This window comes from Laceyella putida, assembly GCF_042665195.1.
Lineage (GTDB): Bacteria > Bacillota > Bacilli > Thermoactinomycetales > Thermoactinomycetaceae > Laceyella > Laceyella putida.
On sequence record NZ_JBHTBW010000044.1, the window covers coordinates 1 to 45,846 of the forward strand.

The following is a 45,846-nucleotide window of genomic DNA, read 5'->3' on the forward strand; positions in this document are numbered from 1 at the left end:
GGAAGTTGTCCAAAGCAGAAATGGATTGAGGACATTAACTATCCAAGAATCCCACGGCTTCAGCCTTGTGGAGTCTCAAGTATATCAGAACATGGCCTTTTTTCTCTTCCGCATTCTAGTTATCTCCTGAGGTCCTGATTTCGATGGCAAATTCTTCAAGAAACTTTTTGTATGGCTTTTATGCTCCAGGTATTGTGCCAGGGCAAGAAAACGCGGGTCATCGGTTTGGAGGAATTCATTTAATAACGCTTGATAAACCAGGCGCATCGCTTCTTCATCAAAATAGATTTTATTTGCTTGCAGCCCATGCTGGAAAAAGGACTCATTCACATACAATTGCTGATGTTTCATCTCCCACGCCAATTCTTCCATGAATGTTTTTCCCCGATCGTAATAAGACGCTTCCATCCGCTTTCCTCCCCAACTTTTACTTGTGTTCTCATTTCTTTTTTGAGCTTGTCGGTTCCTTTCTCTAGTTTTGACGTGTTTTGGCGGAATGCCGCCGTTTTTGGGCGCGCCGGGCATCATTGTTGTCGGTTCAAAGCAACAGCCCCCATTGGGCACAGGCGATAACATTCTTTGGGGTGTATGGGGAGAGGGGTTTGAAAATTTGTCATTGGATTAAAACAAAACAATGGATTTTGAGTAGTTGGATCATGGTTGGTCATATTAAACTAGGTTTTAAGGGTATCCAGATAAATAACAGTTGATTATGCTTATCTAAAAGGCAGAATGGATGACGGCATGCAAATGGAAAATATCGTGATCGCAGCCATGATTGGTGGGGTCATTCTTGTTTTTTTATGGATGCTCAGACTGTTGGTCATATTGGCGGAAAGGTATGACAATCAGACGGCGAAACGGATCCTGTCCCTCATGGATATGGTTTTTTCCATCACCATATTGACGGATCTATTGGCCGATTTTGTGAAAAGCATCTTGAATGAAGAGTATGTTCTCTCCATCGTTTATATTGTTTTACTGTTGCTGTTCATACCGATCTGTTTGTTGGGGCCTTTGGGAGCCGTCTTTGGTGGAAAAGAGTTGGCCAAAAGAATGCGGGAAAAAATGGCGTCCCATTGAGGATGTTTTACTTCAGACGCGTGGAGCTTAAAGGGGACCGGGTGTGTCCAATCCCCCGCACCCCGGCCCCCGCCGTCACAAGGGGTGGAAGGCGAAACAAAATGGCGAATACCCATCAGAAATTGGAACGGAAACCCAATATGAAACACGTTTTTTCCTGTGCTTGCGGCAAGCGGATGAAGGTCAGTGCGCAACAATCGTTGTTCGATAAAAGAATGGTTTGGAGTGTTTCGTATTCATGTTCAACATGCAAAACATACTTTGAAGAAGATGGATTTGATGAAACACCGGAGAAATGGAGAAGCCTGATTTTGCGGAATGAGGGGAAGTATGCGCTCAAATTGCAAGACAGGGAGGATATTTCCTCAGTTCTAAAGGTTTTGAGAAAAGCGTTGCGGTTGAATATGAATGAAGTGAAAGAATTAAAAAATCATCTTGATCAGGCTTTGTTCTCCGGCACAAAAATGGAAATGAAGAGAATACAAATGTTGCTCAATGATCACGGCGTGAAAGCGTATGTGGAAAAAGAGGATGACAACCTAAACTTGCCTCAAAATAGGGTTTGATCGGTGGGTTTTATCAATGAATAAGCTAAATCAAAAGCAATTGAACAATTTATTAACAGGAACGGAATTAGCTGTTAAAATCAAGGCAACATACAATAATCGAAGAGCGTTTATCTCTTTTGGAGCATATGAAGAGGGAGAAGATGGGTTGAATACGGTATCGAGCCTATTTCCTTCCAACCATCCATAGAAGATTACAGGAAAGCGGGCTTAGATATCAATAAATATTCACCTACAACATTTATTAGATTATTAAGCTTCTTATACAAGGACAAAATGTGGCTAGATGATCACAGGATTTTTGCGGCTTTGGGCATTCAGTTAATGCCCATGTTTTTTAGAACGGATGAGTGGGACCATGAAGATGATAAGCCTAGCCAACATCGTTTTTTTCGTCTGATCGTTAATGCATTGGAGAAAAATGATGCTTCTTTGATTCAGATTGAAAACACAAACACGCATTGGCGTTATTGGGGGACAAAGATTGAAGAGGGTGACTATTGATTGAGGGGAAGATTTCATTCTTATTCCGGCAAACTGGAAGTCATTGAAGAATTTATATGTATGGCGAAGAATGAAACAAACGATTTGAAAAAAGAGGGGGTTTGTGAACGTTTAGCTGATTTTGCAGCGCGTTTTGGACTGGTAAGCAAAGTGGAAAACCGCTTTAGACTTACTCTTGTAATGGATAAACAGATGAGTGTCACTGTGTATTTTTTAGGGAGAAGGGTTGGGAGTCTTGAGTTAACTATAGAAGTGCATGAAGAAATGGATCAGTTTATAAGCGATTATGAGATGTATGAAGAAAAGTTAAGCGAATTTACCACTAAATTCACTGATTATCTGGATCAACTCATATGGATATTGGGTGATCCATGTTTTTTTCGGTATGACTGGATCGAGGATGTTGAGGGGGATTTTGACCATGCCAAGAGTATGGCGGTATGGACGATTGGAGAAAGTGTGATATTTAGGTTGCTCGTTCTAAGTGAAAGTCCGGAGGTTCCGATAAGGTTATGTCTTTCGGTTGAAAAAATGAAAGATAGAGGAAGACAATGGACCTGAATCCCTTTTCCCCTTTCCCGCAATACGTTTTTAGGAGTTGTCCATGGGCAAATCAAAATTGGGCGATAAGCGAAGGCTATTTGGGTGTTGTTAAGTCAACTTTTAAGCGGTTTGGAAGAAAACGAGCTGATCAATGCCACATGGGAGTTCAGAAGATATATAGAAAAGGGACATTTCTTGCGAAGAGATCAAGTCGCTCGCTCGCTTATTGGAGCTGGGTTCTTTTGACATCATCGAACACGCGCTTGATCTTAAGAGAATAAAGCGGGAAGCGTTGACGCTGATTCAAGGGCCAGAGTCAGGAGAGAAGAACAGGAAAAAGAAAATGACCCTATACAAAAAAGCGCAAGCATTACGGAATGACGACTTTAACTGAAGTCGTCCATTTTATATTTTGGCCATGGAATGAGAAAATCGCTCTGATTTGCTCGTGGAATATCCACCACGCTTGGCAGACTTGTTCCAAACAAGCGATGGCAAAGGCCATTCTGCCCAGGATGGATATGGATTCCAGTTGCGATGCGTGATTCATGGGTTCACCTCAAAATGATTTTACTATATAAGGGTATGGCAATCCATAGAAATGAGAGGTTGCATATGACAACGAAGCTGAAAGGGAATGCGCTCTGCATGCAAGTGGAAGAAGGGGTGATCCAATTCGGCTTTGCGGATGATGAGTTTGATGTGAAAGAGTACCTATTGCTCAGCCGGTCATTCGAGATCGACGACCAAGATCGCGAACTGAGGTTGGAGGGCGTTCATATTGAGTGGGGCGATCAGCTTCGTTCCGCCTATGGTGGGGTGGAAGCGGTGATCCTGTCTGAGCATCAGGTCATCTTCAAGGTTGACCGTGACACCGCCGTTCGGCTTGGCACCGAGGAAACCATTGAGATCGAGGTTGCCGATGCAAGGTATTATCCCAAGGGAGCGGCGATGTTTTTGGCCCGCCTGTTTGGTGAAGAGAACGGGGTAACGATTACATACGTTGGATGACTCGTTCCTTCATCGAGTTGACACATAGGGTCAAATCCGTATTTAAACCCCAAATAGCTTATTTCGTGAAGTTGTTAAGGGATCAACACATGAATAACGCACAAAGGATGGATGAACATGACGACGATCATTGGCATACCGGGATGTTGGCCGGATCGATCCGCGATGATTGGCGAGTTTGTCAAACAAAATCTGATCATGGCGGGTTTTCTCTTGCAGGAGGTGGAGACCGGCATCCATTTGGAAATCAATGTGGTTCCGCACGACCCCAGCTTGCGGGACGCTTTTCATTACGCCAGTTACGGCAATATGACCGAGGATGAGCTGGCGCAGATCGACCGGCATACCCATATCCTCTATCTCATCTGTGAATCAGGACAGCTGGACGACCTGAAAGCCTTGATGCGCATCGGGGCGAAAATCCTGGACGCGGGCGGCATGACGGTGAAAGTGGAGTCCGCCGGTGTCGCCCACCGCAAGGAAACATGGCTGGAGATGAGCCGCGATTTAGATGAAGTGGCGCTGTACGGCGCCTTTGTCGCCAAACTCAAGGGCGAGGCGGGCATTTATACCTGTGGCATGCAGCAATTTGGTTTCAAGGACGTCTTGATCAAGGATGAGGAGTTGCCGCCGGACGAAGCCGTTTATCTGGCTGACCAATTTCTGCTTTATCTCTTGATAGAAAAAGCTCAAGTAGAAGCGGGGCAAACCTTTGCCTTGGCACCGGAGGCGCCGCTCTACCGGATCGGTGAAGTACCGTGTGATCAATACCATCCGGAAGACTTGTTTCATAATCCGGCGGGTTATTGGGTGTTGGAGCGGGTGTTGTGAGGCTGTTGAAAGAAGGGGATTGCTTTGAAACAGGAATTATCAGCCCTTGTGTCGCGGTTAACGAAGATTTCTCCTTTACCTGAAGACGATTCGTTGTTGACGCCTGAGTTGATCGATGAGTACGATGCGTTGGTGGAAAAAATCGTTTCGTTTAGAGATCCAGCCGTGATCCCGATCATTTTGGATACGATGGTCCCCTATGACCCATACAAAATCTATTGGGCCGCCATGATCGCCATGGAGAATGCCTTTGTTATAGACGGTATGGTTCCTGGCTTGTTGAAAGCGATTCGGTCAGATTGGATCGGAAGCCGGGTGTGGGGAGCCTATATGCTGGGCCGAATGCGCAATCCAAGGAATATACCACATTTGTTGCCTATGTTGGAGGATGAAGAGACATTGGTTAGAGCGAAAGCGGCGATGGCGATGGGGATGAGTGTAGCGGAGTTGGAGCCCGGGGAAGAGCCTGGATTGAAAGGAAAGGCGTATCTCGCATTGAAGAAGCTGGAGCGGACTGATTTGTCTCGGGAAGTTCAGTCGTCTATCGCCCTTGCGTTGGAATCGTTTGGCTAAACAGTGTTTGAACCATGTGAAGTAACGGCTGTTTGCTTGCCAAGATCGCAGCGATCCTGCGATCCAGAAGAATTGGTGACACCGCTTCCGCTGGGCGTATCAGTGGGTCAATTTGAAAAAAAGTGAGATCTCAGACGGAAACGGATCACAGATGACGGGTGACAAAGTAAATCCATCAGTCCCGTTTTTCGGTAAAGGCAGGTGTTCATTTGGGCATCCGCCTTTATTTTGTGCATGATGACGATAGAAAACAAAGGATGTTGATGAGGCGATGAATCAAGAAGAACGAAAACAGCGCATGTGTGAGCTCATAAGCCAAAATGGAAGGCGGAGAAGTAGAGAGCGAAAGATCAGCCTGTTCGCGGATCACTATCACCTACAAATTAGGGAAAGCGATTTCATCTCCATGGAACAAAGCCATGCATTGAAAAGGCGCGGCTATGATTTGGCTTGGCGGCAGCTGGTCGGAATGCATTGCAAAGATACGCCTGAGCTCGAACATGAGTTGAAGCAGTTGATGGCAAACAATCAGCACCTGTTAAACAGTCAGGTTTTGTACTTTGATTGTGATTCCAACAGTACGGGAGGCATCGCCTTGTCGCTGGCACAGGTGTTTCATATCGCTTTTTTGGAATGCCGGAAAGGGTTTGTTGATTTCTTGATGGTGGAGAAAACGTTGGCATTCGGCATGTGCGTTGATGATGAGGAACATGACATTGTTTTGACTGTCTGGCGAATGTGATGAGAAAAAAACTCCCACCCGAACAGGATGGGAGTAAACGCTTTTATGGCAGCCAGCACCTCAAACCCCAACAGCTGCGAACTGCCCTCGGCCAGGAAAGTCAGAACTGGGTTTTGTCGATCGCTGAGCAATGAGCCTTGAGCACTAGGTGAAAAGAACACTAAGCACTCGAACACTAACCGTTTCCAAACTGCGTGAAAGGCAGCCGAAACTCACTGAGCACTGAATCTTTTAAGGGAGTCCATGATATGGATCTATCTTGAAAGGATAGTCATATCAAAGGACCCGAAATAATAAGCATTTTTTGGGGTTTACTACGCCATAAAAGCAAGGATAAGTCATGCGTTATTCATCGATGCCGATCAGTTGGGTCGTGGCGTTGGCAATCTGCAAGGCAGCGTCCACCTGCTCCATGAATTCGATGTTGAACTGGTTGACTTTCTCCACTTCCTGGCGTGGGAAGAGGTAGAGCAAGTCGGCGTTGTCCACGGAGTCGCGCTCTTTTTTGCTGTTGTACCGTTCCACTTCGCTTTCGGCGCGGCGGATGGCCAAATTGCAGGCTTCCACCAGGCTTTTGTTCATGGCGATCAAATGGTTTTTGTAAAGCAGGGCTTCGTGCAAAGAGAAGGTTTTGCCCGCAACGGTAATCTTCGTTTCCAGGTTGGTGCGGTCGATCGCCGATTTGATGGTGAAGAAGCGTTGCGCCAGATCATGGTAAGCTTGGATCTTGGCTTGCACTTCTTTCTCCGCTTGTTTGACGCTGTATTCTTGGTTGGCCCCTTTGATGCCCCAAGGATGTTTCTTCTTGGAGGACCAAGCGGAATATGTACTCAGTTCTTCTTGAATTTTGGCCATGCGTTTTTTGATCAGTTTCAACTCGGAGAGTCCTTGTTGAATGAGCATGGATGTACTCCCCTTCCGCACTGCATAATCACAAAATCCATTATAATCGAATTGTTATTTTATAATCAACAAAATAATTTATAAATATAAGATTATTATTGTTTTTTGATGGCTGATTATCGAGTATGTGAGGGTGCGGGATGAAATCAACCGTTGATGAGATTGCCAGCAAGTTGGAGATTTATGCGGCATTACGCAAAAAAGCCCTCCAAGCGGAGAGCTTTTCGGTCCTGGCGCAAAGGGTGATCTTTGCACCAGGTTGCCTGCCTGTTACGGTACCATTATACAATGTTTCACCAAAGTCTGAAAAGAGTGTTTGCCGACTCGTTTATTGGCTTCCATAAAGAAGAAAGGAGTATTGCCCAGATGAATACGCATCCGTTCCCGAAACAATTATGGGAGCCGACGCTTACACTGGAACAACGGATGGCCAAAATGGCTGAACAGCTGGATTTGTTCCCTGATGATTGGGAAAAGTTGAATTTGGCGCAAGGATATGCCCAGTTTTCCTCTTGGTTGTTGCGGTTGTGGAAACATAATCCTCCATATGATGATATACAGGCCCTTTTGTTTGGGATCTTTGAAACGGAGAAGGGGCTTCAGCTCTATATTGCTGGTTCAAGTGAATGGGATGGAGAAGATGAGGAGTGGGCGGATGAACCGGAATATTTTCCTGAAGAGAGGTATCCGGAAATTAGCAGTGTGGCTGCGGTCGAGTCTCTGATGAAACAAGATCTGGTGCGGGGAATCGATGTGGCCATCGGTGTGATTGCCCTGTTCGTGATTCATTTCACGATCGATCATGCGGAATACTTGTTGCAGAGCAGAGAGCGGCTGTGGCTGGCTACGGGCTTTGATGAAGGGGAGTTGATTCAGCTGGGGTGCCTGAAAATGAATCGGCGACAGCGGGAAATTGGGCGATGATATAGAATTGTTAATTATATCGACAATCTCTTATGAAGGTTGGCCTGTATAACCATTCATCACCCTCCATTTACAGTATTCCGATACATAATGTTTTTGGGAAAGTGCATAGGTACAGTCAGATCACTGGAAGAAGCAGATACCAAAGGAGTCGTGAACATGCCACAGGTGATCACGTTTGGGGAAACGATGGTGTTGTTGTCGCCGCTCAAGGCGGGTTCGCTGCAAGAGGCGCATTTGTATGAGCGGTCTTTTGGAGGGGCCGAGTCCAATGTGGCGATTGGACTGGCCCGGTTGGGGATTGAGGCGGGATGGTTCAGCCGCTTGGGGAAATGATCCTTTTGGTGAATTTGTGTTGCGTCAGATTCGCGGGGAAGGAGTGGATACGTCAAGGGTGGTGCGGGATGGGCAGAACTTGGGCAAAGCCAAAGTACAACAGATCGAGAGGTAGATGGTGATGGACAAATACAGGGTGATCGAGCGGGTGACGACGGAAAAGCTGGTGGCTGTGATTCGGGCGAAGTCGGAAGCGGAAGGGTTGGCCTACGTTCAGGAGGCGATCGCGGGCGGGATCAAGTTCATTGAAGTGACGATGACCACTCCGGGCGCGTTGGAGCTGATCAAACAACTGTCAACGACCTATCGCGAAAATGAGGAGATTGTGATTGGGGTTGGCACGGTATTGGATGAGACAACGGCGCGGTTGGCGATGTTGGCCGGGGCGAGATTTGTGGTGACCCCCTACTTGGACGAAGAGGTGATTCGCCTGTGCAATCTCTATAAAATCCCCGTCATGCCGGGTGTGATGACGGTGAAGGATGCCGCTCTGGCGTTGGAAGCGGGTTGTGATATCGTCAAGTTATTTCCCGGGCAAGTTTTTGGCCCTGATATGATTAAGGCGTTGAAAGGGCCACTGCCCCAACTTCATGTGATGCCGACAGGTGGGGTGGGGCTGGGCAATCTGCGGGAATGGATAGCCGCCGGTGCCGTCGCCGTGGGCATTGGCGGGGATTTGACCAAGGAGGCGGAGCGCACGGGGGACGCCGGCAAAGTGAGACGGAAAGCGGAAGAATATGTGCGGGCATTGGCGGATGTGTCAGGAGGATAAAGGCAGAATGTTGTGAACGATCCTCTCCGTTTGGGAGGCTCGTTTTTTGGAGCTGATTGGTATCGATAAAAATTGGCGAGCAATTTGATTGTGCGAAATTAAATTGTGTATAATAATGTTAACCTGGCAAGAGCTTGGCCAGGTCTTGTAGGAGGAGTGGGTGTGGAAAAAGGCCACATGCAGCGGTTGGAAAACCAGCTCTGTTTTGTTCTTTACGCTTATTCCCGACAATTGTGCAGTTTATTCCGTCCCGTCTTGGATCGTTGGGGAATCACGTACCCGCAGTATTTTGCGCTATTGGCATTGTGGGAAGGCCAAGAGTTGACTGTCAAGCAATTGGGGGAAAAGCTGTATCTCGACTCCGGAACGCTCACCCCGATGCTGAAGCGCATGGAAGAGGCGGGATGGGTGAAACGGCAACGTTCAACGGTCGATGAACGGAAAGTGATCGTGACATTGAATGAAAAAGCGGAAGCGTTGCGGAGCGAGATGACCAACCTGCCGCAAATGCTGCTGGAACAAAGCGGGATGACCCAGCAAGATGCGGCCTTGTTGCTTGAGCAATTGAAAAGGATGATGCGGCAATCGCGCCGAACCAATCAGCGTTCTTAACTGAAGGGAGCCAATCAGTATGAGTGAAAACAACCAACAAATTTTGTTAGTTCAACGGCCACAAGGGATGCCGACTGAAGCCGATTTCAAGTGGGAGGATATTCCCGTGCCGCAACCGGCCGATGGAGAAGTCTTGATCAAAACGTTGTATCTCTCGGTTGATCCGTATATGCGCGGCCGCATGAGTGACCGCAAATCGTATGTTCCTCCGTATGAGCTGAACCAGCCCATCACCGGCGGGGTGGTCGGTGAAGTGATCGAGTCCAAGGCGACGGGTCTCAGCCAAGGGGATATTGTTGTCGGAATGTTGGATTGGAAAAAGTTTCAAACGGCTTCCGCCAAACAAGTAAAAAAAATAGATCCCACGGTGGCCCCGATGACAACGGCGCTGGGCATTCTCGGCATGACAGGCTTAACCGCGTATTTTGGCTTGCTGGACATCGGTCAGCCCAAAGCGGGGGAAACGGTCGTGATATCCGGTGCCGCCGGTGCGGTGGGGATGGTCGTCGGACAAATCGCCAAAATTAAGGGATGCCGTGTGGTGGGCATTGCCGGTTCTGAGAAGAAAAATGAGTATTTGATCAATCAATTGGGCTTTGATGCGGCGATCAACTATAAAACGACACCCAATTTGGTGAAGGCGCTGAAAGAAACTTGTCCGAATGGCGTGGATGTCTACTTCGACAATGTGGGCGGCGAGATTTCCGATGCGGTGCTGTCGCTTTTGAACCCCTTCGCGCGGATTCCGATCTGCGGTCAAATTTCGCTGTACAATTTGGAGAACGCGAATGTGGGGCCGCGCATCCAGCCGTTGCTCTTAGTCAACAAAGCGTTGATGAAAGGCTTTATCGTGAGCGATTATGCGGAGCGCTTCGGCGAAGGGTACCGCCAGTTGGCCGAGTGGTTGCAAGCGGGCAAGCTTCAATATGAAGAAAATATTGTGGACGGCTTTGAAAACACGATACAAGCGTTCTTGGGTCTGTTTACCGGTGAGAACCTGGGCAAACAGTTGGTCAAAGTGGCGGAACCATCCATGAGATAAGGAGATTGAACCCGTTTCCCGAGAGGGAACGGGTTTTCATGTGTGGAAATAGGTACGACCCATTGACATAAAAGATGGAATGATGGTTAAATAAATGAAATATTTATATAAGTGATGAATGGATCCATCGGGCTCTATAGTTAGATTGCCCCGTCTGTTAAGTGTGTGGCCTGATGATAGTCGAGATGAGAGGAGAGGCGCCATTGGAAAAGTGGGCGAGTGCAGAAAAGGTGATGTTGGGGAAGCCGCGCAGTATGCCGGAGTTACGCGAAGAGATGAATCGGATCAATGAGCAGATGCTTCGTTTGTTGAACGAACGGGCGCAAGTGGCCGTTGAGATTGGAGAGGTCAAGAAACGGACGGGACAGCCGATTGTGGATGGAAAGCGGGAGCGGGAGATTATTGCGAAGATGCAGGAAAAAAATCAGGGGCCTGTCACGGATGAACAAGTGGCTCGGTTTTTTGACCAACTTTTCCAGATTGCCAAAGAATTGCAAGCGGAACGCCGCTGACAAGACCCCTTCTGTTCTGAGAGATGGCAGAACAGAAGGGGTCTTTGATTATGGTCGCCTTAAGAGCCAGTTTGAACTAGTGACAGGGCCGATTAGAAATAAATGTCACCAAATTGACGAAAATTATAACCTGTGTCATACTATTTTACTAAGAGTATTATTTTTATTTAATTAGGTTATTTCTGTATCTATATCAAATTTATGTAAAAGATGAAAGAGGTGGCAGGTATGGAGTATGGCGTCATTATTTCGATCGGCATATACATGGTGGGCATGCTGATCATTGGTTATTTCGCTTACAGGCGCACAGCCGATCTCTCTGATTACATGTTGGGGGGACGCGATCTGGGGCCAGCCGTAACGGCGCTCAGCGCGGGCGCTTCCGATATGAGCGGTTGGTTGCTGATGGGTTTGCCCGGCGCGATGTACGCAACCGGGGTGAGCAGCGGCTGGATTGTGGTCGGCTTGACCATGGGGGCTTATCTCAACTGGCTGTATGTGGCGCCGCGCTTGCGCACTTACACCGAAGTGGCGCAAAACGCGATTACGATTCCGGTTTATTTTGAGAACCGCTTTAAGGATCAATCAAGAATTTTGCGTGTGGTGTCTGCACTTGTCATTTTCATTTTCTTTACCTTTTACACTTCTTCCGGCATGGTGTCCGGCGGGGAATTGTTTAAAAGCGCGTTTGGGATGAATTATCTGTGGGGCGTTCTCATTTCGGTCGGCGTGGTCATTCTGTACACCCTATTCGGGGGCTTTTTGGCGGTCAGTTGGACAGACTTTGTCCAAGGTACGATCATGGTGGTCGCCCTGATTCTCGTGCCAGTGGTCACGTTGATGGAAACGGGTGGGCTCGGTTCAACCTTGGCTCAAATTGACAGCATCAATCCCACTTTGCTCGATGCGTTTAAAGGGACAAGCGTGATCGGCATCATCTCTCTCTTGGCATGGGGCTTAGGTTACTTTGGACAACCCCATATCATTGTGCGGTTCATGGCGATCAATACCGTGAAAGAAATGAAAAGCGCGCGCCGCATTGGCATGAGTTGGATGGTCTTTTCCGTCGTGGGGGCGATGTTGACAGGCTTGTTTGGAATCGCTTACTTTAACAATCAAGGAATGAAATTGGATAATCCGGAAACGGTCTTTATCAAATTGTCCGATGTGCTGTTCCACCCGCTGATTACCGGTTTCTTGTTGGCGGCGATTCTGGCGGCGATCATGAGCACGATTTCTTCGCAGCTTCTGGTGACGGCAAGCGCGTTGACGGAAGACTTCTACAAGGCCTTTTTCCGCCGCTCGGCATCGGATAAAGAACTCGTGCTGGTCGGTCGGCTGTCCCTGTTGGGGGTTTCCCTCATCGCTTTATATTTGGCGTTGAATCCCAACGAAACGATCCTGAATCTGGTCGGATACGCCTGGGCCGGCTTTGGCGCCGCGTTTGGGCCGGTGGTCTTGATCAGCTTGTATTGGAAGCGCATGAACAAATGGGGCGCAATCGCGGGCATGATCGCCGGAGCGGTCACCGTGATCGTCTGGGAGCAAATCAAAGCGTTGGATGAAGTGTATGAAATTATCCCCGGCTTTATCGCATGTACGCTGGCCATCATCATCGTGAGCTTGCTCACGCCGAAACCATCGGCGGAAATCGAAGCGGAATTTGAGGAAGCGACAAGACAAACACGGGCGTAATGGAAGGACCCGTCTCCCCAGTCAACTGGGAGGCGGGTCCTTTGGATTGTTCGATGAGCGCCGATGGATAAGTGAAGCGAATGGGAAAACGGTGTTGGAGCGATCGCGATAGCCATTTCTCCAGCCAAAAGATGGTTTTGAAATAGCTTCTAGACACAAAATGGTTCTATTCTACGAATAAATAATTGATTTGATATGAATAGAATAGGAGCGGAGAAATTGACAGGGATAAAACAGTTAAGCCATTTTACTTACCAACAAGCGATGTCGTGCCTCTTTCCGGCGGTGATTTTCCTGACCTTGGCGTTGTCAAAGCAAATCTCGTGGACCTTTTTTCACCGATATGATTTTATCTTGCTGGTATGTCTCGCGATGCAGGTGATCATGCTCGTAACTGGACTGGAAACCAAGGACGAACTGAAAGTGATTCTGCTCTTCCATTTGCTTGGTTTGCTGCTGGAGCTATTCAAAGTCCAGTCAGGATCATGGTCATATCCCGAACCGGCTTGGTCCAAGGTGGCGGGTGTGCCGCTGTACAGCGGATTCATGTATGCCAGCGTGGCCAGTTATTTATGCCAGGCGTGGCGGCGGTTGCGGGTGCAATTGATCCATTGGCCCAAGCTGGGATGGACGATCTCGTTGGCGACACTCATTTATCTCAATTTTTTTACACATCACTATATCGTTGATTTGCGTTGGGGCTTAATGGGGGCGCTGGTTTTGGTGTTCTTCCGCTCCCATGTCCGATTCGTGGTCAGTGGCACGACCTATCGCATGCCGCAAGTGCTATCTTATTTTCTGATCGGTTTCTTCATCTGGGTGGCCGAGAATATCGCCACCTATTTTGGGGCATGGCAATACCCCTATCAACGGGAAGCTTGGCAAATCGTCGACTTGGGGAAGTTGAGTTCGTGGTTTTTGCTGGTCATCGTCAGCTTTATTATCGTGGCGCAATTGAAACAATCCTCCACCAAGGTGAAATCGGGGGACGTTTCCTCTTCCTCTCTCGCTTCGTGAAAAAACAGCGGATCACTGGGCACAACCCAAGTAATCCGCTGTTTTGCTCATTTATATGCGGGAATCCGCAACAATTCGTCAATCGTGACAAATTGATACCCTTGCTGCCGCAAGTATTCAATCAGTGGTGGCAGTGCTTTGACTGTCGCATCCCGTGGTCCGCCCGCATTGTGCTCCAAGATGATGCTGCCCGGAGCCAAGTTGGTTTTGACCGTTTGCAGGATATCCTCGGCCGTGCGACCCTTTTTCCAATCGAGTGTGTCGATATCCCACTGAACCATCTCAAATCCCATTTGCTCCAAGGCTTTGATCTTGCCTTTGACCGCTCCATAAGGGGGCCGCATCAAGCGCATGTCTTTCCCGATCAATTGATTGACCACATAATTGGTTTGGTTCATTTCCTGGGCCAGTTTCTGGTTTGACAGATGGGGGAGATAGGGATGCCCCCAAGAATGGTTACCGATGATATGCCCTTCGTTATGTATGCGTTTGAGCATATCGGGATGGGCTTTGACCTGTTTGCCCAACACGAAGAAGGTGGCACGGATGCGGTTTTTCTTTAAAATGTCCAAGATTTGACCGGTATATTTCTTATCGGGTCCGTCGTCAAATGTAAGGGCGACCAGTTTGAGTCCACGCGGTCCGTGAAAATGCATATGCTTTGATTCAGACTTGGGTCCATTGCTTTGCAGAGCGGTCTCTTCCGGTGGTGGAACATATTTGATGCGTTTGGGCATAGGTGTTGCTTTGATGATTTGCTGATGATCGGCTTGGTATGCAAGCTTCTGATTTTGATTGGAGCAACCGCTGAGTACTGCATTGATCAAGAGAGCGACAAGAAAGAGACCATATATCTTTTTAGGCATGGTAAGTCTCCAATCCTATAAATCTATTTATATTAATAATAAATTAATCCGAGAGAAAAATTGGCGGGTCAATTGAAATGAACTTGACGATAATGTGGACATTTTTTTACAGGAGGTGCACAAAAAGCCGCTCGGGCGAAGGGGCACGAGCGGCGAAAGGGGAAAGAATGCGCGGAAGATTTCAGGCGGCGTACCTCGACTCGTTTCACGAGGATGCCCGTCTCCATTTGCTAGAGTTGTTCCAGGCCAAATTGGCGATAGATCTCTTCCAATGACTTTTCTTTGGCCCGCGCGATGATTTGCTTGCGGATGACGAATTGTTTTTGGGAAAAATGGATGCGTTCCTCCAAGGTCACCCCAAATGAATTGGGATAGTTGGCGATCATTTGGGGAGTCGGTTCCTGGATGGGATTCAATTCTTCCATGCGGCTCATGATATAGTCGTAGAGAGGCGGATGTTCTTGGATCAGGCGATGCAAGAGATATGTACCGTAGCTGATATGGCGGGATTCATCTTTTTTGATCAACCGGATGCCTTTCATCAAGCCGGGCATGTACCCCTGTCTCTCAAGGGCTTGCTCGAAAAACCAATACCCCGTTTCGGCGCCAACGCCTTCAATCAGCATGTTATAGACGATGGCCGCATCGGCAAAGGCTTCAGGGGATGAGTCCGTCAAAAGCCGATTCATGATGCGCGAAAGGGTATTGCTTTCTTGGCCATGGTGTTCTTCACGGTCATACAGAAAAAGCTCGGGCGCGCCACGATTGGAGAGAAAACGGGTGAGGTCTTCCGTTACGCCGAGGGCGTTGAGATGGAGGCGGAAAAATTCTGTATGTTTGGCTTCTTCAAATAAGAAGGTAGTCAGAAACATTTCCTCTTCCAAACGGCCCTCGCGCGCCAACGCGGTCATGAGCGGAAGCAAATCCACCGTCACCGCTTCTTCTCCGGCCAGGAAGTTGGCGGCAATGCTCAAAAACTCCATTTTCTGCGTGTCAGAAAAACGTTGCCAATCTTGGATGTCCTGGGTGAGATCAATGTCTTCCGGGTTCCAGACGCCAAACCGCTTCGCTTTTTGGTACAAGCGGTAGGGTACCATTTGTGTATCCAATCCTTTGGTCAAGGTAACGACGCGTCTCGCCATGGTAAAATCCCCCATTCGATGGATAATGAAATCTGCGTGTGCAGGCATGCCTTCATATATATACCCGTTGGTAGAGTGCGATGAGCCTAATTTCCGAAAAATATTTTTCTGTTAAAAATTGTATGAACCGATTGTGGATGGCACAAAAACAACCCTAAAAATAAGGGGTAGACGGAAAAATCAAAAGTAGATAGAATAGAGGATAAAATAATTCCGACTAAATAGGGTTGGATTATAAAAATAATAATTGACACTTTCCCGATGGTTGTTTAAATTTAAATTAGCAGAAATTCATTCGATTTATACTTCTTATGTCCGGATTGATGGTGCATATCTGTTTTTTAAAGTCGACTATTCAGCTCGACTTTATCAAAATCGAGGGAGAGAAAAAAATGCAAAAATTGATCGTGCTGGCACTGATTGGCTTTGCCGCTCAATTGGTTGATGGTTCGCTGGGAATGGCCTATGGCGTCACTTCTTCTTCATTGTTGCTGATGTTTGGAATCGCCCCGTCAGTCGCTTCCGCCTCTGTCCACATGGCTGAAGTGGTGACGACGGCCGCGTCTGGCGTGTCGCATCTGCGCTTTGGCAATGTGGATAAGTATACCGTGTCCCGCTTGGTGATCCCCGGCTCGATCGGCGCTTTTGTGGGGGCATGCTTTTTGAGTCAGCTGCCGGGTGATCTGGTGAAGCCTTATGTATCCGCCTTCTTGTTTCTGTTGGGCATCTATGTGTTGATCCGGTTTCTGTTCGGACCGATCAAGGTCGTCAAGGACAGTGGGAAGAAACCAACGGGTTTTCTTGCCGGGTTGGGCTTGCTTGCCGGCTTTCTCGACTCGACAGGCGGTGGAGGTTGGGGACCGTTAACCACACCGGTGCTATTAAGCAGACAAGACTTGGAAACGCGCAAGGTGATCGGTTCGGTCGACACCAGTGAATTTGCGGTGGCCACGGCAGCCACAATCGGTTTCATCATTTCTTTGGGTTGGGAAAATATCAGTTGGCCTTGGGTAATTGCGTTGATGGCTGGAGGGATTGTGGCGGCTCCGATTGCGGCGTGGTTGGTGCGGATCATCCCTTCCCACTTGCTGGGGGTGGCCGTGGGGGGCTTGATTATCGTCACCAATGTGAAAACGTTGCTGGGCAGTTTCTCCTTTATCCCTGAGTCCGCGCATACCGGCATTTACTTTATCTTATATATCGGTTGGTTTGCGGCGATCGCGTATGCGGTGATCAAGCACAAAAAATCACACCCCCCATCATCAGGCATAACGGAGGCGAGTGAATGAAAGTATCAACACGGGGCGAATACGCGCTGCGCGCTTTGATCATCTTGGGGCAACAACCGCAAGGTGTGATGACCATCGCGGATATTTCGGACAAAACACTGGTGCCGATCAGTTATTTGGAACATATTTTATTGCAGCTTAAACATTTGGGCTATGTGACCAGCAAACGGGGAAGCCGCGGGGGATATAAGATCAATCGTTCACCCGAAGAGATTGTGATCGGCGAGGTGATCCGGAAGTTGGAAGGCCCCCTGGCACCGATGAGTTGCGTGAGTGTGACCGCCTATGAGCCATGTGCGTTGGAAGAAATATGTTTACTGCGGCCTTTGTGGATGTTAATCAGGGAAACCGTGGCGGAATTGTTAGAAAATACGACGTTGGCGGACTTATTGCTTGGAAGAGTGCGGAAATAAGCAAAATCCCCCTTGCTCCCGTATGAGGCAAGGGGGATTTTGCTAGGTGAAATAGTGCCAATAGACCATGACGGTCAACCCGGCGGACAGGATGAGGTAGATGAGGGAACCGATCATAACGGGGCTTGACCGTAATGAAGTTTTTTCATTTTCGGCGCGGATGCCCGTGCTTGATTGCACATGCAGATTAACCAGCGTGGTGGTAAATCCGCCCAAAGTGTTGAAATAATAGAACAAGACGGTAAAGAGAAGTCCTGGAAGAAGGTGATTTCGGCAAATGCGATGCCCATGGCGAAGGCAATGATCCAAGTCATGAAGCCTTCCAATGCCAGAGTGGCAAGACAGATCAAAGTCGACTTTGTTTTGATGGAAATCACCTCTTTGTGTGTTTCCATATGGATACCCGCTATTGCTTATGTCGAATCATTAGCAATATAATAAAATCAACTTTGGCAAAAAGGAGAGATGTCATATGGTGATGATTGACATGAACAAGCGGGAGCAAGTGACAGGGCAGGACATGGAGAATCCTTTTTGCGTCTAGCACGGGGGATGGGGGTTCTCTGTGATCTGCCGGCAAACAGATCCATAAGGAGGACTCGCATTTGGATAAGTGGACGTGGGGTTGGACCCCCGCTTTGGCGGGAGCGTTTCGCCATTATGAAGAGACAGGGGTTACGGTTGGACGCGTGACCCTTGAGCATAAACGATTGTATCGCCTCTGGACGGAACAGGGGGAGTTATTGGGTGAATTGACGGGGAAACTGCGTTATGAGGCGACAGGGCGGGAAGATTATCCGGCGGTTGGTGATTGGGTGGTGATCCGGCCCAGAACGGGGGAGGGAAGAGCCACCATTCATGCGATCTTGCCCCGTTTCAGTAAGTTTTCCCGTAAAGTGGCCGGCAACACGTCGCAAGAGCAGATCGTTGCCGCCAATGTGAATACGGTTTTTCTCGTCAATGCGCTAAATCAGGATTTCAATGTGCGGCGCATCGAGCGGTATCTCACGCTGGCCTGGGAAAGCGGAGCGCAACCGGTGATTGTGTTGAGCAAGGCTGATTTGTGCGGGGATGTGGCCGACAAGGTGGCGCAAGTGGAAGCGGTGGCTCTGGGAGTGCCGATCCATGCGGTGAGCAGTTGGACCCGTCAGGGTCTGGATGAGCTGGAGGGGTATCTGCAACCTGGCCAAACGATTGCGTTGCTCGGCTCCTCCGGGGTGGGCAAGTCGACGTTGATCAATTATTTCTTGGGGACGGAACAACAAGAGGTGCAAGCGGTTCGCGAAGGGGATGACAAGGGAAAACATACGACCACCTATCGGGAATTGTTTCTCTTGCCCCAAGGCGTCTCTATGATCGATACGCCAGGCATGCGCGAGTTGCAACTCTGGGAAGCGGAGCGTGGCTTGCAGGAGACGTTTGAGGATATTGAACAATTGGCGCAGGCCTGCCGTTTCTCCGACTGCCTTCACCGGGGAGAACCGGGATGCGCGATCGAACAAGCGCTCATGGAGGGAAGCTTGGCGCAAGACCGTTTCGAAAACTATCAGAAGCTGCGGAGGGAACAGGCCTACTTCGAACGCAAAGAGAACCGACGGTTGGCTCGGGCGGAAAAAGAAAAGTGGAAAAAACGAAGCAAACAAGCGAATTTGAACAGGCGAAGGTAGCTGAATGAAAAAGACGCCCCTTCCGAAGCGAAAAGCATCGGAGGGGGCGTTTGCCATGAATAGAAAGAATATTAGGGGGGCAATACTGTTCATATCCCATGTGCTCGCATTCAGGGATATTCACTTATAGCCGAAAAGAGGCAAATGGGGGTGATGTTCTCCATTCAGCCAATGTGTTACTAATCTAACAGCAACTAATCATAGTGTAACACGAGAACATATGTTTGTAAATGGGTTTTCGCAAATTTCCCGACGCCGCGCACCTGGCTGGTGTGTTTCTCAGGATGCGCGCAAGTTTACGAAGTCTTTCATCTTTTTCTGATATCTTGTAACCCTTGGCACTTTTTGCTATTGTAAGGCAAAGAAATGAGTAAAATTTTTTATGCTGAGTGAGGGTTACGAATGCGACTAGAAGTCATTGCAACGGATTTGACGGATGCCAAACTAGCAGACCAACATGGTGCCGATCGCATTGAGTTAGTGACGGGAATGGCCGAAGGGGGCTTAACTCCCAGCCATGGTTTGATTGAGGAAGTGGTGGAGCGCGTTTCGATTCCGGCCTATGTCATGATTCGGCCACATAGCCGTTCATTTTGCTATAACCGGGACGATTTGGACACCATGATTAAGGATATTCATGCTGTCAAGCGCTTGGGCGCGCCGGGTGTGGTCTTGGGTGCGCTGACGGAAGAGAAGACGATTGATGAAGCGGCGCTTCAGTCATTGCTTGAAGCGGCGGAAGGGTTGGACGTAACCTTTCATCGTGCCTTTGATGAAGTGAAGGATCAGGAAGCGGCGCTGGAGACATTGCTTTGCTATCCGCAAGTGACGCGGGTTTTGACTTCGGGAGGGAAGAAAAGCGCACTCGATGCCGTTCCGCAGTTGGCCAAGCTGGTGCGGATGACCCGGGGAACCCATCTGACGATATTGGCCGGAAGCGGTTTGACTGTCGAGTCGTTGCCGGCGTTTGTAGAACAGACCGGTGTCCTAGAGGTCCATTTCGGTTCGGGTGTGCGGGTCAACGGAAAATCATTAGAGCCGATTGATCCAGCGAAGATAACTGAATTGAAAGCGTTGTTCGGCTAATAGGAACGACCGCAAATTCGGACGGTTGCGAAAAATGAATGGAATAATTTAAACAAGGCTCCCGTAGTGTGCAGGTGGACACACCGCGGGAGCCTTGCCAACTTCAAAGCCGGGTAAGCACATGCCCGGCCATTTTTATAATTGTTTGTAATAAAAGATCGTATTGTCCAGGATTCCTCCGGCAGACTCCGCGTATTGGGGGATTCGCCCTGCTTCGATGTATCCCAATGAACGATAAAGGTGATTGGAAGGGTCCCCTTCACGCGTGTCAAGCACCAATAAGCTACGTTTCTCGTGTTTTGCTTTCCTTTCGGCATGTTCCATCAGCATGCGTCCAATACCCTTGCGCCTGAACCGGGGATGAACCATTAGCTTGGCTATTTCCGCCCGGTGTTTTCCATTGGGTCGGGGACATAAATGCAATTGGACACTCCCGACCGTTTCATGGTCCAAGGTCGCGACCAATAAAATCACTTCGGGTTTCAGCGCATCCAGCCAATAATCTCTCGCATCCCCTTGTTCCAATGGGGGAAGGAACCCGATCGATGCGCCATCATTCACCACTTTCACCAACAGATCAGAGAGAGTATGGATATGGGGCGAAATGTCGATCACTTCTTTAATGATTATTTCATTCATCAACCTAAGCCTCCACTGCGGTGATGTGCATATTTAGTGTATTCCTTTTTGCCTTATCCGCCAATATAGGACATCTCGATTTTTTGCCGATCGGTTTGCCCGGTGGTGAGGCGTTCATCCGAGTAGCGGTCGCGACGCTGTTGCCACAGGCGGATAAGATAGGCCATGATCTCCTCATCACCGGCATCGCTTCTTAACAACTTCCGCACATCGTACCCGGTTGAGGCAAACAGGCAGGTGTATAATTTGCCTTCGGACGAGAGGCGAACTCGTGTGCAGGAAGAACAAAAGGGCTCAGTAATGGAAGAGATGACGCCAAATTCCCTGTCTGTGCCTTGATAGCGATAACGCGTGGCCACTTCGCCAAAATAGCGGGGAGGCACTTCCTCGACAGGAAGTTCGGCCGCGATGCGCTTCACGATCTCTTGCTTCGGAACGACTTGGGATAGGGCCCAGTCATTGCTGTTGCCCACATCCATAAACTCGATAAAGCGCACCGTATGGGGCGTATCCCGGAAGTGGCGGGCAATCTGGGCGATTTCGTGGTCGTTGGTGCCTTTGATGACAACGACGTTCACTTTCACCTGCAAGCCCGCCGCCGCCGCCGCTTCAATACCTTCCAATACTTGGCTGACACGGTGATGGCGGGAATTCAGCCTGTGAAATGTCTCCTCGTTCAACGTGTCCAGACTGACGTTGATTCGTTTTAACCCGGCTTGATGCAAGGCGGTGGCATGCGTTTTGAGCAACACTCCGTTGGTGGTCAACGCTAGATCGCTGATCCCTTCAATCTCCGCGAGCATGCGGATCAAATCGGGCAAGTTTTTGCGAAGGAGCGGTTCTCCCCCCGTGATGCGCACTTTTTCCACACCCAACGAGGCGAACAGGCGGGTGAGGCGGGTCAGTTCTTCAAACGTGAGGAGTTGATCCCGGGGTAAAAAGGGATAGTCGGCACCGTATTTTTCTTCCGGCATGCAATAACGGCAACGGAAATTGCAACGATCGGTGACCGACAGGCGCAAGTCGCGCAAGGGACGCCCCATGGCATCACTGATTGGTTTCATAAGCAAAACCCCTTTAGGATGGGTTTCAGCCACCGCTGACGAGTGGGATCAAAGCGATCTCGTCCTCGCTGGTAAGGCGTGTCGCCTCGGTGGCGTATTCCTGATTGACGGCGACCATGGCACGCGCAATCATGTCTCGACTGTCTGGATATCGTTCACTCAGTTGTTGGCGCAACTCGGCGACAGTGAGGGGATGTTCCGCAGTCAGTTCGACCGACGCTCCCAACTGTTCACCGAGTCCGGCAAAGCATCGGATAGTGATTTTGTTCATGTGTATCATCCTTTTTGGCTTGGAATTCCTTCAACCCAATACGATCCATCTTCGCCGTATTCTTTTTTCCAGATGGGGACAAGCTCTTTGATCTTTTCAATGGCATGGCGGCAGCCTTTGAAAGAAGCGTCCCGATGGGGTGCGGCAACGACGATGGCCACGGCCGTATCGAGGATTTCCAAGCGCCCGACGCGATGGACGATGGCGACATGGGCGCACCCCATGTTGGCGATGACGTCATCCGCGATGCGATCCATCATCTTCTCCGCCATTCCATGGTAAGCTTCGTATTCCAAATAGAGTGTTTTTTGGTCTCCGGTCAGTTCGCGCACCGTCCCCATAAAGGTACAGATGGCTCCGCAATTGCGGTCTTTGGCCCAATCAATGAGCGCATTCACATCAATCGGGTCAGGGGTCACGGCAATCTTCTTCACTTAAGCTTCAACTCCTATCATGAGATACAGGGTTCTGGCAAGTTCGGCCGGATCGTCGTGGATGGACCGGGTTGGAATGGTGGGATGGGTGAACGGGAACCACGTGACTATCGCGATGACATGGGAGAGGGAATCGAGCAGGGAGGCGTCTTGTTCCCGCCGCAGACACACCACTTTGGGAAAGGGCGCTTGTTTGAAACCTTCCACCAGAATGAGATCCATTTCCGTCATGTGGCTGATGATGCGGGGAAGTGACATCGGTTCCCTTTTCATCAGAGTGGTTTGCGTGCGGGAGGTAATCGCCACAACTTCGGCCCCTGCCGTGCGATGGCGCCATGTGTCTGTTCCGCGGTGGTCGATTTCATAATCATGCCCATCATGTTTCACTGTTCCCACGCGGATGCCCCGTTTGGCGGCGTAATGGATCAGTTGGCAAAGCAAGGTGGTTTTGCCGCTGTTTTTGTAACCCACCACTTGCAGGATGGGGGGGCTTACCCTCGTCACTCCCATTTTTTCAGCATGATCGCTTGCACTTTGTCCCCTTTGCCCACGCCGCGCCCCCCCGGCGGAACGACAATCAGGCAATTGGCGTCTTTAATGGTCAGCGTGATGCTGGATTTTTCCGTTCCGGCCAGTCGCACGAACATCTGCCCATCCACTATTTCATACCGGCCGCGCACATACCGTTCAAAGGGGCTGGGCTTGGTGAAATCTTCGTCCATCACGGCGGTGAACGTCGGCAAGGATCGGTCCGGTTTGCCCATCATGCCTGCGATCACCGGACGCACAAAGAGTTCAAACCCCACAAAGCAAGCGCCCGGGTTCCCAGAGAGGGAAAAGAGGAATTTGTCTTCGCGCACACCGACCGTGGTCGGACTGCCGGGGCGCATCGCCACTTTATTGAATAGCATCCGCCCATCCCAACGTTCAAAAATATCCACCAAAATATCAAAATCACCGACGGAGACCCCTCCCGTGGTAATGACGAGATCGGCTCGGTCGAGCGCATCCAAAATCTTGGCCTGGGCTTGTTCCACCTCATCGGGAAGCGTTTCTTGCATCAAGGGGATGGCTCCGGCATCCAGCAGCAGGCTCAGCAGGGTGTAACTATTGCTGTTGCGGATCTTGCCGGGAAGAAGGGGAGAGCTGACGTTGAGCAATTCCGAGCCTGTGGCGAAGATGGCGACGGTGGGCCGCTCATAGACTTCCACTTCCGCGTAGCCGAAAGTGGCGAGCAAGGCCATTTCCCCTGGGCCGATGCGTTGTCCTTTTCCCAGGAGGAGCGTGCCTTGCTCCAACTCAGATCCTGTTGGCGCGATATGGGTGCCGGGCTCCAGTTCGCGTGGGATGTATATATAGGTTTTCTCGTCTTTTTCGATCGTTTCCGTCCACTCGATCATGACTACGGCATCGGCGCCTTCAGGAACAGCCGCACCCGTCATGATCCGGGAGGCGGTGCCTCTGGTGATCGGGTGTTGGGGAACGCTGCCTGCCGGGATGGTCTCCAGAACTTCAAGCAGCACGGGCCGCTCCCGAGTGGCACCACGGGTGTCCGCTGCCCGGATCGCATAACCATCCATGCTGGAGCGGTGAAAGTGGGGCAGAGGGGATGTGGAGACAATCTCTTGGGCCAAGTAGCGTCCGACGCATTGTTCCAACTTCAGCTTTTCCGTCGGTTTTACGCGGATATGGGGGAAGAGGCGCTCCCGCGCATCGGCGACTTTCACGACTTCCCTGTTAAAACGCATAGTGATCTCTCCCTTGGCTTAAATGATTGATGCGGTGATTTGTACAGGCAAAAATCTTCTTCTCTCAAGGGTTAGCTTCAGTGCAGTGGCGAATCGGTCAAAATGCGAAGTCCGTGTGGGATCACGTCGGAAATCGCTTCAAAACACTGCTGAACGCCTTTGGGATTGCCGGGAAAATTGATGATTAACGATTGGTTGCGAATCCCCGCAGTCGCCCGCGACACGATTGCCAGATTGGTGTATTTGACCGTTTCGCGGCGCATCGTTTCCCCTAAACCGGGCACTTCTTTATGTATGACGGCTTTGGTCGCTTCCGGTGTGACATCGCGCGGGGCGAACCCAGTGCCACCAGTGGTAAGGATCAGCTGACAACCCAATTCATCGGCGAAGCGGATCAGGGTGTCTTCAATCAGCGGTTGTTCATCCGGGATGATTTCATACGCGATCACTTCCCAATTCCGGCAGAGCTCACGCAACCGGCGCCCGCTGACATCCTCCTGCTCCCCCCTGGAACAACGGTCACTGACCGTGATGATGCCCACTTTCCATGTCATGGATGAATCATCCTTTCTGCTCATCAAAACGAAGATGGCCTTGCTTTCCACCGCGTTTCTCAACCAGGCGGGTCGGACCGATCACCATGGCGGGATCAGCGGCTTTGCACATGTCGTAGACGGTAAGCGCAGCAAGGCTGACAGCGGTGAGTGCTTCCATCTCGACTCCGGTGACGCCGCGCGTTTTGACCGTTGCGCTGATCTCCAACGTATCTTCCGCGATTTTCTCAAAATGGAGATTGGCTCCTGTCGTGAAGATGGGATGGCACATCGGGATCAGCTCCGCCGTTTTCTTTGCGGCCATCACTCCCGCGACTTGCGCGACGGCCAAGACATCCCCCTTGGCCATATTCCCTTGTTCTATCGCTGTTAACGTACTTGGTTTCATCTTGATTTGGCTTTTGGCGACGGCAACCCGCTCCGTTACTTCCTTGTGGGTGACATCGACCATCTTGGCCCGGTTTTGTTCGTTCAAATGCGTAAACATTCATGACCTCCATGAAAATGATAGCTGCTGTTGTATATACGATACCGAACATTCCGGCATGGAGCAATCCATTTTTTGCTGAACCCCTGTTGTTGGCGTAAGAAAGGATGTTGGTGTCGAAGGAGCGGATGGTGAATGCGCCTTTTTCGAAAAAATCAGGCCAACATGATCGCGGGCATGATCGTTATCCCTCTTGCGCCGAATCGCTGATGGGAAGCCAACCGATAAATTCTGCTCCTTGGAGAACATGATTGGTGGCTGCCAGATCGCCACCGTGGGTGTTGAGAATCCGTTTGGCGATAGTAAGGCCAAGTCCGGTTCCCCCTGTTTCCGGATTTCTTGATTTTTCCGCTCTGTAGAAGGGTTCAAATACATGGGGAAGATCTTGTGTGGGAATTCCCGGTCCCGTATCGGTGATGGTGAAGACGGCTCTTTGCCCTTCAATGCACCATTTCACCGTTATTTTCCCCTTTGGTGGAGTATGGCGCAAAGCATTTTCCAACAGATTTTCCACAGCGCGCTCCAGCAAATGGGGATCGCCTTGAATCAAGCAGGGTTTCTCCGGCTCTTGAAAAATGATTTCCACGTCCTGCGCCTGTGCAAGCAACCGAAAATGATCAACGATCTTTTTGATCCATGGTCCAAATTCCACCGATTCACGATAGGTGGCAGCCGTTTGTTCCATATATTCTGTCTTCGAATAGGCGAAAAGGTCGGATATAAGCCGTTCAAGTTGCTCCGATTTTTGTCTGCACACACTTACATAGCGCGCCATTTTCTCCGGCGAGTCAACAAGTCCCTGTTCCAGTCTCAACAAATAGCCGCGCAATGCGAATAACGGTGTGCGCAGGTCGTGCGCGATGGAAGTGATAAAGAAGCGCCGCTCTTCTTCTAATTTGGCTTGGCGTGCAAGCGACTCCCTGAGGCCATCACCCATTGCCTGAAAAGCGGCGCGCACATCGGCCACTTCTGTTACGCGGGACGTTGGCAATTCAAAATCCAAATCGCCTTTGGCGATTCGCCTGGCTGCCAGACTCATCGCCGCCAGAGGCTTCAGCACATATTGGCCCATTTGCCAGCCAATGAGGAGAAAGGCAAGAGCAATTGCAAGCATGGAGGAAAACATGCCAAAGAATTGATTTTGGTTGAAGATAAACAGCGTGATGACGCCCAGAACTTTTCCGTTTTCCACTACCGTCACTTGTCGGCTGTTAGGTTGTTTGGGCTGGAAATGACCGATCTGAAAGAGCTTTTTTCCGGATGGTTCTGCCACTGAAGCTGCGATAGCAGACGATTGAAACTTGTTTCGTAATGTGTTTTGCCAATGCAAGTCATGCCACTTGTCGGTGTTGTTCGTTATTTCTTGTACGAATTTGTCTGCCATAGCTTCCTGCGTTTGGGATCGATGATCAAGCATGGGTTGAAGGACAAAGCTTGTAATGACGTAAAACAGCCGCGGCAAAATGATCATCGATAATAAACCGACGAATATGAATTGGCGAATGTTAAAGGTTTTCATTTATTGCGCTCCTTCGAAACGGTAACCTACGCCCCAAACATTAACGATGAGTTTGGGATGGTTGGGGTCCATTTCGATTTTTTCACGAATCCTGCTCATGTGGACGACGACCGTGTGTTTGTCTCCGACACCGCCCCAGAAACGTTCAAGCAGTTGATCATAGGTAAACACTTGACGGGGATGCTCCGCGAATAAAAGGAGGATTTCAAATTCCTTTGGCGTAAAAGGAACAGGTTTGTCACGCACTCTCACTTCGTGCGCTTTCACATCAAGGGTGACATGCCCAAACTGAAACGAGGCGTTTTGCCGGGCATTCGGTTTGTCATAGCGACGGAGCACCGCTTTTACTCTCGCCACCACTTCCACGGGTGTGGCGGATTTAACAATGTAATCATCCCCACCAATCCCCAATCCGCGTATTTTGTCCACGTCTTCGCCGCGGGCGCTTAAAAACAGAATGGGAACATCGTTTGTGCGGCGGATTTCCCGGCATAGCTCAAACCCATTTTGGCCGGGCATCATGACGTCAAGGATGACACAATCCACAGGTGAGCGGCGCAAAATCTCTAAGGCTTCATTGGCATTAAAAGCTTCCTTCACCCGAAATCCCTCATCTTCAAGAAAATCCCGCATCAATTCCACAATCGCTTTATCATCATCCACGACCAATATATTTCTTGTGCGACTCATGGCAACCTCCGCATGAACAATTAATACCAACTTCATCTTAACACAGTCATCAACACCGTTCGTTGATGCGTCAGGAACGTGATCGGTTTGTGATTGGTTTGTGACTTTTTGCCCCAGCAATTTGTGAGTTCAAATAGGTATCTTATTCATGGACGAACAGGCTCAAGCTGAGCAGGAACGCTGCTTGGGCGGTAATGAATGGGCGAGACGGCAAAGCCAATGTTCATCCGCTTAGTTTGGGCAAGGAGGTGATCAGATATGTTCTTAACAGGAAACCCGTATGTCCATCAGATCCCATTCTTTTTTCCACTTGGATTCTTCTTCATGCTGATGGCAGTGTTTGTGATTTTTCGCATCATTTGCTTCCGCCGTTGTGGACGCGGCTGCCATTATGGCCGCTTAGACAGTCAGCTCACAGCGGAGGAGATTCTGAAACGGCGTTTCATCAATCATGAGATTGGTGAAGACGAGTACCTGAAAATGAAGGAAATTTTGAAGAAATAAGCGTGGAATGTGTTCTGACCACAATAGGACAGAGCGTTGGGCAGTGTCAGCGATGCTGGCGCTGCCCTTCTGATGTTGCTTTTGTGCCCAAAAACAGGAGGGAAAACAATGTTTGAATGGAAAGGCAAGACCGTTTGGATTCTCTTGACATTGGCTATCATCAGCCTGACTGTATTTCTTGTCGCACCTTATCTGCTTTTCGATCCGACAAAAAGCAGAGTAAAAATAGACCCATCTTCCGGCCTGCATTTTCCGTTGCTTTTGGTGCATATCTTTTCGGCCGCTATTTCGCTTGTGATTGGACCATTTCAGTTTTCGAATACCCTTCGTGCAAAGCATCGCAACTTCATCGAGTGTTGGGGCGTATCTATCTCGGATCGATCCTTGTTGGTGGGATAACGGGTTTTGGCGTTGTGATCTATACAGAAAGCTTTATCCGGCAAATGGGTTTTGCGGTGTTGGACATATTGTGGCTAATCAGTGGCCGGAAAGCTTACAGCACCATCCGGCAAGGGCGGCTCGTCACCGGATCTGGATGATTCGCAACTATGCCCTGACTTTGGTCGCGGCAAGTGCACGCGTGTTATCACCGTTCAGCATCCTGTTCTTTGTTTTGTTTCACGGCGGTTCCTTTGGCAACAACCCTTATGATTATGTTTTTACTAAAGTCTTGGAATCCGGGCTCTGGTGCGGCATTGTGTGTAATCTGGTCATCGTGGAGTGGATGGTGATCCGGAAACGTCAAAAAACGTGATGCATGAAGAGCCGTTCCTGTTCCACTCTGCTGAGGTGGGGGGCGTTCTTTGTCTAAGGAAGTGGAAATGGGGCAACTTCACAAATGGACACATTTTCATAAAGAGCAACAGTGATGAGCTTAAATCACTGTTTTTTTTATTGCCAGCAATGGTTATTCAGGTTACCCGTTCCGTTGCGACTCACTGTCTTTTTTTGACCCTATATTGGTATAGACGACTCTACCAATATACGATAAACTGTAGAATAGATAGAAAACTTTATTATATACAGATAATTGAAAACGGATACAACACGAGGGGGCTCTCATCCACTTTGAATCGAGGATGGTGACAGCATGAACAGAGACAACAGAAATCGGCTGATGAAAAAATGGGCGGTGGCGTTGCTGTTGGCGCTGGTGGTAAGCATTCTCCCTTTTCAAGGGTGGGCGGCAAGTGCGTGGGCGCCGAATGTGGCGTATAAAACGGGAGATCAGGTCACGTATGGCGGCAAACTTTATGAATGTTTGCAATCCCATACCTCCATTGCCGGTTGGGAACCGCCAAATGTTCCAGCGTTATGGAAAGTGATCGGTTCGGATGGAGGTGGCGGCGGTGATACCCAAGCGCCCACGGCCCCCGGCAACTTGACTTATTCCGGCAAGACAGAAACCAGTGTCAGCTTAACTTGGACAGCGGCGGCGGATAATGTGGGAGTGATCGGGTACGAAGTGTATCGCGGATCCACCTTGGCGGGCACAACAACCGGAACCGCTTACACCGTGACCGGATTGGCGGCAAACACTTCCTATACGTTTACGGTCAAGGCAAAAGATGCGGCTGGCAATGTGTCTGCGGCGAGCAATGCGATCACGGTGACGACCAACCCCTCTTCCGGCGGGGGTGGCGGTGGCGGGAACAAGTTGATTGTCGGCTACTGGCACAACTTTGATAATGGTTCCGGTTTTATCCGCTTGCGGGATGTGTCCCCGGACTTTGATGTGATCAACGTTTCCTTTGCCGAACCAGTGGGAGGGGCGACAACGGGAACGATCGGCTTTACCCCTTACAACTATACCGATGCTGACTTTAAAGCGGATGTGGCTTATCTGAAAAGCAAAGGGAAGAAAGTGGTCATCTCCATTGGGGGGGCCAATGGGCAAGTGCAGCTCACCACTGCGCAAGCGCGGGACAACTTCGTGAACTCAATGACCTCCATCATTGAAAAGTATGGGTTTGACGGAATGGATATCGACTTTGAAGGGCATTCCCTCTATCTCAATCAAGGCGATACGAATATCAACAATCCCACCACGCCGGTCATCACCAACCTGATCTCGGCGATCCGCACGATCCATAACCGTTTTGGAAACAGTTTCGTTCTGACCATGGCCCCCGAAACCTTCTTCGTGCAAGTGGGATACACGCATTATGGCGGCAACGGCAACGGCGTTGATAACCGGGCCGGGGCGTATCTGCCCGTGATTCACAAGCTACGCGATATCCTTGACTGGCTTCAAGTGCAACACTACAACTCCGGTCCGGTCATTGCTTTGGATAACCAGTATTACAACATGGGCAACGCCGATTTCCACGTGGCGATGGCGGAGATGGTGCTGCAAGGATTCCCTGTCGCAGGCAATGCCAACAACTTCTTCCCGCCGCTTAAGCCCGAGCAGGTGCTGATTGGCCTGCCAGCCAGCGTCAATGCGGGAAATGGCTACACTTCCACGCAAGAAGTGCAGAAAGCGGTCAATTATCTGGTGAAAGGCCAATCCTACGGTGGCGCTTACAAGTTGCGCAATGCCTCGGGTTATCCCGGCTTTAAAGGACTGATGACGTGGTCGATCAACTGGGACAGGTTCAATAACTTTGAGTTCTCCAAAAATCATCGCGTGTTTCTCGACCAACTGCCATAGGTTCCCTTTCCATTGCCTGGGGCAAGGAAGTTACCTGATAGTCCCTTGCTTGCAAACTCCTTTCATTTTCAGTCGAGAATGAAAGGGGTTTTTTGCACGTGCGAAGACAAGAGAACAAGAATGGGAGAGGGGCGATTTTCTTCTCAAGCACGGAAGATAATGATAAAATATTTAAATAAATAGGAATTAGTTGAATAAAGGAGAAGTGTATTTTGGATTGGACGTTTTTTCGATAGATTTCATTCGATTCAGTTATATTTATGGGCAATGGGCATGCCTTCATTATTTCCATCAACGAACCCCCCTTTGACAGGGAACGGGGAACGCCTAAGGTGTCCAACCATGTGAACCGTTATCTCATCGGTGGAGCAGATTCGAAAAAGGCTCACGCGCTATGTCGAAGGGGAATGGATGATCGCGTAGGCCAGAGGGGACAAATGCGATGGAACTAAACGGACTGGCTGGAAGATTGTATCGTGTTTGTGAATGGATCATGAATTTGGCTTATATTAATCTGCTGTGGATCTTATTTACCTTATGCGGCTTCGTGGCGGCGGGGATGTGGCCGGCTACCGTAGCGATGTTCGCCGTGATGCGCAAATGGTTGCAGGGAGAGGATGTGCCCGTTTTCCGCACCTACTGGGGTTACTATAAACAAGAATTTGTCAAGGGTAATGCCTTGGGTTATATCTTGTCTGCTGTGGGAATTCTCTTATGGTTTGACCTGCGTTGGTTTTTAACCTTGGATAGTCCACTGTCGGAAGTGTTTACCGTCGTCACTTTGGTGATGGGATTGTTGTATGCGCTTACGTCATTGTATCTGTATCCTGTCTATGTTCATTTTGAGATGCCTTTCTTCCATTACTTTCGAGCTACGTTGTTGATCGGGATGTCCCACCCGTTTTCTACCATTCTGATGGTTGTGAGCTGCGGGGCGGTGCTGTATCTTCTGCTGATGTTCCCGGGGTTGCTCCCCTTTTTCGGGACGAGCGGATGTGCCATGGTGATCTCTTGGTATGCCGCCAGCGTGTTGGCCAAGGTGGGAGCGATGAGGGAGCAAGCTGATGGGCAAGGACAAGCGAAAGATCAGGCATGACGCGAAAAAGTGGTTGCCGTTGCCGAAGTCGACAGGCTATTATTGGCGGCAGAAGAATAGAGAATGGAATCAAAGCCGAACCCAATCATGGTCGGCTTTTTCATGTGGTTTTTCCTCTTGCAGGGGGGCCGTATCTTCAGTTTGCGTTAATCTGATGTTTTTTTCAAGAAATATAATGGAATGGGTAATACTATAGATAGAACTTAGTCACAATGAAAGAGGGATAGAATGACAACGCAAGCGGTTTATGACGTGCTGAACAAGCAAGTGGCCAATTGGAGTGTGCTCTATGTCAAACTGCACAACTACCATTGGTTTGTCAAAGGCGAAAACTTCTTTGAACTGCATGAGAAGTTCGAGGAGTTCTATACGGAAGCGTCCGGCTACATCGATGAGTTGGCCGAGCGCCTGCTCGCCATCGGCGGCAAACCCGCTGCCACGATGAAAGAATATCTGAGCCTCGCTTCCATCCAAGAAGCCTCGGGCAGCGAAACCACCCAGCACATGGTGAATAACCTGATCGCTGATTTCAAAACGCTGGTAAATGAATTGAAACAAGGCATCGACACCGCCGAGCAAGCGGATGACGAGTCGACCGCCGACATGTTGACCCACATCCGCACCAGCCTGGAAAAACACCTCTGGATGCTAAACGCGTTTACGGAGTAACGGAATCGCAAGGAAGAGATGAACACCCCGTTCAAGCGTGAGGATTTGGACGGGGTGTTCGCCGTAGGGAAGAATAGTGTTTATTGTTGAAAAGAGCCCCTCTCATATTGATATCAAAGGTCATTTCATTATATTTCGACAAATGTGGTATGATGGAATGAAGCATTCTACTCTAGGTTTTATTCAAGAGGCGCGATACATAAGGAAGTGTCGGTTTCAATTGAATGAAAGGGGCATTTTATGTTTTTCAAGCTGTTGAAGCTGATTGGGTATGTTATGTTTGCGATCGCTGGGTTGGGTGTCTTGCTCCCTTTTTGGTTGGAACCGGAGCTGGCGGAAAAAGATTGGAACCAATGGGTTTATCTCTGCATTGTCTTGCTGATCATGGGGTATGCGGTGATTCATGTGGAGGCGTTGGCCAAACGGTTTCCGCAGTGGCAATCAACCATCGCCAAGCTTTCCATCATCTTTCTGGCGGTCTGCTCGTTTCTCTTGTTCACCTCCGATGGGGAAGTGATCGGAGCGGCGATCACGGCCATCGTCACCGCCATCACGTTTGCGATCGGGTTGGTGTTCAACGCCAAGATCATCACCGAAACCCAGCGGCAACAAGGCAAAACGGAGCAGGTTTATGAATATCGAATGTCAGCGTATAAGGAGTTGATGGAGCTGGTCGATGAGATCCGGATCGGGTTGAACGATCAGGGCGCGACGTTTTCCAATCGTGAGCGGATCGGTCAGTTTGAAACGGTTCTCCATCAATTGGAGCGGCTCTATTTCCGGAAGCGATGGGTGGTTCCGGAAGAGGTGATGGCACCGGTGCAAGAAATGCGAGAGTGGTTGCAAGCATTTGTGCGGCGGCAACAAGATGGCGCCCTGTCAGGCGAGGAGATGGGTGAATTTGAAAAGTTGGAAGCAAGAGTGCTCTTCTGCATTCGGGAGGATTTGCGATTGGATGAAGTTTTTGCGTTGGATAAGGACAAATAGAACGCATGATGGAGGGATAATGATGGTATTGGAAGCGGTCATGTTGCAGGTGAAGGAAGGCATGGAGGCGGACTACGAAGCGGCGTTCCGGCAAGCATCGCCCATCATCGCCTCGATGAAAGGCTACATCCATCACGAACTGCAACGTTGCATGGAAGAGAAGGGGAAGTATCTGCTGATGGTGCAGTGGGAGACGCTGGAAGATCATACCGTTGGATTCCGCCAGTCGCCGGAGTATCAGGAGTGGAAGGCGCTGCTGCATCATTTCTATGACCCGTTTCCGACAGTGGAACACTTTGAGCGGGTGGCGTTGACTTGATGGATTGGTTGGAAAACGGTTAATAAAAGTGCTCGGACAAGGGAGCATCCACGCATCAGTTCGACTTTTTTTGAATGAATCATTTACAAACATATGTTCTGATGTTAATATATGGTCATTGATAGAGGGATAGAACGTTTTTAGCAATCATATGCAAGGTACATTGAGTGTTTGAGTCATGAGGAGGAAAAACGGATGTCCCAATTAGACAGAATTGAGCAAATGCTCTCAACGATGAATGATAAGCTGGATACCCTTGAAATGGAAGTGGCCGGATTAAAGACAGAAATGGTTGAAGTGAAAGGGGAAGTGGCTGGATTAAATAAGAGATCCGCCATGAAAGAAGATCTAAGGAAATTGGAGCTGGTCATGGCCAGACAAGATGATCTACTCCGTTTGGAAGGAATCGCCGCCAAGCAAGATGATTTGTTGACGGTGATTGATGTCTTGGGCCGAGGCACAGAAGAAGTCGCGGTCACTGCCCAATTAAGGACGGATGCGGGCTATGTCGCACTGGAGTCGTTATTCAAAGGGCTTGAAGATCGGCTGCATCACACCAAATTGGAGTTGGGCCAATACGCCGAAAACGGTTTGAAAGAAGTCCATGCCAATCTGCAAACGGTTCATCGCTTGGTGGAGGAACAAACCGAATCCCTGAATCAGATGAAACGGGAGATGGAGCAGCGCTTTAGTCAAATGTCGGATATCATGCGCTCATGGGTATATAAACAGAACCTGTTGGATAATGAGTTGAAGATGTTGAAGGAAATGGTGGAGAAAATATCGGGCGATTTTGAACAAAAGTGAGAATCCAAAAACAAACGCCGCCTTGGGAAGCAAACCCGGGGCTTTTATTTTTTATATTTTTGGAGCAAGAAAACCTCTAGCTTCAGCTATGGAGATGGGAGGGAGCGTCGCGGGATTACCCAAGAATCCCCTGCCATTAGGCATGGGGAGTGGTCAAGATCGGTTCTCATTCCTGCACAAAGCCGAGTTCATTGCCATCGGGGTCGCGGATGGTGAACTTGCGGGAGCCATAGGCGGTGTCAAACAATGGTTCCACCACTTCGACGCGGTCTTTGAGCTGGTTCCATAGCTCATCCACATGCGAAACATAGAAATTGAACCGTCCATGGGAAGGGACGTTCTCGTCTTCCATGATGGCAAAGATGGCCCCTTTGCCCAACTCGAAGTGGGCGTAATTGGGCCGCTCCGGTGGCCAAAGGTCGGTGACGCGGAAGCCCAGCACCTCTTCGTACCAGGTAAGGGAGAGTTGCAGGTTGGAGACGTTGGCCCGGACATGCATCAGAGTGGTTTTCATGGTTGGTGTCTAGCCTCCTTCGTCAGATGGTTGGAACGTACGTTCTATCTATATTCATTCAATGCAGGTAGCCTGATTTCCTTCTGGTGAAAGAACGGTGGTCATTGCAATGAAAGAACCGTTATAATAATGAAAAACGTGAAATTATTCACAATGGGAGAGAAAGCCTTTGAAAAACAAACCCATTTACGTGGAAACGCAACTGGATTGTTCGATGGAGGCGTTGTGGGAGGCGACACAGGACCCGCAGTTGCATAAGGAGTGGGATTTGCGCTTTACGGATATTGCGTACTTGCCGCGGGAGAATGAGGAAGAGCCGCAACGCTTCTTATATACGACGCAGATCGGTTTCGGACTGAAGATCGCCGGGGAAGGAAAGTCAATGGTCCAGCGGAGCCTGCCGGGCGGCGAGCGGGTATCCTCGCTGCACTTCTCGTCGGATCAGGCGTTGTCCCTGATCAGGGAAGGCTCCGGCTATTGGCGATATATTCCGCGCGACCGGAGCGTCACTTTTCTCACATGGTACGATTATGAACCGCGCTTTGGCTGGTTGGGTCAACTGTTTGACCGATTTGTTTTCCGGCCGCTGATGGGTTGGGCGACGGCGTGGAGCTTTGACTGTCTGCGCATCTGGCTGGAGCGGGGGATTCATCCGCGACGCACGCTCAAGAAGAGCGCCGCTTATCTCGCCGGTGTCTGGATTCTGGCAATGATCTGGATTTATCATGGTTTGGTGCCGAAACTGCTGTTTCCAGAAAGTGGGGAGTTAGCTTTATTGCAAGAGTTGGGGGTGTTCGCCGGAGGCGAGCGGGTGTGGCTGGCGTTGGCGGGGATGGGAGAGATCGCCTTGGGCCTGACCCTGTTGTGGATGCCGCGTATTCGTTTGTTGCAATGGTGTAGTATCGCTTTTCTGATCGGGCTTGGTTTGACCGCTATCCTGACGCAACCGGAAGTGCTGATCCAACCGTTTGATCCACTTACCTTGAATCTGGCGATGATTGGGCTGTCGGTCCTATGTCTCACGCTTCATCCCGAAGTGGCGTTTGCCGGACGCTGTAAGCGCAAGATGACTAAAATGGACATAAAGGAATCGTAATCGCATGCCATCTTTATTCCAACAAGCATTGGGAGCGGACTTTGCCAAGCTTCATCCCCAGATGCAACGGCGCTTTGGGATCTCCAGCCGGGATCAACTGGCGGTGGTGGGCCGTGGGGTGATGAAGCGGATTTGGCTGAAAGGGTCTTGGCTTCGCCCGTTTCTCGCCGTTGCCAGCCGGCGTCATCTGTTGGTGCCCAGAGCGGGGGAGCGGATTCCGTTTATGATTGAAAACTACGCCTATACCGATTCATTTGGGCGGGAGACGCTAACATTTGCCCGCACCTTTCAATTTGCCGATCGCAAGGTTCATTTTGATGCGACGATGATCTACAGTGAAGCGCGTCAATCTGTAGTGGATTATCTGGGTTTGCACCAGGATATCGCCGCGGATATCTTGTTGTCGGTTGAACCGAATGGTGGCTTGCGGCTCCGTTCCGGGGCCCAGCGGTTGGTGGGGTGGGGAGCTTCCATGCCTTTGCCCGCAGTCTGTACCGGACATGCTGACGTCTGTGAATGGTATAGCGAAGAGGAAGGGTGTTTTAAGGTGGAGGTGCGGGTCAGCCATCCGCTGATCGGGGAGATGTTTACCTACGAAGGGAGTTTTCAGGCGGAATACATGGACGTACGGCCCGACCAAGTGCCGGAACGGGTCAAGCCGAAACGGGAGTCACGCCGGGAATAGAAAGCACCCCCACTTTGGGTAGTCAAACTCAAGTGGGGGTGTTTAGTTTAGAACGACATCATCTTTGCGCCATTCTGTCTTGTAACCGCCCTATGTCAAGCGTTGCGGCAAGGTATGGGTGTATAATGAAATACAAGAAGGACGTGAGAAGAAGTGAGAACTGTGTGCCAAAATGGGTTTAGTCGGATATAGCGAATGGAAGCGTTTGTCCCCATGTCTTGTCATGTCACCATACAGTGAGTAAGAAGAATAGACTTAAGTGAAGTCACAGCAAAGGGAGAGGACATATGACGGCAATAAACTGGAAGATCGGTGAACGTTTGCATGGCTTTATCCTGCGTGATGAGCAGGCGGTGGATGCGATCGATGCCACGGCTAGGGTGTTTGAACATGTAGGGACGGGCGCCAAGCTGTTGCAGTTGGCCAATGGGGATCCCAATAACGTTTTTGCGGTTGGCTTTAAGACACCGCCGCGGGATCACACGGGGTTGACACATATTTTGGAGCATTCGGTCTTGTGCGGTTCGCGCAAGTATCCGGTGAAGCAACCATTCAAAGAGATGTTGAAGGGATCATTGTCCACCTTTCTCAATGCCTTGACCTTTTCGGACAAGACGGTGTACCCGGTGGCGAGCCGCAACTGGCAAGACTTTCGCAATCTGGTCTCGGTGTATGTGGATGCGGTGTTTTTTCCGAAGATCCACACTACGCCGGAAATCTTCCTCCAAGAGGGTTGGCATTACTCCTTGCCGACCGCAACTGACCCGTTAACGATCAGCGGCGTCGTGTATAACGAGATGAAAGGGGTGTATTCTTCCCCGGATTCGTTGCTCGGGCGCATGGCCAAATACAGCTTGTATCCGGATACTCCCTATGGTTTTGATTCCGGTGGGAACCCCGACCACATCCCCGATCTGACGTTGGAGCAATTCTTGGCTTATCATCGGACCCATTACCACCCTTCCAACAGTTATTTCTACTTGTACGGCAATGGGAATGTGGTGGAGATGCTCAAGCTGATTCATGAGGAAGCCCTCGTCTCCTTTGCGAAACGGGAGGTGCGTCATCCTTCATTGGTCCAATCCCCGTTCCCGGCGCCAGTGGAAAAAACGGTTGCTTATCCCGCGCCGAGCACAGAAGGGAGAACGCTGTACAGCGCGTCCTACGCGATCGGCCAAGCGACTGACCCGGTGCAGGCGATGATGTTGACCCTGATGGCGTATGTGCTCTTTTATAGCCCGGCGTCCCCGTTGAAACGGACTTTGTTGGATGCGGGCATAGGCAAGGTGGTGTCAGGGCTGATTGACCCCTCGATGCGGCAACCCATGTTCTGCGTTTTGGTGAAACATGCCGAATCCGGGATGTTGGGCCGCTTTCAGCAAGTGTTGACAGAGACATTGCGCCGGCTGGTTACAAAAGGAATCGACCCCGAGCTGCTGCAGGCGGGCATCAATTGGTTGGAGGTGTCCTTGCGTGAGCCGGATCAAGGGGGACCGGCCGGGCTCACCTATTATTTTAAGGTGATGAACAGTTGGTTGCATGGTGGAGACCCCTTGGCTCATTTGCGCTATGACGATACGTTGGCGAAGCTGCGCGCAGGTTTGAAGCGAGGCGGAGGGGAACAATGGATTCAAACCTGGTTGCTGGATAATCGGCATGCCGCATTTGTGGTGCTGGAGCCGAGTGTGACGTTGGCGGAAGAGAGAGAGAAAGCGTGGAAAGAGAAGCTGGAGCGGATGAAGCGCGCCTTGTCCGAACCGGACAAGAAACGACTGATCGACCAAACCCAGCGGCTACAAGCGAGACAACGGATGGCGGATCGCGCTGAAGACTTGGCTCGATTGCCTGTCTTGAGTCTGAAAGAGCTTCCGGCGCACCCGGAGCCGATCCGGCTGGAGAAAACGAGGGAACAAGGGATTCCCGTTTTGTTTACGCCACAAGCGACCAAAGGCATTCATTATCTCCAGCTATTATTTGACACCCAGGCGGTGCCACAAGAGCGCATTCCCTATATCCCCCTGTTGGCGTATGTGTTGGGGAAAATGAGCACCCGGCGCTACCCCTATGGCCGATTGTCCAACGCGATGCATATCTTGACAGGAGGCATGCAATTCAAAGTGCAGACCTATCCGAAACCGCAGCCGAAAGCGGGATTCACTTCGCTGTTCCAAGTGGGGGTGAAGCTATTGCCCCAGCAATGGTCGGCATTTCCGGAACTGTTGAATGAAATCTTGGCCCAGACCCGGTTTGAGGAGAAAGAGCGTCTGCTACAGTTGATCAGGGAGTTGAAAGCGCAACGAGAGTCCTCCTTCACGCGGAACGGCCATCAAATTGCGTTGATGCGCGTCGCTTCGACGCTGTCGGACAAAGGACAATACGATGAGATGTTATATGGCATCCAGTTGTACCGCTTCTTGAACCAATTGGAGCGAGATTTTGCGGATCGGTCGGACGAGATTGTCTGGCGGTTGCAACAGACCGCACGGCTGATCTTTCAACGGGATCAGTTGACGGTTCACCTGATGGCGGCGGGGGAAGAGAAAGGAACCCTCCAACGCTTTTTGGAGAAGTGGGTGCCAACGCTTGCGGCTGATCCGGTCGTCCCGCAAGCTTACCAGTTTGTGAGCGACAAGCGAACCGAAGCGTTTTACGGACCCAGCGGTGTCCAGTATGTGGCGCAGGGGGGCGGCCTGGCTGGGGCGGGGGGCCGCTATGAAGGAAACTGGGTGGTGCTTAAAACCTTGCTTGAGACGGAGTACTTGTGGAACCGGATTCGCGTGCAAGGAGGGGCCTATGGCGCCATGTGCAGTTTGAGCCGGATGGGTACACTCGCTTTCGTCTCCTATCGGGATCCGCATCTGAAGGAGACGCTCGCGGTATACGAGCAAATTCCTTCCTATTTGAGGCGATTGGATATGTCCCGTGACGAGTGGAAGCGTCTCCTGATCGGGACCATCAGGAAATTGGATCCCGCCCGCTCACCCAGCCAAAAAGGAGAGGTGGCCATTTTGCGCCACTTCAGCGGAATCACGGATGAGATGCTGCGGGAAGAATGGGAGCAAGTTTTACGGGCGACCATTGCCAATGTGAGAAGGTTGGCGCCCGTGGTGGAGGGCGTCTTAAAAGAAGGCCGTATCTGCGTGATCGGCAATGAAGCGAAGATCAAGGCCAGCGCCGGCCTGTTTGATCAAGTAGGGCCGCTTACTTAAAGTCGGCACGCTGAACTTGGGATAGGGAACAGGTGAGGTCTGTTCCAAACCGTTTGCGGATCGGGGTCAAGCCTTGTGTACCGGAGGGTATGCAGGGCCTTTTCCATGTAAGGAAACACCCGCTTTCCTGTGACTGTTCGGAAAGCGGATGGGGAAAGGGAATGCTTAATCGTTGGTCTCATCGATCCCGGTGATGATTTTGTAATGGGGGAGAGGGGGTGAGTCGCAGAAAATTTCCACCACGCTCGTGCGCGGGGAAGCGAGCGCTTGGACCAAGGTGTCGGTTAACTCGGATGGTTGGGTCACCCGGTGCGCTTCCGCCCCACACGCACGGGCGATCCCGGCAAAGTCCGCATTGGGGACCACGGCACCCACCTGGGTTAACGCTTCCACCTCCATGCGCCGCTGTTCCATCGCATAGGACTGGTTGTTTAAGATGAGATAGGTGAGTGGCAATTGATGCGTGACCGCTGTGTTCAATTCGGGCAGAGAATAATAGCACCCGCCGTCGCCCGCGATGGAGACCACTTGGCGTCCGGGCTGGGCGAGTTGGGCCGCGATGCCTGCGGGTAGTCCGAATCCCAACGTCCGCCAGGTCCCCGACAGGAGCAGCTCTTGCCGGTCAAACTGAAAGGTGCGTTCCAGCCACAGCGTATGGTCGCCAGTATCGACGGCCATGATGGCATCTGGCGCGATCACTTCGTTTAAGGCCGCGAAGACGTGGGCTGGCGTCAACCCTTGGGCTGGCGTCAACCCTTGGGCGGATGGAGTCCGTTCCGTTGTCAATTGCTGATTCCACCGTTGTTTCTTTTGCGCGATTTCTTCCGCATACGAGGGATGGTCTTTGGCCGCGACTTGGTTGATCAAAAGCGGCAACAGATGGGCCAGGTTACCCGCCACGGCCCCCACCGTCGCATGGGTGCGCCCGATATGTTGCGGATCGGCATCAATCTGGATGATCGGGACGGTGGAAGGCACATAATCGCTGGGCCACCAGGTTGCCCCCAAGATCAAGCAGAGATCGGCTTGTTCCAGCAGTTCACGGGCGATTTCACTGCCCGCTTGCCCCAGGCCGCCTACAAACAGTTCATGGTCATTGGGCACATAGGGTTTGGCGGGCATGGTGGCGATCAGCGGGGCATGGAGATGTTCCGCCAATTGCAGGGCGGGACCCGTCGCATGTTGAATCCCCCGACCCGCCAGGATCACGGGCCGTTTCGCATCATCGATCCGCTTGCAAATCTGTTCCAGTTCCGTTTCGGTCGGAATGGGATAATGCTTGGTTGGGGGTGAGGGAAAAGGCGTCCCCGTGACAGGGAGGCGCCACAGGTCTTTGGGTACGGACAAGTGGGCGACCCCCCCTTGTTCACAGGCCATTTTCATCGCTATGTTAAGCAACTTCGGGAAAGCGTGGCTGTCCGCAACTAGGCTGGAATAGCGGGCGATGGGGTGGATCAGCGCTTGTTGGTTGATATCTTGCACTGTGCCGGTTCCAAGATGGGTCCGTTCCACTTGGCCTGTGATGACCAACACGGGGGCTTGGTCACATGCCGCATCGGCCAACCCATTGAGTAAGGAGGCGATTCCCGGACCGCTTGTGGCGATGCAGACAGCCATCTGCCCCGTCAGCTTCGCTTCGGCGGATGCCATCAGGGCGGCATTGGTTTCGGTTCGGCAAGCGATATACGCGATGTCGCTTTGTTTTCCCATTGCATCCAACAGGTAAAGCGTGGCGTCGCCAATCACTCCATAGATTCGTTTGCAACCCCAACGTTGCAGCTGTTTGACGAGATGTTGGGCCACGGTGGGGGAGGTTGTCGTTTGAGTCATAGTGAGCACCCTTTCTGCGCAATCCTTTCCATATCCATAGCCTCAACGAAAAAACGGATGATATACCAATAAAAATTAGATCAGACCAGCGGGTAGATTTGTACCAATTTTGATAGATTTATCTTGGTTATCTTGAATATTTTCTTTTATGGTTTTTAATAGATGTGGCAACGACAACGATGGAAATAATTGGTTATCGAGGTATGGTGAATAACTGATGACGTTTTTTGAAGGAGGACAACATGAGACAGGCTCCTGTGTTAAGCATTCGCGCATTGTCTAAAACCATAGGCAAGCGGACGATTGTCAATCGGGTTTCGTTTGATGTGAATCCCGGCGAGGTCTTTGGTTTGCTGGGCCCAAATGGGGCAGGGAAAACGACGATCATTCGGATGATTGTCGGGTTGATGGCAGCGACGGAAGGAGAGGTTTTCATCAATGGCGTCAGCGTGCAGAAGCGGTTTGAAGAAGCGATTCAGCATGTGGGAGCCATTGTTGAAAACCCTGAGTTGTATAAATTCATGTCCGGGTACCAAAATCTTTTACATTTTGCCGATATGGTGGAAGGGGTCACGCCGGAGCGGATTGAAGATGTGATTTCACTGGTGCGGCTGGATGGGCGGATTGATGATTTGGTCAAAACCTATTCATTGGGGATGCGACAACGGTTGGGGGTGGCGCAAGCGATTTTGCATCGGCCTTTGCTACTCATTTTGGATGAACCCACCAATGGGCTGGATCCGGCGGGTATCCGCGAATTGCGCGATTATCTGAGAACCTTGTCCCAGGAAGAGGGCATTGCGGTTTTGGTCTCCAGCCACTTGCTGTCCGAGATGGAACTGATGTGTGACCGGGTGGCGATCATTCAGCACGGCCAGTTGATCGATGTGAAGTCGGTGGGTGAATGGGGTCCGGAACAGACGGACAGCATATCGGTGGAATTTGAAGTGGATCAGCCGGAAACGGTGGCAAGTGTGTTGGGGGATCTGGGTTGGGAGCAACCATGGACCACGGTGCCGCGCGGGTTTGCCATTGAGTTGACGCGGGAGCAGATCGCCGAGCTTAATGCGGGGCTGGTTAAGCGAGGAATGAAGGTGTATGGCATCAAAGCGTTGGAGAAACGGCTGGAGGACCGCTTCTTGGAGATTACCGGAGGTGAAACGGTTGGGTAAGTTTGGGCGTTTGGTGAAAAATGAGTTGATGAAAGTGTTTGTGCGGCCACGGACGGCGGTCTTGCTCGGCGTGTTGATCTCGATCGTGTTCGGGACGGCCTGCTTTTTAAGGTATGTTGCGGCGGCGTCCCAAGTTGGCTCCGATATATGGGGCTTTGCTTTTCAGTGCAGTCATATGCTCCTGTTGCCGCTGATCCTTTCGCTTATCGTGGCAGGGGATATCGTTTCCTGTGAATTTGGCTGGGGGACGATCAAGTTGTTGCTCATCCGTCCCGCTAGCCGGACGAAAATCCTGTATGCCAAGTATGCGGCCGCCCTGCTGTTCAGCGTGGTCAGTCTGGCGTTGTTTTTTGTGATGTCTTTGCTGTTTGGCCTCGTTTTTTTTGGGTGGGGTTCCCCTGACAAGATCGTGGGCCAGACCCTGGCCGAATACGGGTATTATTTCATTCAAATCGTCATGATGGTGACGCTGGCCTTTGCGATCTCCACGGTGTCGCGCAGCAGTTCGCTGGGGATTGGACTGTCCATGTTTCTGATGTTCATTGGGATGTTCTTGGTGGAAATCCTCAAGACCTTTGGTGTGCAGTGGGGCAAATACCTGTTGGCCGCCAATCTCGACCTTGGCCAATATGAGGCCGCCCAGCTGATTCCGTTTGCGGGGATGAGCCTTGGCTTTTCCACCGCGGTATTGGTTGTGCACTTCCTGTTCTTCCATGTTGTGGCGTGGATAGCCTTTACCAAGCGGGATGTAGCTGTATAGATGAGATGACGACCATCTTCCCAGTCTGGGAGAGGGTCGTTTGTTTTATAGAAGCCCGTTTCTTGTCGGATTTAGAGAAAATCCCAAATTTTCATATGAAATAAAGAAGGAATTTATAGTATTATTAATTAACATGAATGGGCCAGGGTGGGGAGTGGGCTACTGCCATTGCCCCTGTAGAATCTGCTTGACTTTGGTCAATGGATCGGTCAATGTCTGCTTGTTGTCCACATATACGGCACCATGGGGGTATTCCCACACGAGATGGGAGGTGAATATCTTCGTGTCGCGTACCATTTCCAAATTCATCTGAATCATGTATTCATTGACATAGAAGTAGACGTTGAGCGCATCGATCATGCCGTGGTATTTTCCGGAATGCCGATATTCAAACACTTGCACAAACGAGTCCGGTTTCTGGCGGGGGTCATATTCGTTATAAATGCGATAAAGGATAAACCCCGCGTCCTCCACTTGTTTCAACAATTTTTGCACCAGGGGATGCGGGCGAATCTCGACGCGGTCCTGATCGTGCGGGTCGAGGGAATGTTTGATATCCAATCCCGTTTTAAGATAAATCGGGTAATTTCCGGTATATAGCGGCGCAGAGAGCGGAAGGGTAATGTGAAAAGGAATCTCCATCTTGGCGTTGGCTTGAATGGTAAAAGGATGGTTCAGTTCATATTTGCGCAGGGTGTAGTTGGTTTTGACCCCGTCCTTCAACAGGCGGATCACCAGATACAAATAGACTTGCTCGATTTGTTGGGCAACATGACCGCCGCGAATACTGAAGATGCCGTTCACTTTCTCGCCAGCTTGCAAGGTTTGGGTGATTAAGCGTGTGTCGACGGTGGCCGCGCCAATGCCCAAACTGGCTAATGATTTCATCAACAACGCTCTCAACTCCTTCCACTTGGATTGGTTAATGTGGTGAAGTTGCTAGCAATATATTCCCGGTCGTTGATGGATGCAACCAGGGAACAGAACCCTTTCATCCACTGATAACAAGGCTTTCATTTGCGTCGGTCAATCTTCTTCGCCTTCGCCAAACGAGTCGAATAATCCCCCCATCCGAGGATTCATCTGGATCGAAACCATCGTCAACAGCGTCTTCAAACATGTCTTCAATCAGTTTCGCCGCGATCCATCCTTCGGCAAACCCGCCAATCGCTCCCTTGGAGTTGGACCATTTCTGGTGGTGCTGGTGGTAAAACGTCTGTTTGTTGTATGCGTATTGCAGTGGGGTCCTCTTTTTATTAGATATACCTTATTGTCCCGAAGTTGAAACGGGTTGTGTGTAGCGAGTGAATCGTTGCGCAGATGGATATCTTTAGCTTACCATGGTTAAATGATGCGCAATTTTATGAATTTGTAAATGGTGAATGTTGGCTTATTTGCGCAGGGTGTTGCATAGATTGGTTCGGGATGATCAATGAAGGGGGATGAGCATGGGAAATTTCATTCAGCTGAGACAATCGAGGTTAAAAGAAGAGGTGCAGAGCCGGAAATTGCTGAGGGTTGCACCGACCGGGCGAGAAAAAGCCGACGTCGAATGGTCATTGGCTCAGCTGGGGGTGGAATGCTTAAGGGAGAGAACACAGACGGGATCGCATACGATCTCTGTTTATGGAGAGCTTGCCCATCACGCCGGTCGGATGGTCGTGGTGTATGATGAGGAGGATCGGGTCAGAGAATGCTGGGCTTTTCCGCCGCGCCATGTGGATGAGATAGAATGGGAAGAAAGCTGAAGGAAGAGAGTCGCCCCGGTTGGAGACTGATGCAAAAGCATAACATGATTTGTAAAAGTGCCTTCGGGCACTTTTTTTGTTACACTGAATTGGGTGAATAATATGTTAAAAGACCAAAATATCAAGAAAAGCTCCGTTCACAGTGAATTGTATAACCTAATTCCGGAAAATCATATTCTGAGAAAAATCAACGAAGTCGTTGATTTTAGCTTTATACATGAGTTAGTTAAAGAATCTTATGATGTGTTTTATGGAAGGCCAG

General features: G+C 50.3%; 58 protein-coding genes. 39 read left to right on the top strand and 19 right to left on the bottom strand.

Annotated features, from left to right (window positions below; all coding sequences use genetic code 11):
- Window positions 1-84 precede the first annotated feature (84 nt).
- Window positions 85-408, bottom strand: coding sequence for a hypothetical protein (locus tag ACFQNG_RS12820; protein WP_379865549.1), 324 nt, complete (start codon window positions 406-408; stop codon window positions 85-87).
- A gap of 336 nt (window positions 409-744) precedes the next feature.
- Here ACFQNG_RS12820 and ACFQNG_RS12825 point away from each other — a divergent pair, with 336 nt between their 5' ends.
- The 4 genes from ACFQNG_RS12825 (at window position 745) to ACFQNG_RS12840 (ending at window position 2,714) form a co-directional block, all read left to right on the top strand.
- Window positions 745-1,083, top strand: coding sequence for a hypothetical protein (locus tag ACFQNG_RS12825; RefSeq protein WP_379865550.1), 339 nt, complete (start codon window positions 745-747; stop codon window positions 1,081-1,083).
- 341 nt (window positions 1,084-1,424) lie between these two features.
- Window positions 1,425-1,649: a hypothetical protein gene (locus ACFQNG_RS12830; RefSeq protein ID WP_379865553.1), complete on the top strand. Its 225-nt coding sequence runs from the start codon at window positions 1,425-1,427 to the stop codon at window positions 1,647-1,649.
- Window positions 1,650-1,817: 168 nt separating this feature from the next.
- Window positions 1,818-2,153 (top strand): DUF7003 family protein, encoded by a 336-nt coding sequence (locus tag ACFQNG_RS12835; protein ID WP_379865643.1) that lies wholly within the window; start codon window positions 1,818-1,820, stop codon window positions 2,151-2,153.
- Window positions 2,154-2,714 carry a hypothetical protein gene (locus ACFQNG_RS12840; protein ID WP_379865555.1) on the top strand — a complete coding sequence of 187 codons (561 nt, stop codon included), beginning with the start codon at window positions 2,154-2,156 and terminating at the stop codon, window positions 2,712-2,714.
- A 352-nt stretch (window positions 2,715-3,066) separates the two neighbouring features.
- Here the strand turns inward: ACFQNG_RS12840 and ACFQNG_RS12845 are convergent, their stop codons facing one another.
- Window positions 3,067-3,246: a hypothetical protein gene (locus ACFQNG_RS12845; protein ID WP_379865557.1), complete on the bottom strand. Its 180-nt coding sequence runs from the start codon at window positions 3,244-3,246 to the stop codon at window positions 3,067-3,069.
- A 65-nt stretch (window positions 3,247-3,311) separates the two neighbouring features.
- Between ACFQNG_RS12845 and ACFQNG_RS12850 the strand changes: the two genes are divergently transcribed.
- The 4 genes from ACFQNG_RS12850 (at window position 3,312) to ACFQNG_RS12865 (ending at window position 5,853) form a co-directional block, all read left to right on the top strand.
- On the top strand, window positions 3,312-3,707 hold the full coding sequence (locus ACFQNG_RS12850) for an Imm10 family immunity protein (protein WP_379865559.1): 396 nt from the start codon (window positions 3,312-3,314) through the stop codon (window positions 3,705-3,707).
- 117 nt (window positions 3,708-3,824) lie between these two features.
- The gene (locus ACFQNG_RS12855; protein ID WP_379865560.1) at window positions 3,825-4,538 is read left to right on the top strand and encodes a DUF4261 domain-containing protein; all 714 of its coding nucleotides are present in this window, start codon (window positions 3,825-3,827) and stop codon (window positions 4,536-4,538) included.
- Between the two features lie 24 nt (window positions 4,539-4,562).
- Entirely contained in the window at window positions 4,563-5,111 is a 549-nt protein-coding gene (locus ACFQNG_RS12860) for a HEAT repeat domain-containing protein (RefSeq protein ID WP_379865562.1), read from the top strand.
- A 271-nt stretch (window positions 5,112-5,382) separates the two neighbouring features.
- On the top strand, window positions 5,383-5,853 hold the full coding sequence (locus ACFQNG_RS12865) for a YxiF family protein (RefSeq protein WP_379865563.1): 471 nt from the start codon (window positions 5,383-5,385) through the stop codon (window positions 5,851-5,853).
- A gap of 345 nt (window positions 5,854-6,198) precedes the next feature.
- Here the strand turns inward: ACFQNG_RS12865 and ACFQNG_RS12870 are convergent, their stop codons facing one another.
- Window positions 6,199-6,756 (bottom strand): hypothetical protein, encoded by a 558-nt coding sequence (locus ACFQNG_RS12870; protein ID WP_379865565.1) that lies wholly within the window; start codon window positions 6,754-6,756, stop codon window positions 6,199-6,201.
- Window positions 6,757-6,896: 140 nt separating this feature from the next.
- On the opposite strand from ACFQNG_RS12870, the gene ACFQNG_RS12875 reads away from it, so the two are divergent.
- The 10 genes from ACFQNG_RS12875 (at window position 6,897) to ACFQNG_RS12920 (ending at window position 13,666) form a co-directional block, all read left to right on the top strand.
- A complete protein-coding gene (locus ACFQNG_RS12875) occupies window positions 6,897-7,100 on the top strand; it encodes a hypothetical protein (RefSeq protein ID WP_379865566.1) in 204 nt (67 codons plus the stop codon).
- A gap of 22 nt (window positions 7,101-7,122) precedes the next feature.
- On the top strand, window positions 7,123-7,680 hold the full coding sequence (locus tag ACFQNG_RS12880; protein WP_379865568.1) for a hypothetical protein: 558 nt from the start codon (window positions 7,123-7,125) through the stop codon (window positions 7,678-7,680).
- A gap of 159 nt (window positions 7,681-7,839) precedes the next feature.
- A complete protein-coding gene (locus tag ACFQNG_RS12885; protein WP_379865570.1) occupies window positions 7,840-8,016 on the top strand; it encodes a PfkB family carbohydrate kinase in 177 nt (58 codons plus the stop codon).
- Entirely contained in the window at window positions 7,952-8,131 is a 180-nt protein-coding gene (locus ACFQNG_RS12890) for a hypothetical protein (RefSeq protein ID WP_379865572.1), read from the top strand. Before ACFQNG_RS12885 ends, ACFQNG_RS12890 begins: the two co-directional genes overlap by 65 nt.
- A 6-nt stretch (window positions 8,132-8,137) precedes the next feature.
- Complete coding sequence (locus ACFQNG_RS12895) at window positions 8,138-8,788, top strand: bifunctional 2-keto-4-hydroxyglutarate aldolase/2-keto-3-deoxy-6-phosphogluconate aldolase (protein ID WP_379865574.1); 651 nt, start codon at window positions 8,138-8,140, stop codon at window positions 8,786-8,788.
- Window positions 8,789-8,965: 177 nt separating this feature from the next.
- Window positions 8,966-9,400, top strand: coding sequence for a MarR family winged helix-turn-helix transcriptional regulator (locus tag ACFQNG_RS12900; protein ID WP_379865646.1), 435 nt, complete (start codon window positions 8,966-8,968; stop codon window positions 9,398-9,400).
- Between the two features lie 19 nt (window positions 9,401-9,419).
- Window positions 9,420-10,442, top strand: a complete 1,023-nt coding sequence (locus tag ACFQNG_RS12905; RefSeq protein WP_379865576.1) for an NADP-dependent oxidoreductase — start codon at window positions 9,420-9,422, stop codon at window positions 10,440-10,442.
- Window positions 10,443-10,645: 203 nt separating this feature from the next.
- Window positions 10,646-10,954 (top strand): chorismate mutase, encoded by a 309-nt coding sequence (locus ACFQNG_RS12910; RefSeq protein WP_379865578.1) that lies wholly within the window; start codon window positions 10,646-10,648, stop codon window positions 10,952-10,954.
- Between the two features lie 228 nt (window positions 10,955-11,182).
- Window positions 11,183-12,649 (top strand): sodium/proline symporter PutP, encoded by a 1,467-nt coding sequence (gene putP, locus ACFQNG_RS12915; protein WP_379865580.1) that lies wholly within the window; start codon window positions 11,183-11,185, stop codon window positions 12,647-12,649.
- 219 nt (window positions 12,650-12,868) lie between these two features.
- On the top strand, window positions 12,869-13,666 hold the full coding sequence (locus ACFQNG_RS12920) for a DUF817 domain-containing protein (protein WP_379865582.1): 798 nt from the start codon (window positions 12,869-12,871) through the stop codon (window positions 13,664-13,666).
- 47 nt (window positions 13,667-13,713) lie between these two features.
- Here the strand turns inward: ACFQNG_RS12920 and ACFQNG_RS12925 are convergent, their stop codons facing one another.
- Window positions 13,714-14,532 (bottom strand): polysaccharide deacetylase family protein, encoded by an 819-nt coding sequence (locus ACFQNG_RS12925; RefSeq protein ID WP_379865583.1) that lies wholly within the window; start codon window positions 14,530-14,532, stop codon window positions 13,714-13,716.
- Window positions 14,533-14,762: 230 nt separating this feature from the next.
- Window positions 14,763-15,674 carry a R2-like ligand-binding oxidase gene (locus ACFQNG_RS12930; protein ID WP_379865585.1) on the bottom strand — a complete coding sequence of 304 codons (912 nt, stop codon included), beginning with the start codon at window positions 15,672-15,674 and terminating at the stop codon, window positions 14,763-14,765.
- 392 nt (window positions 15,675-16,066) lie between these two features.
- Between ACFQNG_RS12930 and ACFQNG_RS12935 the strand changes: the two genes are divergently transcribed.
- Window positions 16,067-16,963 carry a sulfite exporter TauE/SafE family protein gene (locus ACFQNG_RS12935; protein WP_379865588.1) on the top strand — a complete coding sequence of 299 codons (897 nt, stop codon included), beginning with the start codon at window positions 16,067-16,069 and terminating at the stop codon, window positions 16,961-16,963.
- Window positions 16,960-17,376, top strand: a complete 417-nt coding sequence (locus tag ACFQNG_RS12940) for an RrF2 family transcriptional regulator (protein ID WP_379865590.1) — start codon at window positions 16,960-16,962, stop codon at window positions 17,374-17,376. The genes ACFQNG_RS12935 and ACFQNG_RS12940 overlap by 4 nt, the downstream gene beginning before the upstream one ends.
- Window positions 17,377-17,489: 113 nt before the next feature.
- On the opposite strand, the gene ACFQNG_RS12945 is transcribed toward ACFQNG_RS12940, so the two are convergent.
- Window positions 17,490-17,771, bottom strand: coding sequence for a hypothetical protein (locus ACFQNG_RS12945; RefSeq protein ID WP_379865592.1), 282 nt, complete (start codon window positions 17,769-17,771; stop codon window positions 17,490-17,492).
- A 210-nt stretch (window positions 17,772-17,981) separates the two neighbouring features.
- On the opposite strand from ACFQNG_RS12945, the gene rsgA reads away from it, so the two are divergent.
- Both rsgA and ACFQNG_RS12955 read left to right on the top strand, forming a co-directional pair.
- Window positions 17,982-19,043, top strand: coding sequence for a ribosome small subunit-dependent GTPase A (gene rsgA / locus ACFQNG_RS12950; RefSeq protein WP_379865594.1), 1,062 nt, complete (start codon window positions 17,982-17,984; stop codon window positions 19,041-19,043).
- A gap of 402 nt (window positions 19,044-19,445) precedes the next feature.
- On the top strand, window positions 19,446-20,129 hold the full coding sequence (locus ACFQNG_RS12955; protein ID WP_379865595.1) for a copper homeostasis protein CutC: 684 nt from the start codon (window positions 19,446-19,448) through the stop codon (window positions 20,127-20,129).
- A gap of 135 nt (window positions 20,130-20,264) precedes the next feature.
- On the opposite strand, the gene ACFQNG_RS12960 is transcribed toward ACFQNG_RS12955, so the two are convergent.
- The 10 genes from ACFQNG_RS12960 to ACFQNG_RS13005 form a co-directional block, all read right to left on the bottom strand.
- Window positions 20,265-20,768: a GNAT family N-acetyltransferase gene (locus ACFQNG_RS12960; protein WP_379865596.1), complete on the bottom strand. Its 504-nt coding sequence runs from the start codon at window positions 20,766-20,768 to the stop codon at window positions 20,265-20,267.
- Between the two features lie 53 nt (window positions 20,769-20,821).
- Window positions 20,822-21,832 (bottom strand): GTP 3',8-cyclase MoaA, encoded by a 1,011-nt coding sequence (gene moaA / locus ACFQNG_RS12965; RefSeq protein WP_379865597.1) that lies wholly within the window; start codon window positions 21,830-21,832, stop codon window positions 20,822-20,824.
- A 25-nt stretch (window positions 21,833-21,857) separates the two neighbouring features.
- Window positions 21,858-22,103: a MoaD/ThiS family protein gene (locus ACFQNG_RS12970; RefSeq protein ID WP_379865598.1), complete on the bottom strand. Its 246-nt coding sequence runs from the start codon at window positions 22,101-22,103 to the stop codon at window positions 21,858-21,860.
- A 5-nt stretch (window positions 22,104-22,108) separates the two neighbouring features.
- Complete coding sequence (locus tag ACFQNG_RS12975; protein WP_379865600.1) at window positions 22,109-22,537, bottom strand: molybdenum cofactor biosynthesis protein MoaE; 429 nt, start codon at window positions 22,535-22,537, stop codon at window positions 22,109-22,111.
- Window positions 22,538-23,041: a molybdopterin-guanine dinucleotide biosynthesis protein B gene (gene mobB / locus ACFQNG_RS12980; protein WP_379865602.1), complete on the bottom strand. Its 504-nt coding sequence runs from the start codon at window positions 23,039-23,041 to the stop codon at window positions 22,538-22,540.
- Entirely contained in the window at window positions 23,038-24,285 is a 1,248-nt protein-coding gene (locus ACFQNG_RS12985) for a molybdopterin molybdotransferase MoeA (RefSeq protein WP_379865604.1), read from the bottom strand. Before ACFQNG_RS12985 ends, mobB begins: the two co-directional genes overlap by 4 nt.
- 77 nt (window positions 24,286-24,362) lie before the next feature.
- Window positions 24,363-24,839 (bottom strand): molybdopterin adenylyltransferase, encoded by a 477-nt coding sequence (gene mog, locus ACFQNG_RS12990; protein WP_379865606.1) that lies wholly within the window; start codon window positions 24,837-24,839, stop codon window positions 24,363-24,365.
- Between the two features lie 7 nt (window positions 24,840-24,846).
- Window positions 24,847-25,326 carry a cyclic pyranopterin monophosphate synthase MoaC gene (moaC, locus tag ACFQNG_RS12995; protein WP_379865608.1) on the bottom strand — a complete coding sequence of 160 codons (480 nt, stop codon included), beginning with the start codon at window positions 25,324-25,326 and terminating at the stop codon, window positions 24,847-24,849.
- A gap of 184 nt (window positions 25,327-25,510) precedes the next feature.
- Window positions 25,511-26,845, bottom strand: a complete 1,335-nt coding sequence (locus ACFQNG_RS13000; protein WP_379865611.1) for a sensor histidine kinase — start codon at window positions 26,843-26,845, stop codon at window positions 25,511-25,513.
- Window positions 26,846-27,535 (bottom strand): response regulator transcription factor, encoded by a 690-nt coding sequence (locus ACFQNG_RS13005; RefSeq protein WP_379865613.1) that lies wholly within the window; start codon window positions 27,533-27,535, stop codon window positions 26,846-26,848.
- 258 nt (window positions 27,536-27,793) lie between these two features.
- On the opposite strand from ACFQNG_RS13005, the gene ACFQNG_RS13010 reads away from it, so the two are divergent.
- From ACFQNG_RS13010 to ACFQNG_RS13055, 10 genes are all read left to right on the top strand, one after another.
- Window positions 27,794-28,039, top strand: a complete 246-nt coding sequence (locus ACFQNG_RS13010; protein WP_379865614.1) for an SHOCT domain-containing protein — start codon at window positions 27,794-27,796, stop codon at window positions 28,037-28,039.
- A 108-nt stretch (window positions 28,040-28,147) separates the two neighbouring features.
- On the top strand, window positions 28,148-28,438 hold the full coding sequence (locus tag ACFQNG_RS13015; RefSeq protein WP_379865650.1) for a hypothetical protein: 291 nt from the start codon (window positions 28,148-28,150) through the stop codon (window positions 28,436-28,438).
- Complete coding sequence (locus ACFQNG_RS13020) at window positions 28,393-28,578, top strand: hypothetical protein (RefSeq protein WP_379865615.1); 186 nt, start codon at window positions 28,393-28,395, stop codon at window positions 28,576-28,578. The genes ACFQNG_RS13015 and ACFQNG_RS13020 overlap by 46 nt, the downstream gene beginning before the upstream one ends.
- A complete protein-coding gene (locus tag ACFQNG_RS13025; protein ID WP_379865617.1) occupies window positions 28,509-28,793 on the top strand; it encodes a DUF2306 domain-containing protein in 285 nt (94 codons plus the stop codon). The genes ACFQNG_RS13020 and ACFQNG_RS13025 overlap by 70 nt, the downstream gene beginning before the upstream one ends.
- A gap of 336 nt (window positions 28,794-29,129) precedes the next feature.
- Window positions 29,130-30,692 carry a chitinase gene (locus tag ACFQNG_RS13030; RefSeq protein ID WP_379865619.1) on the top strand — a complete coding sequence of 521 codons (1,563 nt, stop codon included), beginning with the start codon at window positions 29,130-29,132 and terminating at the stop codon, window positions 30,690-30,692.
- 442 nt (window positions 30,693-31,134) lie between these two features.
- Window positions 31,135-31,788, top strand: a complete 654-nt coding sequence (locus tag ACFQNG_RS13035; protein ID WP_379865620.1) for a YesL family protein — start codon at window positions 31,135-31,137, stop codon at window positions 31,786-31,788.
- Window positions 31,789-32,016: 228 nt separating this feature from the next.
- Window positions 32,017-32,457, top strand: a complete 441-nt coding sequence (locus tag ACFQNG_RS13040) for a Dps family protein (protein ID WP_379865622.1) — start codon at window positions 32,017-32,019, stop codon at window positions 32,455-32,457.
- Between the two features lie 240 nt (window positions 32,458-32,697).
- Entirely contained in the window at window positions 32,698-33,444 is a 747-nt protein-coding gene (locus ACFQNG_RS13045; RefSeq protein ID WP_379865623.1) for a hypothetical protein, read from the top strand.
- Between the two features lie 22 nt (window positions 33,445-33,466).
- Complete coding sequence (locus tag ACFQNG_RS13050) at window positions 33,467-33,763, top strand: antibiotic biosynthesis monooxygenase family protein (protein ID WP_379865647.1); 297 nt, start codon at window positions 33,467-33,469, stop codon at window positions 33,761-33,763.
- 195 nt (window positions 33,764-33,958) lie between these two features.
- Window positions 33,959-34,570 carry a hypothetical protein gene (locus tag ACFQNG_RS13055; RefSeq protein ID WP_379865625.1) on the top strand — a complete coding sequence of 204 codons (612 nt, stop codon included), beginning with the start codon at window positions 33,959-33,961 and terminating at the stop codon, window positions 34,568-34,570.
- A gap of 166 nt (window positions 34,571-34,736) precedes the next feature.
- On the opposite strand, the gene ACFQNG_RS13060 is transcribed toward ACFQNG_RS13055, so the two are convergent.
- Window positions 34,737-35,084, bottom strand: a complete 348-nt coding sequence (locus ACFQNG_RS13060) for a VOC family protein (RefSeq protein ID WP_379865626.1) — start codon at window positions 35,082-35,084, stop codon at window positions 34,737-34,739.
- Window positions 35,085-35,253: 169 nt separating this feature from the next.
- Between ACFQNG_RS13060 and ACFQNG_RS13065 the strand changes: the two genes are divergently transcribed.
- The 3 genes from ACFQNG_RS13065 (at window position 35,254) to ACFQNG_RS13075 (ending at window position 40,074) form a co-directional block, all read left to right on the top strand.
- Entirely contained in the window at window positions 35,254-36,180 is a 927-nt protein-coding gene (locus ACFQNG_RS13065; protein ID WP_379865628.1) for a DoxX-like family protein, read from the top strand.
- Window positions 36,181-36,184: 4 nt separating this feature from the next.
- Window positions 36,185-36,865 carry a DUF4166 domain-containing protein gene (locus ACFQNG_RS13070; protein ID WP_379865631.1) on the top strand — a complete coding sequence of 227 codons (681 nt, stop codon included), beginning with the start codon at window positions 36,185-36,187 and terminating at the stop codon, window positions 36,863-36,865.
- 287 nt (window positions 36,866-37,152) lie between these two features.
- Window positions 37,153-40,074, top strand: coding sequence for an insulinase family protein (locus ACFQNG_RS13075; protein WP_379865632.1), 2,922 nt, complete (start codon window positions 37,153-37,155; stop codon window positions 40,072-40,074).
- A 165-nt stretch (window positions 40,075-40,239) separates the two neighbouring features.
- Here ACFQNG_RS13075 and ACFQNG_RS13080 read toward each other — a convergent pair whose 3' ends face one another.
- Window positions 40,240-41,904, bottom strand: coding sequence for a thiamine pyrophosphate-binding protein (locus tag ACFQNG_RS13080; protein ID WP_379865634.1), 1,665 nt, complete (start codon window positions 41,902-41,904; stop codon window positions 40,240-40,242).
- Window positions 41,905-42,146: 242 nt separating this feature from the next.
- On the opposite strand from ACFQNG_RS13080, the gene ACFQNG_RS13085 reads away from it, so the two are divergent.
- Window positions 42,147-43,076 carry an ABC transporter ATP-binding protein gene (locus tag ACFQNG_RS13085; RefSeq protein WP_379865636.1) on the top strand — a complete coding sequence of 310 codons (930 nt, stop codon included), beginning with the start codon at window positions 42,147-42,149 and terminating at the stop codon, window positions 43,074-43,076.
- A complete protein-coding gene (locus ACFQNG_RS13090; protein ID WP_379865638.1) occupies window positions 43,060-43,836 on the top strand; it encodes an ABC transporter permease in 777 nt (258 codons plus the stop codon). The genes ACFQNG_RS13085 and ACFQNG_RS13090 overlap by 17 nt, the downstream gene beginning before the upstream one ends.
- Before the next feature lie 159 nt (window positions 43,837-43,995).
- Here ACFQNG_RS13090 and ACFQNG_RS13095 read toward each other — a convergent pair whose 3' ends face one another.
- Window positions 43,996-44,724, bottom strand: a complete 729-nt coding sequence (locus ACFQNG_RS13095) for a sporulation protein (RefSeq protein ID WP_379865648.1) — start codon at window positions 44,722-44,724, stop codon at window positions 43,996-43,998.
- 560 nt (window positions 44,725-45,284) lie between these two features.
- On the opposite strand from ACFQNG_RS13095, the gene ACFQNG_RS13100 reads away from it, so the two are divergent.
- Complete coding sequence (locus ACFQNG_RS13100; RefSeq protein ID WP_379865641.1) at window positions 45,285-45,584, top strand: hypothetical protein; 300 nt, start codon at window positions 45,285-45,287, stop codon at window positions 45,582-45,584.
- A 102-nt stretch (window positions 45,585-45,686) separates the two neighbouring features.
- A partial coding sequence (locus ACFQNG_RS13105) for a transposase (RefSeq protein ID WP_465261214.1) occupies window positions 45,687-45,846 on the top strand: 160 nt, incomplete at its 3' end.

What these genes read in the sequence shown, in the direction of transcription:
- ACFQNG_RS13095 (WP_379865648.1), bottom strand. Translation starts at nt 44,724, where the DNA reads ATGAAATCATTAGCCAGTTTGGGCATTGGCGCGGCCACCGTCGACACA.
- mog (WP_379865606.1), bottom strand. Translation starts at nt 24,839, where the DNA reads ATGACATGGAAAGTGGGCATCATCACGGTCAGTGACCGTTGTTCCAGG.
- ACFQNG_RS13000 (WP_379865611.1), bottom strand. Translation starts at nt 26,845, where the DNA reads ATGAAAACCTTTAACATTCGCCAATTCATATTCGTCGGTTTATTATCG.
- ACFQNG_RS13080 (WP_379865634.1), bottom strand. Translation starts at nt 41,904, where the DNA reads ATGACTCAAACGACAACCTCCCCCACCGTGGCCCAACATCTCGTCAAA.
- ACFQNG_RS13035 (WP_379865620.1), top strand. Translation starts at nt 31,135, where the DNA reads ATGGAACTAAACGGACTGGCTGGAAGATTGTATCGTGTTTGTGAATGG.
- ACFQNG_RS13015 (WP_379865650.1), top strand. Translation starts at nt 28,148, where the DNA reads ATGTTTGAATGGAAAGGCAAGACCGTTTGGATTCTCTTGACATTGGCT.
- ACFQNG_RS12900 (WP_379865646.1), top strand. Translation starts at nt 8,966, where the DNA reads ATGCAGCGGTTGGAAAACCAGCTCTGTTTTGTTCTTTACGCTTATTCC.
- ACFQNG_RS12865 (WP_379865563.1), top strand. Translation starts at nt 5,383, where the DNA reads ATGAATCAAGAAGAACGAAAACAGCGCATGTGTGAGCTCATAAGCCAA.
- ACFQNG_RS13060 (WP_379865626.1), bottom strand. Translation starts at nt 35,084, where the DNA reads ATGAAAACCACTCTGATGCATGTCCGGGCCAACGTCTCCAACCTGCAA.
- ACFQNG_RS12895 (WP_379865574.1), top strand. Translation starts at nt 8,138, where the DNA reads ATGGACAAATACAGGGTGATCGAGCGGGTGACGACGGAAAAGCTGGTG.
- ACFQNG_RS12875 (WP_379865566.1), top strand. Translation starts at nt 6,897, where the DNA reads ATGAAATCAACCGTTGATGAGATTGCCAGCAAGTTGGAGATTTATGCG.
- ACFQNG_RS13100 (WP_379865641.1), top strand. Translation starts at nt 45,285, where the DNA reads ATGGGAAATTTCATTCAGCTGAGACAATCGAGGTTAAAAGAAGAGGTG.
- ACFQNG_RS12945 (WP_379865592.1), bottom strand. Translation starts at nt 17,771, where the DNA reads ATGGAAACACACAAAGAGGTGATTTCCATCAAAACAAAGTCGACTTTG.
- ACFQNG_RS13005 (WP_379865613.1), bottom strand. Translation starts at nt 27,535, where the DNA reads ATGAGTCGCACAAGAAATATATTGGTCGTGGATGATGATAAAGCGATT.
- ACFQNG_RS13075 (WP_379865632.1), top strand. Translation starts at nt 37,153, where the DNA reads ATGACGGCAATAAACTGGAAGATCGGTGAACGTTTGCATGGCTTTATC.
- ACFQNG_RS12925 (WP_379865583.1), bottom strand. Translation starts at nt 14,532, where the DNA reads ATGCCTAAAAAGATATATGGTCTCTTTCTTGTCGCTCTCTTGATCAAT.
- ACFQNG_RS12870 (WP_379865565.1), bottom strand. Translation starts at nt 6,756, where the DNA reads ATGCTCATTCAACAAGGACTCTCCGAGTTGAAACTGATCAAAAAACGC.
- ACFQNG_RS12845 (WP_379865557.1), bottom strand. Translation starts at nt 3,246, where the DNA reads ATGAATCACGCATCGCAACTGGAATCCATATCCATCCTGGGCAGAATG.
- moaA (WP_379865597.1), bottom strand. Translation starts at nt 21,832, where the DNA reads ATGAAACCAATCAGTGATGCCATGGGGCGTCCCTTGCGCGACTTGCGC.
- ACFQNG_RS12985 (WP_379865604.1), bottom strand. Translation starts at nt 24,285, where the DNA reads ATGCGTTTTAACAGGGAAGTCGTGAAAGTCGCCGATGCGCGGGAGCGC.
- ACFQNG_RS13050 (WP_379865647.1), top strand. Translation starts at nt 33,467, where the DNA reads ATGGTATTGGAAGCGGTCATGTTGCAGGTGAAGGAAGGCATGGAGGCG.
- ACFQNG_RS12905 (WP_379865576.1), top strand. Translation starts at nt 9,420, where the DNA reads ATGAGTGAAAACAACCAACAAATTTTGTTAGTTCAACGGCCACAAGGG.
- ACFQNG_RS12820 (WP_379865549.1), bottom strand. Translation starts at nt 408, where the DNA reads ATGGAAGCGTCTTATTACGATCGGGGAAAAACATTCATGGAAGAATTG.
- ACFQNG_RS12955 (WP_379865595.1), top strand. Translation starts at nt 19,446, where the DNA reads ATGCGACTAGAAGTCATTGCAACGGATTTGACGGATGCCAAACTAGCA.
- ACFQNG_RS13010 (WP_379865614.1), top strand. Translation starts at nt 27,794, where the DNA reads ATGTTCTTAACAGGAAACCCGTATGTCCATCAGATCCCATTCTTTTTT.
- ACFQNG_RS12940 (WP_379865590.1), top strand. Translation starts at nt 16,960, where the DNA reads ATGAAAGTATCAACACGGGGCGAATACGCGCTGCGCGCTTTGATCATC.
- ACFQNG_RS13055 (WP_379865625.1), top strand. Translation starts at nt 33,959, where the DNA reads ATGTCCCAATTAGACAGAATTGAGCAAATGCTCTCAACGATGAATGAT.
- ACFQNG_RS12880 (WP_379865568.1), top strand. Translation starts at nt 7,123, where the DNA reads ATGAATACGCATCCGTTCCCGAAACAATTATGGGAGCCGACGCTTACA.
- moaC (WP_379865608.1), bottom strand. Translation starts at nt 25,326, where the DNA reads ATGTTTACGCATTTGAACGAACAAAACCGGGCCAAGATGGTCGATGTC.
- ACFQNG_RS12935 (WP_379865588.1), top strand. Translation starts at nt 16,067, where the DNA reads ATGCAAAAATTGATCGTGCTGGCACTGATTGGCTTTGCCGCTCAATTG.
- ACFQNG_RS12825 (WP_379865550.1), top strand. Translation starts at nt 745, where the DNA reads ATGCAAATGGAAAATATCGTGATCGCAGCCATGATTGGTGGGGTCATT.
- ACFQNG_RS12930 (WP_379865585.1), bottom strand. Translation starts at nt 15,674, where the DNA reads ATGGCGAGACGCGTCGTTACCTTGACCAAAGGATTGGATACACAAATG.
- ACFQNG_RS13030 (WP_379865619.1), top strand. Translation starts at nt 29,130, where the DNA reads ATGAACAGAGACAACAGAAATCGGCTGATGAAAAAATGGGCGGTGGCG.
- ACFQNG_RS13085 (WP_379865636.1), top strand. Translation starts at nt 42,147, where the DNA reads ATGAGACAGGCTCCTGTGTTAAGCATTCGCGCATTGTCTAAAACCATA.
- ACFQNG_RS12890 (WP_379865572.1), top strand. Translation starts at nt 7,952, where the DNA reads ATGTGGCGATTGGACTGGCCCGGTTGGGGATTGAGGCGGGATGGTTCA.
- ACFQNG_RS12855 (WP_379865560.1), top strand. Translation starts at nt 3,825, where the DNA reads ATGACGACGATCATTGGCATACCGGGATGTTGGCCGGATCGATCCGCG.
- ACFQNG_RS12850 (WP_379865559.1), top strand. Translation starts at nt 3,312, where the DNA reads ATGACAACGAAGCTGAAAGGGAATGCGCTCTGCATGCAAGTGGAAGAA.
- ACFQNG_RS12960 (WP_379865596.1), bottom strand. Translation starts at nt 20,768, where the DNA reads ATGAATGAAATAATCATTAAAGAAGTGATCGACATTTCGCCCCATATC.
- putP (WP_379865580.1), top strand. Translation starts at nt 11,183, where the DNA reads ATGGAGTATGGCGTCATTATTTCGATCGGCATATACATGGTGGGCATG.
- ACFQNG_RS12885 (WP_379865570.1), top strand. Translation starts at nt 7,840, where the DNA reads ATGCCACAGGTGATCACGTTTGGGGAAACGATGGTGTTGTTGTCGCCG.
- ACFQNG_RS13070 (WP_379865631.1), top strand. Translation starts at nt 36,185, where the DNA reads ATGCCATCTTTATTCCAACAAGCATTGGGAGCGGACTTTGCCAAGCTT.
- ACFQNG_RS12970 (WP_379865598.1), bottom strand. Translation starts at nt 22,103, where the DNA reads ATGAACAAAATCACTATCCGATGCTTTGCCGGACTCGGTGAACAGTTG.
- ACFQNG_RS13040 (WP_379865622.1), top strand. Translation starts at nt 32,017, where the DNA reads ATGACAACGCAAGCGGTTTATGACGTGCTGAACAAGCAAGTGGCCAAT.
- ACFQNG_RS13045 (WP_379865623.1), top strand. Translation starts at nt 32,698, where the DNA reads ATGTTTTTCAAGCTGTTGAAGCTGATTGGGTATGTTATGTTTGCGATC.